Here is a 57,671-nt window from a genome sequence, read left to right as displayed (position 1 = left end):
AAGAGATAAGACCTCTTGCATAATTTTTTTATGGTATAATATAGGGTTTTGCTTTTTTCTCAATTCTTAGATTGAAGTGGAAAAAAGAATAAAATGTGATCTTAGGTCAGGAAATCATCTATAATTTTGCTATGTTTATTAGCAAAATTATGGATTATCAAAACTTATCAGATGAACAATTCAAACGCCGTTTCGGTGTGTATAAACAAACCTATAGAAAGATGGTAGAATCAGTAAAAAGTGTTGAAGCCGACTCTAATTCACCATCTAAAAGGGGACCGAAACCTAAACTATCTATAGAAGAACAAGTTTTAGTAACGTTAGAATATTGGCGAGAATATAGAACATATTTTCACATTGGTACAAGCTGGGAACTATCAGAATCAACTATATGTCGGATTGTAAATAAGACGGAAAAAATGCTTTTACAATCGGGAAACTTCCGTTTAAAAGGAAAAAAAGCTCTACTAAATCAAGCAGAGATACCGGTCGTAACGGTAATGGATGTAACGGAAACTCCCATTGAACGCCCCAAAAAGAAACAGAAAGATTTTTTGGGGGGTAAAAGAGGTTATCATACTTTAAAATCCCAATTAGTAGCTGATCAAACTACCGAGGAAATTATCTGTGTCTTTTGTGGGAAAGGTAGAGGTCATGATTTTAGTTTATTTAAAAAAAGTCGAGTTCGTTTTCATCCTTTAACTACCAGCATAGAAGACAGTGGTTATCAGGGAATAGCTGCATACCATAGTAATAGTTATACACCGAAAAAGAAATCGAAAAATAGAAAATTAACAGAGTTAGAAAAAGAGTATAACAAGGCTTTAGCCAAAGAAAGGATTATCATTGAACCTATAAATAGGAAACTCAAAATCTTTAAAATCTTATCCTGTAAATATCGGAATCGTCGTCGAAGATATAGTTTAAGAGTTAACTTGTTGGCGGCTATTTATAACGGTGAGTTAGGGATAGGTATAGCAGCTTCTTAAAAGTTGCCTAAAGATTAATCAAGTCAAGGAGAATTTATTCTCAATTATAAAAATTGAGATAGTTTGTGCCGCTTAAATAAAGAGGTTTTGATAACCAAATTAAAGCATATCTAAAGAGTTTTGAGTTAAAAGTTAAACTTCAAGTTTTCATTCAGGACGAATGTACTGGTTAACTAATTTTTTGGGGAAAATTAGTTAAGCCATCATTATAACATATAATTAATTTGCAAGAGTTCTATATAAAAAAACAAAACCCCCTCAAGATTGATTGAAGGGGCATTTATGGTATTTTTAGAAGCAATTTAGCCTACTTTTGTGGTTTCTTTTTCGGTGGATTTGGATGGTTTTAGTTGGCGCTTGAGGGTTGAAGCTGCGCCGGAGCCGAAGGTGATGATACTCAAACTGTTATTTTTTGTACTGTAGATTTTTTGGTTATTTCCTTAGGATGTCTGAACAATTGACCTTCATTTTGGTAGAAAACTTCATACTCCGGGGCTAGTTCAAGACGTAACTGTTTCCATAAACTAATTCCTTCTTGTTTAAAATCCATTTCAGCTTGCTGATTAGGAAAATCTGATAAAGGTGGATAGTCTTGATTTAAAGTCTTATCGTAAGTATCCTGCCATGCGTTTAAACGTTGAATGGTTGCTTGACTTAATGGTAATTCTTCAGGAGCAATGTTATCAATTTCATCTACTCCCCAAAGTGGGTAACTTCCATAATCTGCCCAAAGTTTGATTCTGATTGCCATAACTATCATTCCTGAATATAGCAATTCTTGGAGCTATGAGGTACAATAGAAAGTAAATAGACAAATAATAGAACTTACCAGCTTCCTATGAGACCCTATTCCGTAGATTTTCGCCAAAAAATTATCGATGTCTGGAAGAAAGAAAAAATTTCCATTCGAGGACTAGCCCAGAGATTTGACGTGGCTAAAAGCTTTATTCAGAAGTTATTGAAGCAACATAAAGAAACAGGAGATATCCGTCCTCGTCCGCAAGGGGGAAGTCCGCCAACCAAGTTAAATAGTGAACAACTGATAATTTTAATAGAAATCATCGAAGCTAACAATGATGCAACTCTCGAAGAATTATCGGACTTACTGTATGAAAAGACACAGGTGAAAGTCAGTAGAGCCACCCTGGGGCGGCTTACGCAAAAACTCAATTACAGTTTCAAAAAAAAACACTACACGCGGCGGAAAAAGAAAGTGACAGGGTAGAGCAAAAAAGAGTGGAATACTGGTCAGAAGTTCGGGAAATTGAGGCATCAAAACTAATTTTCATCGATGAATCGGGGGTAAATTTAGCCCTTTTGAGACTCTATGCTAGAGCCTTAATTGGCCGAAGAGCTCGGGGAAGAAAACCACAAAAAAGAGGGAGAAATATTTCAATAATTAGTGCTATAAGCTTAGAAAAAGTTGTCGCATCAGTCAACATATACGGTGCAGTGGATGCGGTAACATTTGAAGGATTTATTCTAAAGGAAGTGCTGCCAAAAATTAAAGAAGGAGACTGTCTGATCATGGATAACGCCAAGATTCATCTCGGAGAAATGGTCAGAGAAATAATCGAACAAGAAAAAGCTAGACTCATCTATTTACCTCCTTATTCTCCCGAATTCTCTCCTATTGAAAACTTTTGGTCAAAAGTGAAAGCGACGTTAAGAAAACTGAAGGCGAGAACTTACAAAGACTTAATAGAAGGGATTGAATTGGCTATGTTAGAAGTTACTCAAAAAGATATTCGCAATTGGTTTACTCACTGTTGCTACTGTACCTCATAAGTCAGAGAATTGCTATAAGTTTATTAATTAATCGAGCCGTAGGTTGGGTTGAGCTAAGCTTTTACGCATTTAAGTTACATTGACAGCATTACCCTTATTTTTAAGTTTTCTACTCCATTTAATAATCAATCCCCCTTCATTTAAAAGCTGATTGACTACTTTTTCCAGTTCTTCTTTATTTTCAAATTCTCGATTAGCTATGTATTCTTTAGCGGAATGCCACACTAATTCTATTAGGTTGTAATCTGGACTATAAGCTGGTAAAAACTCTAGCCTAATATTGGGCAACTCTTTTTCCACCTGCTCAATAACATCTTTCTTTTTGTGATAACTAGCATTGTCTAATATAATGATAATCTTCGGCCCCTTTTCTCGAAAATCTTCGGGCAGATTTCCCAAGTTTATCCATTCTTGACGAATCTCTTCATGAAGTTTCTTTAATTGTTCATGGAAAGTTTCTGAATTTCCTTTTTTGATCATAAAACAGACTCTTTTTTTATCATTATATCTTAAGGCTCCCATCACATTCACCCTTCCTCTTTTTCTTTGCCCATTCACTTTTTTTCGCTTTCCTTTTTTTGTCCAAGCTCTCCTTCTTATTACTCTCAAACTAAATCCACACTCATGAGGGGCTGTGTGGCGAACCTGCGTCGCCACCTTGAAAGCCCCGTCCCAAAACCATACCTGGATTGACTCTGGCTTTTCTTTCGCTAACTTTAAATATTCATCTAATTTTTCTTTAAATGCTTTTCTTAATTTCTTGTCTTGCTTATCTTCTAGACTATATTTTGCCCAGATATACACATACTTTTTTCTTCTCAATATTCTTCTCACTTGCGAGCCACTCAGTTTAATTCCTGTTTCCTTTTCTAGATGCTCTGCTAATCTTGCCGCTGTCCATCTCCCGAATTCATATCCCAATTCCTTCGGGTCTTCATCAACTATTTTCAATAGTAAATTAATATATTCCTCTGTGGCTTTTTTATGATTTCCATTTTTTCTACCATCTTCTAGACTTTCTATATTGTTAGGATCGCCATGAACACACCAAGGGGCGACTGTTTTGAGTGAACAGCCAATAAACTCAGCTATTTCTCGTTGAGTTTTTCCGTCGTTTAGCAAGAGAAACATTAAAATTCTTTCCCTAACCTCTGCTCTTTCTTCTTCTTTAAGAGCTTTTTGTAAGTTTTTCTTTTCTTCTAAGTCTAGGAAATCTTTGGCTGGCATAAGTAGGATTTTTCTCAAGTTACTATTTCTATTTTAGGTGGTTTAAGTGCGTTTTAGCTTATCATTATTGCTCTGGTATTACCCATCGGCTCAAAAGGCGAAACCCAACAAACATTGTGAAAATATTCCAGGAAGTTGTTGGGTTTCCTTGCGTCAACCCAACCTACGAATCTCAATGCTGCTGCCACAGGAAAAATCTTCAGGTAGAACCTGAGAACGAGGTAATATATTACCTCCATTCAACTGAGAAATTACCTACTAATCGCAGATAAACGATTCTTCCAGGCAAATTTCCTTTAAAGAGAATTTTTCCGTTAATGGGGACTCTAGAAGGCATATCTCTTACCCATACCATATCACGACCTATTCCTCCAATACGGCCCTCCGATCCCTTCAATTGCTTGCCGGTAGAATCAATGATGATAGAGTCTTGGGGATAAAAATAAAGATCTCTGACTTCCCCTAAGTTTGCAACCATAAAAGTACAAACTACAGAATTATTGTCTTTATTACAATTCTGAATCTCGAAAGCAAAACCATTGCTTACACGTCTCAAATTACGGGCTTGAGCAATATCATCGTGATTCTAATAGAAGTTAGAAGATAAAGCTATAGTTAAGGCTAAAATTGGTAGCCATCTGAAAAATCCTTTTTTCATCACCATTCGCTACTCAGTACATAAGTGTTCGCCCCCTCGCAGCTAGGTGAAGCAACAACCCAACCCAACACCAAAGGCGGATAGTAGAACAATACACACTCCCCCCCCACAAATGTATCAAAAGCTACAATTTAATAAATATTTGCATTCCTATCCCTTCAGATTTGTGGGTTTTTGGGGAGTTCAAGAGCTTGAAATTGTACAATAAGGTTGTACAAGTCTCCCCTAAAAATCATGTTAAGCAAAGAAACCACCTACTCTCAAACACAGTATTTTATCAACTGTAGATATCTCGGCGATGTCCAACCTTGTGGATGGTAATGCGTTCTGCTTCGGGTGCAAAAGAATAGATAATTCTATAGTCACCGACTCGAAGCTTGAAAAGACCACTCAAATTAGCACTTAAAGCTTGAAGACTAACATTTTCAAAATTATCCGACAACCAGCGAACTTTCCGCAAAATTCGCTCTTGAATGATAGGAGCGAGTGCTTCTAAATCAGCGATTGCTTCGCAGCTAAATTCTACAAAGTAAGCCATTACCAGTTTAATCCTAATTTTTTGGCTACTTCCTCGGCTGAAACCCCCTTTTCTCCTATTTCAGTCCGTCTTAGAGAGTCAAGAACTTGTTGCTTAACTTCAGGTTTCACTTCTTTGTCTTGGTCAGGATCGAGTAAGATAGATTGGATAGTTTCGGCAACAGTTTCTTGAATGAGGAGTTTGAGTTCTTCAACGGTTAGCTCTTTAACTTGCATATTTTTAACTGGGAGAGAAGAATAAATAAACTACTCCTAATTGTGGCACTAAATTGGCTATTTGGCTCTTCTCGACCTTGTGTGATCATCAATGCTTTGTCTCGTTCCAAGGTAGAACCTCTGGAAATGCGTTGCCAGGGAGACCCTAGCAACGAGGTGATAGTTGTTTAATAAGCGAAAGGAAAAAATCAACCCCCTCAAGATTGATTGAAGGGGCATTTATGGTATTTTTAGAGGCAATTTATCCTATTTTTGTGGTTTCTTTTTCGGTGGATTTATACTAAATCTGGTTATTAAAGACTGATTATTTAGGGTTTGCGGCAAAAAGTTTGTTGGTGGGGTTAGGAGTCAGGAGTCAGTAGCCGGTCGTTTCAGGCTTTGTTGTCCTCTTTTTTCGTACCAGTTTTGTACTAAAAGAAGGATAATGCAAGGTTTTTGAAGGTCTTAATCCTATTTTCGCAGCATGAACATCGGATTTTAACAGGTCAAAAGCCTTATTTTAAAAGGGTTTTACCATTATTCAGCCAGCCCTATCTTATGTTACATTTTAATAAATCTTTGCATTCCTAGAGCAGGGTATGGGGTGTGGGGTGTGGGGTGTAGGGTTTTACCGATTTTGAAGGGGTCAATTACCTAATTTTCAGGGAAAAAGTCCCTGAATTTTCCCCCCGATCACTCCCATATCTGGTACTTTTTGATTTACAAAAACTCTAAAAGTCTTAACCAACAAGGGTTTTACCATTATTCAGCCAGCCCTAATTAGCACTCGATCGCTACTTTTTTTCTTTCCACAATTCCCTAGTAGGGGAAAGGGTCAACCACTGCCAAAACCGATCAGACATCAAGATAGAAGATAAATCTAAAGAAAGTGTGAAATTAGCAGAAATTGCCGATTTTTTTAGTATTATATCTCTGAAAAGCGGATATTTTCCCCGTGAGAACGGCAAATTGAAGGTAAAAAATAACTATTTTTTAATATCTTATAACAGTTTAATCTGGTCTGATGGGAGATAACCTAAAAGCAAAATCATTCAACCTTGATATAGAGATGAAAAAGTATCTAGCAGAGTTCATCGGGACGTTTTGGCTCGTTCTCGGCGGTTGCGGTAAGCTTAGACGCACTTACATTGCACTTTAATATCCTGGAACGCCTTGTAGATAGGGATACGAGTAGGAAACTTAAATGCGTCTAAGCTTAGTGCTGTTTTAGCGGCAGTATTTGTGGGTAAAGCCAAGAGTGTCGTAGATGGTGCTGATTTTAATATCCATCTGGGGATTTCTTTTGTGGGTGTGTCCCTCGCCTTCGGTTTAACCGTCCTCACTCTTGCCTACGCTTTAGGGCATATTTCGGGGGGACATTTTAATCCCGCCGTTTCCTTCGGTCTCTGGGCAGGTAAACGCTTCCCCGGCTCGGAACTACTTCCCTACATCATCGCTCAAGTTTTAGGGGCGATTTTAGCGGCAGTAATTATCTACATTATTGCTAGTGGTCAACCCAGTTTCGCTCTGGGAGGCAGTAACCCTCTGGCCACCAATGGTTACGGAGAACATTCTCCCGGTGGTTACAGTTTATTCGCCGCTTTGGTCACGGAAGTGGTCTTGACCTTCATGTTCTTAATCATCATTTTAGGCTCTACCGATCGACGCGCTCCGGCCGGTTTTGCTCCCATCGCTATTGGTTTAGGATTGACCTTAATTCACTTAATTAGTATTCCCGTGACCAATACCTCCGTTAACCCCGCTCGTAGTACTGGTGTTGCTCTTTTATGCGGTAATATGGCTCTCGTTGGTCAATTATGGTTATTCTGGATTGCTCCCATTGTTGGGGCCGTGGCGGCGGGTTTCCTCTACAATAGTTTCTTTGAAGAAACTTTAGAAGAAAGACGAGTTAGAGAATAAGTGGAAAGTTACCGCTAAAGTTTGATTGCTTCAAAAGTCAAGTGCTGATAGCGATTCCTGTGGGGTCGCTATTTTTTTCGTCCCCACCGACAAAATTGAGCAGCGCTCGTCGTCCTTGCTCGCCTCGATCGAGTAAAGTAATCTCTAGATAATTTTCTGGCAAAAAAGTTAAACGTTCTGACCATTCGATCGCCACTATCCCTAAATCCACCTCGATTCCCTGCCAATAATTTTCTAGGTACAGCGCCTCGATATCTTGACCCTGCAAACGATACAAATCCAAATGATACAAAGGAAGGCGGCCTTCGTTATATTCGTTAACGAGGGTGAAGGTAGGACTAGCTATAGGCTCTTGAATGCCCAATCCTAGGCCAATTCCCTGTACTAAGGTGGTTTTTCCCGCTCCCAAATCGCCTTTTAATAAAATTACACTGCCAGAGGCCAAGGTTTGCCCCAGTTTTTCGCCTAAATTGACAGTAGCTTCTCGATCGGGTAAGTCGATAATCATTTTTTCCGCTAGGATGCCAATTAATCACTGATTCTAATATAGCGATCAGAGCAGGTTTCTGACATCCTTGGCTCTGGGGGGCCAAATTTGGTCTTTATGATCGAGAAAAATAGAAGCAGTTAAACTCATCTCTTATCTCTTAGTCTTAACCTTTGGTCAAATGGTCGCTATCAGGGCAGAGATAAGCGATCGGCGAAACCTTCTGGTAGATTAGACTAAATGGGAGTTGGTTAACTGCTTTTATAAAATTGATTGTTCCCTAACCATCAGCATTGTCTAGGGTCGAGGGGAATAAAACAACCGAAGTTTAGGACTTTAAGCCAGAAGTTAAGAAAAAAAGTGAAATTATTATTTTTGAGTAATGGCCACGGTGAAGACGAGATCGCGATCCGGATTATTAAAAGACTGCAATCATCTCCCCACTGTCCTGGTATTACTGCTTTACCCCTAGTGGGTAACGGTTATGCTTATACTCGTCTGGGGATTCCCCTTCTCGATCGAGGTCAAAAAATGCCCTCTGGGGGTTTTATCACCAGGGATGCGAAACAATTATGGCGAGATCTACGGGAGGGATTATTAGGATTAACCTCTCGTCAATACCGTCTGGTCAGAAATTGGGGCCAAGAAGGGGGAAAAATTGTCGCGGTGGGAGATATCTTACCCCTTGCCCTTGCTTGGTTGAGCGAGAGGGATTATACTTTTGTGGGAACGGCTAAATCGGAATACTATCTCCGGGATGAGCAGGGATGGTTAGATAGTAGCTCGATGATCGATCGCCTCTGGGGTTCCTATTATTATCCTTGGGAACGCTGGTTAATGGCTCATCCTCGCTGTCGGGGGGTTTTTCCCCGGGATAGTTTAACTAGCAAAATTTTACAACAGTGGTCAATTCCCGTTGTCGATGGGGGTAATCCGATGATGGATGACCTTTTACCCTCGATAACGGGCGATTTTCCCCAAGATTGCCTAAATATTCTGCTGCTACCCGGTTCGCGCTTTCCCGAATCTCTCCACAATTGGCAGCAAATTATCGAGGCTGTGGCCGCCATTATCGGACGTTTTCCCGATTATAAGCTGGAATTTTTGGCGGCGATCGCTCCTTCTCTCCCCCTAGAATCTTTTACGGCTGCTTTAATTTCCCAGGGTTGGGGAGAACATAGCACAAATAAGTTTATTTGTCAAGAAGTATTTATAACTATTTCTCAAACGGATTACGCCGAATATTTAGGCCGCTGCCATCTGGCCATCGCCATGGCGGGAACTGCCACGGAACAGTTCGTCGGTTTGGGTAAACCGGCGATCACAATTGCGGGATCCGGACCACAGTTTACTGCTCATTTTGCCACACTGCAACAGCGTTTATTAGGCTGTTCAATTCTCTTGGGCGATAGTGCCGAGTCAGTGGCGGACAAGTTAGAATATTTATTACAAAATCCCCCAAAGTGGCAAGAAATCGCCGTTAATGGTCGTCAGAGAATGGGGGCAGCTGGGGCTTCCGATCGCATTGCCCAATGGTTACTAGGCAATTTTTGCCCTTAAAGAAAAGTATCAGTCCGATTTTCGCCGCTAGTTGGCCACTCAAAAATAGTTTCTAGGGCAATTTTTTGGGCGCTTGGTTGTTGTCCGTAGCTGAAAAGATAGGGAATTTCTGCGCTTTGTTGACGAAACCACTGGAAAACGTAGGGACTACCATAAATAATCAATGCTTGAATTTGTCCAGTTTTCAGCAAAGCTTGATAGATAGCTTTCGTTTCCTCCCCTAATCCGGCACTACCCCGAAAAGGATTACCACGGATAAATACTTGTAGGAGAGTCGTTTCTGGGGAGACGAGGGACTGATTAAAGGTGCTACGGTCGATTATTTGGGTTTGATAACCCCATTGTCGGGGCATTGTCACCGCCGGACAAGAGCGATCGAGAAAGTCACAGTTGAGCAAATCATCGACAATGATTAAATTGCGGCCTTGAGTGGCTTTAATCGGTAAATTAGCGCTAACTGTTTGGGAATCTTTTAAAATATCCCTGACAATCTCTAGAGCTTGCGGTGCCGCTAAACTGCTTAAGGATTCTAAGGATGGCTGTCTTTGCCCCAATTTCTCTTTTGCTCGTTGAATACGTTGCCAAGAATCATTAATTCTCGCTTCGCTAATTGTACCCGCTTGCACGGCACTATACACCGCTTCGATCGCTTCGATCGGATCGGGTGGCATTAACAGTATATCGGCCCCCGCCTGTACCGCCCTCACTGCTATGGCGGCAGCGCTGGCAATTTTGGTTACTCCTCCCATAATCAGGGCATCAGTGACGATTAAACCCTGAAAACCGAGATTTTGGCGCAGTTTTTCCCCGAGAATTTTTGAGGAAAGAGTGGCGGGAAATTCGGCATCCCAAGCGGGAATTAACAGATGGCCTGACATAATACTATCAACCCCGGACTCGATCGCTGCTTGAAAGGGCGGCAATTCGAGCGCTTCTAGGCGATGATGATCGTGGTTGATGATGGGAAGATCGAGATGGGAGTCATTGCTGGTGTCACCGTGGCCGGGAAAATGTTTGGCCGTGGTCAAAACTGGATAGGAATCCGCCCCTAAAATAAAAGCTTGAGCTAGATTAGCGACGATTTCGGGAGTTTCAGCGAAGGAACGAATATTGATAACAGGATTGTCGGGATTATTGTTCACATCGACAATTGGGGCTAAAATCCAGTTAATCCCGATCGCTAGGGCTTCCTTAGCGGTAATTGCTCCCATTTCCCTAGCATATTCTGTGGCTTTTGTCAAGCTTTTTTCGGCTATTTTTCCTAAAGCCATCGGGGGGGGGAACCAAGTGGCGCCAGAAAACCTTTGGCCGACTCCCTCCTCGATATCGGCGGCAATGAGGAGAGGATTATCGCCGGACCAACTTTGTAATTGTTGGCTACGGAAAGCGATTTCGGCGGCGCTGCCTCCTAATAGAATCACCCCACCGAGGTGGAGGGTTTCTAACCAGTGTTTGAGGGTGGCGTTGACAGGTTCCCAGACGGGATAGCGGATTTGTTGGTCAAAGAGATAGCCGGAAGCGCGGACTACTATCATCTGACCAATACGTTCTTTTAGGGATAAAATGCGATCGCTCACTATTCAGTTATCAGTTATCAGTTATCAGTTATCAGTTATCAGGAGACAGGAGACAGGAGACAGGAGATTATTTTTATTTGTTCTCCCCATACCCCAATTCATAATTCATAATTCATAATTCATAATTCCCCCACTTCCCCATCACCCCACACCCTACACCCTCTTTCAAGTCAGGAGACTCCGAGACAGGAGACAGGGAGAAAAAAGACGGCTAATAGTTCTATTCTTCTTCGGAATCGTCATCTTCTGGGGGTCGATCGGTTTTAATATGATCAAGAAGATGTAACATTCGATCGCCGCGTTCGAGGGAAGAATCTTCTAGGAAGACCACTTCGGGGGTACGTCTGAGACGGATGCGTTGACCGAGTTCACGCCGGACGAATCCTGCGGAAGCTTTTAAACCGGCCATAGTTTCGGCCTTTGCATCTTCGTTGCCGTAGATAGACACAAAAATTTTAGCGTGTTGCAGGTCGTGGGAGAGATCCACATCGGTAACGCTAACCATACCGGCACCGACCCGATCATCTTTAATTTCCATTAATAACATTTGGCTGACCTCGCGCTTAATTAGCGAGGAGACGCGAGATACTCGACGGTCGTTAGCCATAATTTTTGTCCCCTAAAAACAGCGAAACCCTTACCATTGTATCAAGCTAATCCGAGCATGGCTTTGAGGGTGAAATAAAGAAAGGCGAAAGTTCCCCCCAGAAAACCCACAAGTGCGATCGCTGTGAGGGGATTTTTTAATAAAGGGGCTAACCAGCCGAAAAAGGCGAAGAAAATCCCTAAACTAAAGCTAATCAGATAGCGGGGGTAACGGCTCACGTTATCAAAAAAGTCGCCCATAAATTTTGTTTATTATCTTTGTCCGTAAGCAATTATAGCAGTAAGCTTCGGTGCTGCCACGCCGCCCGATTCAAGGGACTTAACAGAATCTCTAGACTTTTGTACTATTTAGTGGTATAACTATCTGGCTGGAGAAAAGTACAGAATCGCTCCACTCTAGATCAAGTTAAGGGTACATTCAAGCTTGCAACGGGCATCGATCGATCCCTGAATTCGGGCTAACCAAAAGAGGATAATTAGGGTTTGCGGCAAAAAGTTTTTCCTGGGGGCAGGGTGTAGGGTGTAGGGTGTAGGGTTTTACTGATTTTGAGGGGGTCAATTACCCAATTTTCAGGGAAAAAGTCCCTGAATTTGCCCCCTGATCACTCCCACATCCGGTACTTTTTGATTTCCAAAAGGTCTAAAAACCTTGTTGGATAAGGTTTTTAGATTTATTCAGCCAGCCCTATATAACTGATTACTGATTACTGTCGCGGTTGTACGGGGAAACCTTGACGCTGAAGCATTTCCGCCGCATCTTGGCCTGGTTGATAGTTGATACCGAGGGTAGAGGTGGCCGTATCTTCGATGATTTTGGGAGTGAGGAGAATAATCACCTCACTGCGATTATTCTGATTGGTTCGACTGCGGAATAAAGCCCCTAAAATGGGAATATCCCCTAAAATCGGCACTTTTGTCTCAGAACTTTGTTGTGTTTCTTGGATAATCCCAGAAAGAATTAAACTCTGTCCATCCCGCAGACGAACTAAACCAGAAGTTAATTCCCGACGAATCAGAGGGGTAAGGGTGTTACCAGAGTTGATACCACCACTATTAAATTCAATTGGCGTACCAGGAGAAGCCACGGTAGGGCTAACGGAGAGGGAAATAAAGCCGTTATCATCCACCTGATCGACGTTTACCGCTAAAGTTAAGCCCGCATCAGCCAACACAGGAGTGATAGTCCGCACCCCACTGAGCGGATCCACTTCCGTCTGTACACTTTCTAAAACTTTCTGAGTTAGCTTAACGGTGGCCTGTTGACCTTCCTGCACCACCAGTGAGGGATCGGTGAGAATCTTGGCATTTCCTGTCTGAATTGAGGCTTGCAGGGTCATCAGGAATTTTTGGGGATATTGGAATAGGGTCGGGGGTTCGTATTCATACTCTATTATTCCCGTCTCTGGGTCAATATTAATATCACTCAAACCGGGTTGAAAGGGGTTAACAGTGCGACCAAAACTAGGACGAGCATAGGGTGTTGTGCTACCTACAAAGTCATTCGGTCCCTGGTTGACACGGCCAAAGGGAGCGCCATTCTGAATGTCAAGAAAAGGTTGAATTTCTGCTGTCCCCGTACCCGATATGATATCGAAAATCGGCACAATTGGTTGTGCAAAAGCCCCCGGTCTGCTTGCCGTTCCGGCACCTGGTGGGTTCATATTACCAAAGTTCAGCACTGCTGCCCCGTTATCTTGAACGAAGAAACCATCGTTAAAACCGAAGGAAAAACTACTGTTAAAGCGGTCTGTATTGAGCAGGTTGACATCGATAACTTTGACATTAACCACCACCTGACGGCGACGGGCATCCAGTTGGGTTAATAAGGATGTGGCGATCTGGACTTGTCGGGGTTCGCCGATTAAATTGATAGAATTAAGGCGATCATCGGCGGCAATTCTTAAACCGGTTAAAAGTAGGGCAGCTTTTGATCCTTCTGTGTTTTGGGGGGTCAGTGGCTCTAGGGTAGGAGCAACATCCCGGCGACCGATTACTCGTCCGGTGAGGGGATCGACGATATCCTCGGTTTGGGTAACTAAACGCTGGTATTCTGCCCCTTGGGTGGCGAGGAAAATGGCGGCGGCGACAGCTTTAACTTGATTGAGACGCAGGGTGCGGCTAATCAGATTACGAGCCCCTTGGGGTAATTGCGCCCCGACAAAGATGGTTTTACCCTGACGGTTAGCTTGGAGTCCAGAAATTAACAAGACGGCGTTAAAAATGTTTTCCACCGATTCGTTAGTAAATTCCAAGGAAACTGTCTGAGAAGTGGCGTTAGTTTCCCCCTGGACGCTGGTGAAAACGACGTTATAACCGGCAATATTTGCAAGGGTCATTAACACTTCTCTAGCGGAAGCTTCCCGGAGTAAAACACGAGGTACAGTCATATTGCGATCGAATTTGACCTTTTCGGCACTAGCATCGATGTTAGAGATGGCAATATCTCCCACCGGTGGGGCGACGGCCCGGGGTAGGGTGGGAACACTGGGGGCTTGGGGTGCGCCTTGAATGATAATTTCGGGGTTGGGGACAAGGGGCGCACTTTGGGCGAGCAGTTTTTCACTGGCTAAAATGCGATCGCTGATTTCCTTTTGTACGGCTGCGGTTGAAGGGACAAGCTGATTTTGCGACTTTTGTAAATTTTCTTTACTAAACTCTTGCCAAAATTCAACTTTTAATGTATGGGATTTTAACTCTGAACCATGGAAGGAAATGGGGGTTTCGGCCAAAGCGCTCAGGGGAGCCATCAATAAAAACGAGGCAATTTGGGGGATAAACAGGGCATAGCGGGACGGATTCACTTTATTCACTCCTCAACGATTACGGGATTCAACGGACAAAAAACGCAATACTCACACTGGATTGAAGACTATTATTGGGGCGGACTAGCGGGGGGTTGACCTTCGGCGGGGGGTTGACCTTCGGCGGGGGGTGGCGGTGCTAATTTCGCCAATTCTTCAGCACTGAGAGGAATAATCACATTGAGAATAAAGGTGGTAGTAACGGGTTTATCGCCTTGGGGAACGATAGTGGCTTTATTGTTGCCGGTACTAACTACTTTAACCGCCGATCCTTCCTTTTCCATCTGGGTATTGAGACTGTTTAGCAAAATGAGCGGCTGTAATCTTTCTAAATCCCGAATCACCTCTTGAGTGTTAGCATAGTTCCCTTCGATCTTGACGTTAAGAGTTTGACGTTTGAGCTTATTATTAACCGCGCTACCGAGGGAACCATCGGAAACCACCACTGGTTCTAGTCCTTGGGGTTGGAAACTAATCAGCTTAACATTGCGAGACTTAAAGATATTACTAATATCTAAGAGAATAGTGCTTAAGTCCTTTTCTTTCGCAAAAAGCGAGAGTATTTGCTGTTTAATAGCTTTTTCTTGTTGCAACTGACTCTCGATTTTGGGGAATTCTGCGGCTCCGAGACCGCTTTTTTGTTGATCTACCTGTTGTTGTTTGCCAGCTGCATCGTTTTGCAACTGTTGCAAGGTATTATAAGCGGGCATCACCCAGTTAAAAAGCAGATAGAAAGAGCCAAGTAAACCTAGCACAGCGGCAGCGATGCCACTATTGCGGGGAGTAAAAGTTATCCCGAAAGCGATAGGATACTCGTCAAATTCCTCTAATTCCCGATCTTCAAATTCTTCGGTAAAGGTCATGGTTGAATGGCTCCTTGGCGTTTGAGAGTATTAATCCTAGTGACAACTCCGAGTGCTCCATTGCGGGTCAGATTGAGCAGTTGTTGAGTAGCGGGAGTATCACTTAATTGGGCGGTGATCACAAATTGAACCGCTTGGGGGAAAGTAACATTAATATTTTTGTACTTATTGTCCACCTGTACGGGTAAATCGGCTAGGGCAGCACTTTCGATCGCGGTTTTCTTGCCCTGTAAAAAAGGAGAAGCTTGCAGGGTTAAGAGATAATCATTTACTGCTTCGTAACTACTGGCAAAACCACTGATTTTTAACTGAGTAGCTGGATTCGGTTGCCCTTGATCTGGGGCGGCGGGAACCTCCACCTGCTGCACACTGGTTAGCTGGACGCTAGGGGGAGTTTGTTGGCGAATTTCTTGAAGAATGGCTGACCAAGGCCTAATCTGATTGAATACAGTTACCAGAGATTGATTTTCTCCTTCTACTGCCGTTAATTGCGCTCTCAGGTCTTCTAGCTTTTTGCTTTGGGCTTGCAGTTGACCTAATTCCGCGTCCAGTTGCTGAATTTTGGCCTGAGTTTCGCTGGTTTGCACACCGAGGATTAAACCGAGTAATCCCGTCAGTGTCAATAATCCGGCCCCGACTCCCACACCGATCAACAGGGGTGTTTGTTTACGCAGGTTAATACCGGTGGAAATCTTGGCCGCGGGGGTTCCTTTGCCCGTTTGGTTAAGATGGCGATCCTTAAGAAAATTAACGTCAAGACTATACACAATTTTTGTCTATACCTCCCGTAATCCTAAACCGAGAACTGTTCCTAATCCGGGTCTTTCGGTATTAGGAATCTCTTGAGTTGTATCCAAGTTCAGTGATGTGATCGGATCGATTGCCATGGTGGGGACGCTGAGACGTTGAGTAAAGTATTCGTCTAGTTGCGCTAAACCGCCCCCGGGACCGGCTAAAAGTAACTGGACGATTTCCAGTTCATCACTTTGGTTAAGATAGAAATTAATCGATCGCCGTAACTCATCGGTTAATTCCCCTAAAACGCGCATCAGTGCCGTCATCCCGGCGTTAGTAGGGGCCCCGGAAGTGCCGGTATTGCTGCTAAGACTATCAAAGGCAGTAATCGGAATTGTCATCCCCAAAAGAATCTCAGGACTGCGGGAGGTGGGCAAATTCATCGCCCTGGAGAGGGCATTTTGTAGCTGGAAAGTGCCGATGGGGACAGTGCGGGAAAATTGGGGAACGCCGTCAACCACGATGGCAATTTCCGTGTTATCAAATTCTATATCAACAATAACGGCGGCTTCATTGGAACTAAACTGTCGCAAATGCTCGCGAATCGTCCGAATTAGGGCAAAACTATTAATTTCTAGCACATCTACCTGTAATCCTGCCTGTTGGAAGGTTTCCATATAGGCATCGGTAATCTCCCGACGAGTCGCAACTAATAATACTTGTACTTTTTCGATCCCGTCTTCATCCTGAAAGTAGCCTAGTTTCTGGTAGTCGAGATCCACTTCCTCGCGAGGATAGGGAAGGTATAAACTAGCCTCATGATTTAAGACCAGATTTCGCAATTCCTGATCGTCCAATTCCGAGGGAATGGGGATAATCCGGATAATTGACTCGCGCATCGGCACAGCAGTAGCGACTCGTTTGCTGTTAATTTTATTTTCCTTGAGGACTTCTTGGATTAATTCCGCTAAAGCGGGGGAATCGACGATTTTTCCCTCCTCAAAGATGCCTTCCGGGATATCCGACGAACAACATTTAACTAATTTATAATTTTGTCCCTGTTTGGCGATCTGAGCTATGTTAATACGCTCTGGGGTGATCTCTAACCCAACACCTTGAGGTTTTTTTGTCAATAGCTTTTTAAAAAAACTTACCATAGATTTTCTTGGGCAGCTCTAAGAGAATTAGTGATTAACAAAGCCAATAATTTTTTGACCTGATTTTATCTAGGGTCGATCAAGGCAGTAAATCAGTCTATAAACGATCCTGACTGGGTAAATTACCCAGAAAAGGTAAAAATCGAGAAGGAGAGAAGCTATTTCGGCACTAAATACTAACCCGATTATCTGTGTTCAGATCGAGGTTAATCTTAACTAGGTGAGAGGAGAGGAAGTGCTTAATGATAGTGATATTGTACTCAATTTTGGTGAAAGAACCAAGTCCAAGCTAAAAATTGGCCATTACCCCCCCCTTTTTTTTTCTGCTCCACTAGATCAAGCCAGCCAAGCCTAGTTAGAATACCCAATTATCTAGAGAAAATTTCAATTTTTCTAGACACTATTTTTTCGTGACTCCAGGAAACCGGCGATCAAATGCTTCTGACGGGCGTGATTTTCCCGTATAATTAGGAGTTTGCACAGTGACAAAAGAAGTTAAGGAGCGAGTTCGATGGCACGAATGTACTATGATGAGGATGCCAATTTAGATTTATTAGCGGGAAAAACGATCGCTATTATTGGCTATGGTTCCCAGGGTCATGCCCACGCATTAAATCTCAAGGATAGTGGCGTTAATGTGATTGTTGGTCTATATCCCGGCAGTAAATCGGCAATCAAAGCCAAAGAAGCCGGTATTCCGGTTTATGATGTGGCCGAAGCCGCTAAAATTGCCGACTGGATCATGATCCTCTTACCGGATGAAGTGCAGAAAACGATTTATCTCAACGAAATTGCCCCGAATTTAAGCGCAGGCAAGGTTTTATCTTTTGCCCACGGCTTTAATATTCATTTCGGTCAAGTGGTTCCCCCGGCTAACGTCGATGTGGTTATGGTCGCACCCAAGGGACCGGGCCATCTCGTCCGTCGCACCTACGAACAAGGTCAAGGAGTCCCCTGTTTATTCGCCGTCTATCAAGATGCTACCGGCCAAGCACGCGATCGGGCGATGGCCTACGCTAAGGGTATCGGTGGCACTCGGGCCGGGGTTTTGGAAACCACTTTCCGCGAGGAGACAGAAACCGACCTTTTTGGCGAACAGGCAGTATTATGCGGCGGTTTAAGTGCTTTAATTAAAGCCGGCTTTGAAACCCTCGTGGAAGCTGGTTATCAGCCCGAATTAGCCTATTTTGAGTGTTTACACGAAGTGAAACTGATCGTCGATCTGATCGTCGAGGGCGGTTTAGCCAAAATGCGCGATAGTATTTCCAATACAGCCGAGTACGGTGACTATACTCGCGGTCCGCGGGTGGTGACGGAAGCGACTAAGGCCGAAATGCGGAAAATCCTCGGGGAAATTCAATCGGGACAATTCGCCAGAGAGTTTGTCCTCGAAAATCAAGCAGGTAAACCGGGGTTCACCGCTATGCGTCGTCAAGAAGCAGAACATTCGATCGAAGAAGTCGGCCAAGATCTGCGGGCGATGATGAGTTGGCTAAAACGCTAGTTCTCTTTTTTTCGGTGGAGGGTTGGACGCAACCTGGCAATTCTTGCTGTTGAGTCCGCCCCTACACCCCACACCCCACACCCCACACCCTGTCCCCAGGAAAAACTTTTTCAGCAGCTCCTACCTAGTAGATCGCCTCCCGTGATTTAACCAGACCGATCGCCCGTAAACCGGCAATCACACCACAACCGATCACCATACCGACGAAGGAACGAATCAGATTTTCTACAGGAATGATCGGAATTAAAGCGATCCAGACTTCTTCGGGCCAGTTAAAAATCGAGTAGGTAATGGCGACGACCCCTAAATGGGAGAGGCCGCTGGCAGTCCAGGTACCTCCAAAAATTCCCGCCGCTACTAGGGCCAAATTGCTACCTTTGATCCAATGGGTAAAAAGAGTCCGGGTTGGTAGGATAAATAATACCAAAGCTGACCAATCGACGAAAGCCCCGGCAATAAAGATTCGTGGCGAAATGCCGTTCAGTCCGATCGCCCGGTTAGCGTAGATAAACAGGGGAATCAGAAAAATTAACGTTAATCCTAACCACCAATAACGGCGTTTTTTGCCTAAAACCATCGTTCCCGCCACAAAACTGGCTATAATTGCCCCAAAGACTGAAATAGCGGGAATTCCTGCCGTGTAGGGGGCAAGGAAAGCCCCAATTAAGGACCCAATGCCACTAGCGATCGCCCCAGCGATCGGGCCGAGTAACCAACCCAAGAGGGGAAAAACCGCTTGACTGAGGGGCATACTACCGCCAGAAGCGAGGACAATGGAGAAGGGAATAAAAGAAAGGGTAGTGACAATGGCGGCTAAGACGACAATATAGGCGATCGGCGCACCATCAATGGCGGCACTACTGACAGCTTCCACTTTGCGTTCTTCGCCTTCGGGGATAATATCTAGGGTCATAGTTGCAAGGGTAATTCTAACTTTTCTATCATCCTCTGGTTTGCTCTTCTTCCGGCAATTATTGATTTTTTCGATAACAGCGCACGGTAATGTGATAGGGATGAAAAATCTCTAGGAAATCTTTTTGTAGGGTTTGAAAAAAGCTCTCAATAATTTTGGGATCGTCGATATGAAAGGGATATTCTTGATTAAATCCTTTGAAAAAATACCAGTTAATAATTAGCTTTCCTCCTGGGTTTAACCAGTCATAAAACTTTTTAAGTTGGGCTGTAGGTGAGGGCAAATGCTCGATGACATCCAAACAGATAATCGTGTCAAATTTTAGCCGTTCGGGAATTTCCGTATAGAATGAGAGCTTATTAGTATCGAGATTTAATTGCTCGGCACGAAAGCGAACAAATTCATGATGTAGGGGATTAAGATCGCAATAGATCACCTGTTCAACCCCAGAATTCATTGCGGCAGCCAGGGCATGAGTACCGATTCCGCCACCAAAATCTAAGACTTTTCCGCTACCGTGATCATCAATTAATCTCAGGGTTTCCCCGATATATTCTTGACTGGATAAATGCCAAGCAGATAATTCAAATAAATAGTTTTCTTTGACTTGTTCCTGATAGAAATAATCTGGATTTGTCCAAGAAAATTCTTGATGGGCTAAGGCCGCTAAGGAATCTTTTGCTATCGCTAATTTTGCTTGTAGAATTTCTTGGTCTAATTGTAAAAAGTTTTGTAGGTGTGACTCCAAATCAAAGGAATTGCGCTTGAATTCCGCAACCGAGGAGGATGATAGCAGGGAAGAATCTCGATTCATATATAGAGTGAAGCCAGGGAGAATTAACTAAAAAATCGTTCCCTATTATCTCACAATCTGGCCAAATTATAGCAGGAAGTTTTCGTTAAAACAGTAGTGCCAGCTTTTGGCGTATATCCGCAAAAACTGGCACCGTCCATCTATTGACCTTGTTATATTTAAGGTCTTTATCTCGGCTGACCTCATTTCAAATTATCTATAGTATTTTCTACTTTTCCCTCCTTTCCTCTATACTTAATTATTTTTTAATATTTACTTTTGTGAGGATTGGTCAGGTTTTATTAAGTAATGCTGCGGATGCAGGGAAACGCCGAGAATTTGTGATATCCACACCTCAAAATCGTGGATTGGATAAGCTGCCCCCCCCGTCAAGGGATTTACCATTGGTTTCACCAGAATGGTAAACATTCCCAGACGATTTCCCGCTAAAACATCGGTAAACAAGCGATCGCCAACCATAGCAATTTGTTGGGGGGGGAGACTCATGGCTGCCATCGCTTGCCGGAGTTTGCGTCGAGAGGGTTTCACCGCACCGAGAAGGTAGGGAAGTTGTAAATTATCAGCGATCGCACCGATACGATTTTCGCTAAGATTATTGCTTACCAACCAAATCGGTAGATAAAGACGCAAGGAATCGACCCAACGCTGTAAATCGTCAGAAACCGTCGTTTCCTGGAGGGGAACAAGGGTATCGTCCACATCGAGAATCAATCCTTTAATTTGATGCTGACTCAAAATCTCCAGACTGAGACCGAGAATCGTATCCCCTAAAATTAAATCGGGTTGTAGAATTTTTGCTCTAGTCATTACTTCTCAAAAATAACTGGCACCGAGTCGATCGAACTCAGCTTCCCTACTTAGTATAAATGACCGACTGCCTCTGAAAATCTTGCCTGGCCGATCCCTTCACTTGGCCGCTTGAATCACCTGTAAACTGCCACCAGCGTATAATTTTTGTTGACAATCACGAAAACCGAGCGCCTGTAAAGATTGGATCAGGTCCCTATCGATAAATTGCCAAGCGGTATGGGTTTCAAATAATTGCAAAAATAGGGCCAAAGAAGGCCAAAAAAGCGGGTTAGTGGGTCGATGAAAATCCACGAGGGCAAAAATTCCCCCCGGTCTGAGAACTCGATACACTTCTTTGAGGATTTCCTCTAACTGCTCCGGTTCCATTTCGTGGAGAGCGGCGCTAGTATGAACAAAGGCGAATTCTCCGGCATTAAAGGGCATTTTTTCGGCTAATCCCTCCACATAATGCGCTTGCGGCACCGCTAAACTAGCTCGCTCCAGGGCCACGGGAGAGACATCTAAACCGGTACAGCGATCGGATAGGGGTACTAAATAACGGGTGGTTTGACCCGCACCACAACAGAGATCGAGGATAGGGTCATTTTTAGCGATTTTTAAACCTTCTAGGGCCAATTGCCGAAAACGGGTCTCCCCACCCACCGCTAGGGCAGCCAGACGGGAGATACCATCGTAAAGCCATTGATACTGATAACTGAGGGGACGTAAAATTGTCGCCAAGATCAACCTCCAAAATTTGATTAAGTTCGATATTGTCTGTAATTTGTTTTAACGGTTCCACCGATATATTGTTAAACTTGGTAAAGAATCTGAAAATTTAAAAATTATCTGTTAACACTATGGGTCGCGTTGGCGTTTTATTATTAAATTTGGGTGGGCCGGAGCGGTTAGAGGATGTGCGTCCTTTTCTATTTAACCTTTTTTCTGACCCAGAGATCATCCGTTTACCGATCAAAGGATTACAAAAACCGTTAGCTTGGTTAATATCGACGCTAAGAGCGAGTAAATCCCAGGAAAATTACCGTCAGATTGGTGGTGGCTCCCCTTTACTCAAGATTACGGAAGCACAGGCCACGGCACTGCAACAACGTCTCAAGGAAATGGGGCGCGAGGTGAGCGTTTATATCGGGATGCGTTATTGGAATCCCTTCACCGAAGAAGCGATCGAGCGGATTAAACGGGATCATATCAAAAAATTAGTTATTCTTCCCCTTTATCCCCAATTTTCCATCAGTACCAGTGGTTCCAGTTTTCGTGTGCTGGAGGAAATGTGGCAGCAGGATCCCTATCTGCGTTTGACGGAATATACTCTCATCCCTTCTTGGTACGATCATCCCACTTATCTGAGTGCTATGGCCGATCTGATCGCGCGAGAATTAGAGCAGTGTCCTAATCCTGACCAAGTACATATCTTTTTTAGCGCCCATGGTGTCCCCCAAAGTTATGTGGAGGAAGCGGGAGATCCCTATCAAAGGCAAATTGAAGAATGCACTAGGGCGATCATGCGTACGCTAAATCGACCCAATCAGTACACTTTAGCCTATCAAAGTCGCGTCGGTCCAGTGGAATGGCTAAAACCCTATACTGAAGATGCTTTAAAAGAGTTGGGAGAGCAGGGAATTAAGCATTTATTGGTCGTACCGATTAGCTTTGTCTCGGAACACATCGAAACTCTGCAAGAAATCGATATAGAGTACCGAGAAGTGGCGGAAGAAGCGGGAATTGAACATTTTCAGCGAGTACCGGCTCTTAACACTCACCCGATGTTTATCGAATCTCTCTCCCAGTTAGTGGTCAAATCCCTAGAGGAAAAACCCACCACTTTCGAGCAAATTACCCATCCGAAAGCGAATATGAAAATGTATCCCCAGGAACGTTGGGAATGGGGGATGACAACGGCAGCCGAGGTGTGGAATGGCCGATTAGCGATGATCGGTTTTCTGGCAATTATTATCGAATTAATTACCGGTCAAGGACCGTTACATTTTGTTGGTTTATTATAACCTCAAGCTTCGTTGCCATTGCCTTTGACGGTAACTACCAAAATAAGGTTGGGTTTAACTATATTTAACCCAACCATTGGCGATTTTATCTCTTAGGACATCATATTAGCAGAACGAACATTAACGTTAACTTCTAGCCTGCCATTGCCGAGCATATCTAACCCAGTGACGCTAAACAGATTAGCTTTAATGCCCCTTTCCTGAAAATTAGCCTGTAATTCTTTGATGAGAACCTCTTCCACTTTCCCTTCATCATCTGCTAGAGCTTGAACGATTTTAGCGGCGAAAGAGCCAATTTTTGCGCTCAATATTTCTTCCACATTGGTAATCTCGATAATAACCATTGATTTTTCTTCTTAGTAGAGGACAAATAGCATAAGAACAGAATTTGCGAGAAAATAGAGCTGCTCTCATCTTAGGAATCAGTATAACCTGCACTGTTACCCCCCAAACGGAAATTCCCACCCAGAAGGAGATTACTGCATGATAAACCTAGAGACCCTAGAAGGTTGGTTAAATGCTCCAGTGGAAAATGAGCGACTAGAATTTAAACAGGCTAAAAATCAATTTGATACAATCAAACTGTTAAAATATTGCGTCGCCCTTGCTAATGAAGGAGGTGGCCATTTTATCTTAGGTGTTACCGATAAACGTCCCCGTAAAATTGTTGGTTCACAAGCCTTTCCTACACCCGAAGAAATTAACAGCATTAAATCGCTAATCGTTCAAAAACTTCGCTTGCGCGTGGAAATCACCGAATTGGCCCACCCTGATGGTCGTGTCTTGGTTTTTGAAGTGCCAACCCGTCCCACAGGACAACCTATCGCCTTTGAAGGTGCTTATCTAATGCGAGCAGGGGAAGACTTAGTACCCATGACACCTGATCTGCTTAAGCGCATCTTTGCTGAAGATCAACAAGATTGGTTTTGTCAACCTGCTCGTTCTCATGCTAGTCCAGATGAGGTTATTGACCTATTAGACACCCAAACCTACTTTGAATTGCTCAAGCTTCCCTATCCTAGCCATCGTGATGCTGTTTTAGAAAGATTACAAGGCGATCAACTCCTGCAAAAAACCCCACAAGGTTGGACAATTCCTAATTTATCTGCCATCCTTCTGGCCAGACAACTTGAGAGCTTTTCCCCTACCTTAGCGCGTAAAGCACCACGAGTGATTATCTATGAGGGAACAGGTAAAATTAAAACTCGACTGGAACAGACAGGAACTAAGGGATATGCTGTGGGTTTTGATGGTTTAGTTAGGGTCTGCTGAATAAATCTAAAAACCTTGTTGGATAAGACTTTTGGACTTTTTTCCCCTCAAAAAGTGCCAGCCATTGCGGGGATCGGGGGAAAATTCAGGTACTTTTTCCCTGAAAATTAGGTAGTTGACCACCTCAAAACTGGTAAAACCCCACACCCCACACCCCACACCCCACACCCTGCCCCCAGGAAAAGCTTTTTCAGCAAACCCTAGTTAATTTTGTCCACGATTTAGCCCCTCAAAATCGCGTCATCGAGGAGGTTCTTAGGGAAGAAGTGAAAATGTTTCCTCCACAAGCTTTGCGAGAACTGATCGCCAATGCTTTGATTCATCAGGACTTTCTCGCTACAGGCGCTTCGGTGATGATTGAAATGTATGATGATCGAGTAGAAATCTCTAACCCTGGTATTCCTTTTATCAAAGTAGAACGCTTTATAGACGAATATCGCTCCCGTAATGAGCAATTAGCTGACATAATGCGTCGTTTTGGCATTTGTGAAGAAAAGGGCAGTGGTATTGATAAAGTTATTTCCGCTGCCGAGAAATTTCAACTTCCCGCACCAGATTTTAGAGTAGGTGAGATCCGAACAACTTCTATCCTATTCGCTCATCAGGATTTTGGCAAAATGAGTCAATCTGACCGTATTCGCGCTTGTTATCAGCACTGTTGTCTCCTCTATGTCGATAATCAACGGATGTCTAACCAAACCTTACGAAATCGCTTTTGTTTAAATGAATCAAAAAACAATACTGTTTCTCAAGTGATTGGGGCAACTAAAGAAGCAGGACTGATTAAACTTGACGAATCTGAATCTAAATCAACTCGTTATGCTCGTTATCTCCCCTTTTGGGCCTAGACTAGCCTTGAGCGAAGTGGAAATGCTAAAAAGTGCTTCAACGCAAATCCATTTTAGGGATGTCAAATCGGCGAAACCCTTATACAGCAAGCAAAAAAGTGCTTCAACGCAAATCGACATTTTTCCAAGAGGAGATTTTATCATCGCGTCCACACGGGAGTGGGACTTGTGGACGACAACGGCGATACATTTCTTTAAACTGCACCCCCCAAACGTAAATAGGCTTCAATAAAGCTATCTAAATCCCCATTCATTACCCGGGTAACATCGGTGGTTTCCACATTACTACGGAGGTCCTTAACCAATTGATAGGGATGAAAAACATAGTTACGGATTTGATTGCCCCAAGCGGCCTCCACCATATCGCCGCGAATTTCTGCGATCGCTTGAGCCTGTTGTTCCCGAGCGATAATTAACAATTTCGCTTTTAATAAAGCTAGGGCTTTTTCTTTATTTTGTAATTGCGATCGCTCTTGGGTACAACGCACAGCGATACCTGTGGGAAGATGAACTACACGCACGGCAGTTTCCACTTTATTAACATTTTGTCCACCTTTTCCCCCCGATCTAGTGGTGGTAATTTCTAAATCTTTATCGGGAATTTCTACCCTCACCGCATCATCGCCCAAAATTGGCATCACTTCCACCCCGGCGAAACTGGTTTGACGTTTACCATTAGCATTAAAAGGGGAAATTCTTACTAACCGATGGGTGCCTTTTTCTCCTTTCAGATAACCGTAAGCATAAGTTCCGGCAATCTCAATTGTCACCGATTTAATTCCCGCTTCATCTCCTTCTGATATTTCCGCTAAAGTGACTTTATAACCCTGTTTCTCGGCCCAGCGAGAATACATTCTCAGGAGCATTTCTGTCCAATCTTGGGCATCGGTTCCCCCGGCCCCCGCATTAATCGTTAAAACCGCTCCTTTTGCGTCGTAGGGACCATTTAAAAGCTGTTGCAATTCCCAGCGATCGAGGTCATGCTGTAAATGAGTTAAATTGTCCGTCGCTTCTTCTAGTAAAGTTCGATCGGATTCTAATTCTAATAACTCGATAATTGCCTTGGTATCTTCTAATTGTCCACACCAACCCTGATAGGTTTCTAAAGAAGATTTACATTCATTTAGTTCTTGCAGGGTTTTTTGAGCCGTATCGAGATTATCCCAAAAAGTAGGGACGGCCGCCACCTGTTCTAAGTCTTTAATTTTGGCCCTTAAAGTGGGTAAGTCAAAGATAGTCCTGGGTTTTACCCAGGCGCAATCCTACTATCTCGATACCTTTTTTTAGTTCCGATATTTCCATGTTTTCAGTTATCAGTTATCAGTTATCAGTTATCAGTTACTCTAGACGTCAGGAGTCTGGGGAGTCAGTCCCGATGAAAAAATTTTCACCCCCACAGAGGAAAGAGGTTTCCTTCCCTACACCCCACACCCCACACCCTACACCCCCTTTCAAGTCAGGAGTTGAGAGTTAGGGTTTTAGGGTTTTAGGGTATTAGTTGAAATTCCCCTATCTCCCCATTTCCCCATTTCCCCATTTCCCCATTTCCCCTATCCACTCTCTGTTCCCCGTTCCGCAGTTCCAGCGTTCCCTAAAATGGTACGATCGATCCGCGCAGGGGGGCAAGAGTTTGTAAAGCGTTTTCAGCCTTATCGCGACTACTAAACGCGCCTATTTGCCAGACGCGACGACCTTGGTGGGAAGTGGGGAAAGCGTCGGGATAGAGAGAACGAACCCTAGTGCGATCGCTCTCGGTTTTAGCTTCGATTACTACTTTAAAACCTTGGCGACTACTATTGCTCATATTACCACTACTGGGATTAGCGGCGGCTCGATTAAAAGTGATTACGTCTGATAAACTTCTGGGATTGCCTAGGTTGCGCGGTGGCGGTGGTGGTACAATTGCATTATTATTCTGAGAATTGGGAGGAGTCAGGGGGGGTAAATTAGGGGTAACTGGGGACGGTGGCGTTAAATTTGGCTCTGGTACTGGATTATTGACCACTGGCTGAGGATTGCTCTCTACTGCTGTTTCTGCAGCGGTAAAGGTATATTCTCGCACTTCGGGATTAGCAGCAGGATTAACAGGTGTTTCTGCTTTGACGGATTCTCTGGGGAGGGAATAACTATTACCCGCGAGTAATTCTGGGGGAGGATTGAAATTGGGACTATCGGCAGTTAGATAGATATGACTGAGATTTTGACCAGCTAGACTGCGTTTAGTAAAGCGCCAGCCATCGATGAGATAAATTTGCATTAAACCGCTCCCTAAACCTTTTGTCCGTCCAATAATTACCTCCGATTGCCTGGGATTGCGGGGGGTTCCCACAAGGACTAATTCCCCGTTGCGTTGTACGATACGCAGCAGGTATTCTAAACCGTAATCTTTGCCCTGAATGCGAAGGGAATAACCGTTACTGTCGGTGGCCCGTTCACAACTGCCGGTAAAATCGAAATCGAGCAGCAGCGGCTGAACAATGGTCGGTTCTGTGCCATTTACCGCCCAACATTGGCGTTTTCCTGGGATTTGTTGCAAAATCAGTAAATCGTATTTACCGTTACCGTAGGGTCGGGCAATAGCGATAAAATCTTCTTGATTAACTTCTCTTTGTTCAAAGAGAGTTGCTTGACTCGGTGTAGTCAGGAGACAACCCCCCAGAAGTGAAAACAATAGGGTAAATTTTAAGGATGATTTTAGATTCATAAATAGGGAGCGTTGTTATAGAGATTGTACTTGCATTTATTTTATCGATCTAGACGTAAGCCAGAGAATTTTGTTTTCTTGGAAGATAGCTAGGGTTTGCTCAATAAATCTAAAAACCTTGTTGGGTAAAACTTTTAGACTTTTTGGTTTCCAAAAAGTACCAGATCTGGTAGTGATCGGGTGGAAAATCCCTGGACTTTTTCCCTGAAAATTAGGTAATTGACCCCCTCAAAATCGCTAAAACCCTACACCCCACACCCTACACCCCACACCCTACACCCTGCCCCCACCGAAAAACTTTTTGCCGCAAACCCTAGTTATTACTCGACCTAATCCACAGTAGGATAGAGATTGCTAAAAATTGACTCTTGAGTAGAGTGGCAACAAGATGGCGAAAGCGGCGATTATTGGATTGGGAAGATCGGGAATAGCAGCGGCAAGATGCTTAAAACGGGATGGTTGGCAGGTGACATTAAGCGATCGCTCTGATTCTCCCAGTTTACAAGCAACCAAAACCAATCTGGAAAGGGAAGGAATTATTGTCAATCTTGGTCAAAATCTCAGTCTAGAGGCTTCGGACTTGCCTAATCTTATCGTGGTTAGCCCCGGGGTGCCTTGGGATGCCCCGATTTTAATTACTGCCAGAGAAAAAGGCATCGATACGATCGGAGAATTAGAATTAGCTTGGCGTTATCTGCAATCTTCCCCTTGGTTGGGTATTACGGGAACTAACGGCAAAACCACCACCACCGCCCTCTGTGCCGCTATTTTTCAAAAAGCGGGGTTAAATGCCCCTTCCTGCGGTAATATCGGCTATGCTGCCTGTGAATTGGCTTTAAAAGCCGATAAATACGATTGGATTATTGCGGAGATTAGTAGTTATCAGATCGAGTCCAGTCGGGATTTATCGCCGAAAATCGGCATCTGGACAACTTTTACCCCCGATCACCTCAGTCGTCATCAAACCCTCGAAAATTATTATCAGATTAAAGCCTCTTTACTGCAAAGAAGCGATCGCCAAATCCTCAACGGTGATGATCCCTATCTGCGTCAAATCGGTGTTAGTCAATGGCAACAAGCTTACTGGACTTCTGTGCAGGGCAAAGCTGCGCTTTTGGGCGATCCTAGTCGTGGTGTTTATCTCCAAGATAACTGGATCGTGGCTTTTGGGGAGTTAATTGCCCCGGTTAATCTCCTGAAAATGGTGGGTAGTCACAATCAACAGAATTTGCTTATGGCTGTGGCCGCCGCTAGATTGGCAGGAATCGAGAAAAAAGCCATTACCGAAGCGATCGCCACTTTCCCCGGGGTTGCCCATCGTCTAGAGTATGTTTGTACCTATAAAGGCCTAGACTTTATTAATGATAGTAAAGCAACTAACTACGATGCCGCCGCAGTGGGCTTACAATCCGTCCCGAGTCCGGCGATTTTAATCGCGGGGGGAGAAGCGAAAGCAGGGGATGATCGGGCTTGGATCGCTGAAATTAAGGCAAAAGTCGCCACCGTGCTGCTTATTGGTGACGCTGCCGCCGATTTTGCCCGTCGTTTACAGTCAGCAGGTTATCAAGATTATGAATGTGTAGAAACGATGGACAGGGCAGTTCAACGCGCGGCTGAACTAGGACCGGCAAAAGAGGCTAAAGTGGTGTTATTATCGCCCGCTTGCGCCAGTTTTGACCAATACCCAAGTTTTGAACATCGCGGCACTCACTTTCGGCAATTGTCCTTACAGTTGTAGGGAGATGGGGGAGTGGGGGAATGGGGGAGTGGGGAATTTCCACTAAAACCCTAAAACCCCAACACCCTAAAACCCTGTTGCCGACGACTAAGACGCAATTTTTGTTCCCAAAGATCCTCTTTTTCGGCTAAGTTGGGTAAAATCAGGAGGAGTTAACCAAAAAATTAAGAGAAAAAACGTGCTGGGATCGTCCTTCCATCTTGATCATCTTTTTAACAAGCCCCTAATTGCCTGTCTTTTGTCCTGTGTGGGTGTCTTGCTGCCGATCCCAGTTTTAGCGACACCGGTGGCAGTGTTAAAAAGTCAAGAAAATGCCAATCAATGGACAGATATAACCGAACGTTTGCAAAATGTCGGGGTTAATTACTGCATTCTCCAGAGTAATCAGTGGCAAAGCGACGCGGATTTAAATAAAATTAAGGTTCTAATCATCCCCAACGTCGAGACTATTTCCGGTTTACAAGCTGATGTCTTGAGTCGTTGGCTTAATCGCGGTGGTAAAATTATTGTCACCGGTCCGGCGGGGAATCTTTCGGAACCTGCTGTGCGTCATCAATTGCGATCGCTATTTGGGGCTTACTGGGCCTATCCCCACTCCCAAGCTTACACCCTGCGGCCGACTAATTTGGGTGAACTGAAAAACCAAAAACCTTTAGCCAGCAGTCTCCTCGGTGGTGTGGTTATCCCCACGGGAGTTAATAGCCAAACCGTTGCCGTCTGGGGGGCGCGCAACAATCCCCCCGCCGTTGTCCTCAATAATAACTCGATCTTTCTCGGTTGGCGCTGGGGCAGCGATGCCGTCGCTAATCTCGCCCTCGATAGTGCTTGGCTAGAAACCGCCCTGCAACGCTACGGCATTAATCGCAGTTCTTCTAATAACACAATTGCGCCCTATTGTCAAGGTCAATCAACAATAGTTAATAATATTAATAATACCCCAACAGCGATCTCGCGTAGCGAGCGCGTTGCGATCGCACCCCGTCGCCCTCTACCGCAGATTTCAGAAAATCCCCCCAGTGAAACGGCGAGATTAAGTCCGAGTACCGAGGCAATTCCCCCCAGAGCCAGCCTAACTCCTCAACAAATTAGCCAGATGACGGCGGAATTGCAGGGATTAATCGGGCGTTATGGGGTGACTCTCTTAGCTTTAGAAGCCAGCAACAGTAATATATCCAATACTGATAAATCCTTAGCACAAGCATTTCATAATCGCGGGAAAAATTCCCCCACCTCAGATACAGCCAGACAATTCCGTTTAGCCCTAGAAAATGCCCAAGGAGCCTTAAATAATTTTCAGAATTTAATTGCTCAGGGGGCCTATACCCAAGCGCGAGAATTTTGGTTACAAGCGCGGCGAAGTCTTTGGGATAATTATCCCACTAATCGACAATTTGCCCAGCCAGAAATACGGGCAATGTGGTTAGATAGAGGAACGATCGTAGAAGCTAAAAATGAGGAGGATTTAGCTAAAGTATTCGATCGCATGGCGGCAGCTGGTATTAATGTGGTCTTTTTCGAGACAGTTAATGCTAGTTATACTATTTATCCCAGTCAAGTTGCCCCCGAACAAAACCCTTTAACCAGAGGTTGGGATCCCCTAAAAGTTGCCGTTAAATTAGCCCATGAACGCAATATGGAAATCCACGCCTGGGTGTGGGTTTTTGCGGCGGCTAATCAAGCTCATAATAAAGTATTAGAGCAACCATTAGATTATCTAGGTCCGGTTTTATCCCGTAATCCCGATTGGGGGGCAACTAATAAAAGTGGTGGTTCTTTTGATTACAGTCAAGGCATGAAAAAGGCCTTTTTTGATCCTGCTAATCCCGAGGTACAGAACTATCTTTTATCTCTTTACGAGGAAATTGTCAAGAATTATGATGTGGATGGCTTGCAGTTAGATTATATTCGCTATCCCTTCCAGAGTCAAGATTCTAATCAAACCTATGGTTATGGTAAATCCGGCCGCTGGTTATTTAAACAAATGACGGGAGTTGATCCAATTACTTTAAATCCCCGGGGTGCTTTATGGGAACAATGGACTAGCTTTAAAATCCGTCAGGTTGATACTTTTGTCTCGCAGGTTTCTACTCGCTTAAAACAGATTCGCCCCCACTTAAAAATGTCGGCGGCGGTGTTTCCCCTAGAACAAAAAGAACGATTATATCGTATTCAACAAAACTGGGAAGAATGGGGACAAAATCAATGGATAGACCTGATATTTTTAATGACTTATGCTCTCGATACAGGGACTTTAGAAGATAAAACCAAGTCTTTATTTGATCGCCAAATTGCAGGAAATGCTCTGATTATACCCGGTATCCGTCTGTTAAAAGTACCCGATCAAGTCACGATCGATCAACTACAATTTATTCGTAATCTTCCCACTTCGGGATTCGCTCTTTTTGCCACAGAAAATCTCAATCCCAACTTGCAAACAATTCTTAATCGCATTCAGGGATCGATAATTACGAAAAAAACCGAACCTTTACCCCACCGTCAACCCTTCAAAACGGCGGCGGCGAGGTTTAATTCCCTGCGTCAAGAGTGGAGTTTTTTAATAATAAATAATTTATGGGCAATGGAGGAGGGAACCTTAAAAGCTTGGGGGCAAGAAGTGGACGAAATGGCTAATCTATTAGAACAGTTGGCTAATAATCCCAGCCCTCGCAATTTGACTTTAACTCAAAATGCTTTAAAGCGATTTAGCTATAAATTTAAATCTGTGATGTCCAGACAAAAAGATTTATCTGCCTATCAAATACAGGTCTGGGAAAATCGCCTCGCCACCCTACAAAGTCTCTTAAGTTATGGTCAAATGGTTGAGTTTTAATTAAGGCAAAAGGTAGGAGGCAGGTTTTGGGGTTTTAGGGTTTTAGGGTTTTAGTTCAATTTCCCCACTTCCCCACCTCCCCACTTCATAATTCATCATTCCCACACCCCACACCCCACACCCCACACCCCACACCCCACACCCCACACCCCACACCCTCTTGTCAGAGGCCCGCCGGAATATGTAACAATTTATAGAAGAAACCCCCAAGCAAATTTAACGAGAAAAACATGGCAGCTACAATTAAGAAAGGAGCTTTAGTCCGCGTGGTGACGGGAAACCTAGAAAATAGCCTCGAAGCCCTAGCCAGCGATCGCCGTTTACCCAGTTATATGTTCAACTCGACAGCAGAAGTCTTGGATGTAAAAGATGATTACGCTTTGATTAAATTCTATGTTCCTACCCCCAGTGTGTGGCTAAAGCTCGAACAACTGGAACCCGTCTGATGAGGATATTGCCTCATCCATAAATCATGGTTGACTTCTACGATACACTCATCCCCTGCCAATCGCCCCGAGTCTCGGTTATTGGTGCCGGTAACGTCGGACGCACCCTGGCCCAACGCATCGCCGAAAAAAACCTCGCCGATGTGGTTCTCCTCGATATCGTCAATGGTTTGCCCCAGGGTATTGCCCTAGATTTGATGGAAGCTCAGGGCATAGAACTGCACGACAGCGAGATTATCGGCACTAATAACTACGAAGACACGGCAGGCTCGGATATTGTCGTGATTACGGCCGGATTAGCCAGAAAACCGGGCATGAGTCGCGATGATCTCATGAATGTCAATGCCAAAATTGTTGTCGAGGCCGCCACTAAATGCCTCAAGTATTCTCCGGAAGCCATTTTTATCGTCATCACCAATCCCCTTGATGTGATGACCTATCTAGTCTGGCAAGCAACCGGTTTACCCCCCCAAAGAGTGATGGGAATGGCCGGAGTCCTCGATTCTTCCCGTTTACAAACCTTTATCGCCATGGAATTGGGGGTTAGTACCGCCGACGTTCATGCTATGGTTTTGGGTGGTCACGGTGATTTAATGTTGCCCCTACCCCGTTACTGTACCGTCAGTGGTGTGCCGATTACCGAATTGATGGACGAGATGACGATTAATCGTCTAGTGGAGAGAACTCGCAACGGTGGGGCTGAAATCGTCAAATTACTGCAAACTGGCGGTGCTTATTACGCCCCTGCTTCCTCTGCCTGTATCATGGTCGAGACGATATTGAGAAATCAATCCCGTTTACTGCCGGCGGCAGCCTATCTTAAAGGTGAATACGGTTTACAGGATGTCTATCTGGGGGTTCCCTGTCGCCTAGGCTGTCGGGGTGTGGAAAGTATTCTGGAAGTGCGTTTGACCGATGCTGAACGTCTGGATCTACACACTTCTGCTGCCTCAGTTCGTCAAAATGTTCATTTAGCCCTTGACAGTCTCAAGGTTTTGATGTAGTTAATACAACTCATATTTTAAGAGGGTACAGGGCAAAGAACCGTTATACAAGGGAGTGCGACGGGAAGAACGCAGACCGATTTGTTTGGTCAGTTCTTTGTTACCCGATAAAATATAGGCTGTCCAACCCTTAAACCTCTGTTTTAAGACATCACCGAAGGATTTATATAAGGCCCCTAATTCTTCGGTATTGCCCAATCTTTTGCCGTAAGGGGGATTACAGAGAATAATCCCTCGATCGCTCGCCGGTTCTAAGTCGGTGATGCTTTGCAAGCTAAAATTAATGTGGTCCTGCACTTGACAAAAATAGGCATTATCCTCGGCCTGATGCAAAACCTCGTAATCGGCATCACTAGCATAAATTGGCGCATTTAGCCGAGATTTTTGTTTTTCTTTAGCTTCCTTGACCAAAGATTGCCATAAATCCGGTTGATAGTCTGGCCACTTCTGAAATCCGAACTGGGAACGAGATAAACCGGGGGCAATATTTAAAGCTTTTAACGTCGCTTCGATGACAATGGTTCCCGAACCACAGAAAGGGTCCAAAAGCGCCATATCGTCCTGCCATGCCGATAATTCTACCAAAGCAGCGGCGAGACTTTCTTTCAGAGGTGCGACTCCCATGGCCCGATGATACCCGCGACGATGCAAACTGTGGCCAGAACTATCTAAACTAAGCACACAGTGATTTTTCTCGATATGAGCGTTAATTTGCAGGTCGGGGTTTTCTGTATCCACAAAGGAACGGGGATTCCCCTGTTGACGCTGTTGGTCGATAATAGCGTTTTTGATGCTTAAGGCGGTGTAATGGGTGTGATTGAGGCGATCATTCGTTCCCGTACATTGTACCGCTAAAGTTTCCTCACTGGTGAGATAATCGCGCCAATCAATGGCTTGAATGCCATCATACAGTTCCTTCCCATCCCCACAGGGAATTTCGGCAATGGGAACCAAAACTCGAAACATAATTCTTGACCAAAGATTGACTCGATAGAGTAGGGAGATATCCCCCTGAAAATGGACTCCCGTGAATACGGGTTTCACTTCTTTGGCCCCTAGGAATTCTAATTCCCTAGCGGCAATTTCTTCTAGTCCCCTAGCGGTAGTAGCAAAATAGGATCGAGTCATTTCAGTTATCAGTTATCAGTTTTCGGTTTTCAGTGACTAGCGCCGGTCGTTGGTAGCTTGAAATCAGAAAGATTTTAATTTTTATCCCCTTGTAAATTCCCGATCTGATTCGCTCAAGTCAGTTAAAATGGGTGCATCTCATATTCGTGACTTTCTCTCACCTATAGGTGAGCAGCAGTTAAGTAGGTGGGTGGAATTAAATATAAGATGAACGTAGGTTGGGTTGAAGCATGAAACCCAACGCCCGATTATGTTACGCTACCGCTAACCCATCCTACAAATAATTGTGCCTCCCTACTTATTCAAAGAGGGCGAATGCAATTCGCCCCTACAATAATATTTATTATCGCGCCAATGGTAGGGGCGCACCGCGTGCGCCCAAAATGTCCTATAGATATTTCTTCAAAATTCAGATGCACCCATAATAATCCTCTTTTGTCAAGGCAGCAATGCTTAAGAATTGTGTCGCTGTGGTCATTAGTTTTATCCTGACAAATGCTCAGACCGACTCTGTGGCTCTCTCCTCTCCCCTGAAGTCTTAACAAGTATAGTCATTTCAAATAAGTGTGAGACGAGGGAAAAATAAGGTAAAATCAAGAGAAACGAGCAACCCATACAGAAAAATGTCTTATAGCCTAGACTTGAGAAAAAAAGTAATCGATTATGTAGAGAATGGGGGAAGCATAACCAAAGCCGCCGCTCTATTTAATATAGGAAGAGCGACGATATATAGATGGCTAGGTAGGGAAAAACTGGAAGCAACAAAGGTAAAACACCGTCAGAGAAAGCTGGACTGGAAAGCACTGTCAAAAGATGTCCAAGAAAATCCCGAGGCAAGATTAAGAGACAGAGCCGAGAAATTTGGAGTGAGACCAAGTGCCATTTGCTATGCCTTAAAAAACATGAAAGTTACCAGAAAAAAGAAGGAACTTCGTTATAGAGAAAGAAACCGAGAAGAAAGAATGAAATACTACAGAGTGCTGAGAGAATTGATTAAAATATATGGAAGTGAAAGCCTTGTATTTATTGATGAGTCAGGGTTTGAAGAATTTCAAGCCTGTTTTTATGCTTGGTCAAAAAAAGGGAAGAAAGTCTTTGGAGATAGACAAGGAAAACGAGGAAAAAGAGAGAACCTTGTCGCTGGTAGAAGAAAGGGAAAAAAAGACTTTATTGCACCGATGGTATTTACGAGAAGCCTGAATGCCGAAGGTTTTGAAGGGTGGTTATCTTTATATTTGTTGCCCTCTCTAACCATAACATCAGTATTAATTATGGATAATGCACCAATTCATCGGAAGACAGTCATTAAACAACTGGTAGAGGAAGCAGGTCATCAGGTCGTGTTTTTGCCAAAATACTCTCCTGATTTAAATGATATCGAACATGATTTTAGTGCATTAAAGAGGGCAAGAATGTATGCTCCTGTGGGGACACCCCTTGATGAAATTATTCGTACTTATTGTGTCGCCTAGTGTCTCGTTCTTATTTGAAATAACTATAATTGAGATGCACGGGCAGCTAATCTACTGAGAAACCCAAAAAATGCGTCTTTGATTAGGATCCCGTCGGGGACTTTGTTCCCCCATGACTTGCCGCGCTTGACTAGGATCGAAGCTGCGAGTAAATTGACCGCGCAATTGATTGACGCGTTCCTCCTTTTCCTGGGCTGCCAAACGCACTTCTTCCAGTTTTGCCTGTTGGATCTGTTGGTAAGGTAGCAAACGAGCGATCGCAAAAACTGCCGTGATGGAAATGGCACTATAGGCAATAATTCGGAGCCAAATCTCGATAACTTGCCAGTTTTGGGATTTATTGCCGCTTTTTGGCTTTTTTCGTGTTTTTTTGTCGGTTTGGTTTCGTGTTCCTGCGGTCATAGATTTATGAGTATAAGTAAAATCGGTCAGAAAAGTGGCTAATTACTTTCAAGTTACACCCAATCACTGATAACTGGTAACTGATGACTGATCACTGAAAAAACCCCAATCGGTCTATCCTATAGCTAGGTCAGACGGGATCAGGGTTTATTGAAAGCGACTTTACTTATAAAGTTCCGTCGCTAGACGAAAAGCCAAAATCCCGGGGATTAAAGCAATTACCAGAGCGACTAAAACTTGAGTATCAGAAAGCATTGCTGATTATCTCCTCATAAAGATATTCATCCAATACTTTCCGACATCATCGGGGTCCTCTGCATCATTTCGTTACAAGACTTCATATCTCCCCACCCCGATGACGGTTATCTCCCCTAGAAAAGAAAGTTGTAAAAGCGTTAAGCTGAGGTATTGCCATGATTACATTTATTTTTACCTGCGGCCTCAATGTTAGACTCGCTCCTTGATTCATCTCTAACCCTTAGTCTAAAAACCCCGTTAATTCTGTTGGTTCTCATTGCCCTAGAAGCGGTATTATCAGCAGATAACGCCATTGCTCTCGCTTCCATAGCACAGGGATTAGGAGATCATCAGCGTCAACGTCAGGCCTTGAATATTGGCTTAGTTTTCGCCTATATTCTCCGTATGATCTTGATTCTTACCGCCACCTGGGTGGTTAAATACTGGCAGTTTGAACTTTTGGGAGCAGTATATTTGCTCTGGTTAGTCTTTAATTACTTTGCCTCCCCTGAAGACAAGGATCACAGCCATCATAGTCTCCAGTTTCACTCTCTCTGGCAAGCTATCCCCCTAATTGCCGTTACTGATTTAGCTTTTTCCCTCGATAGTGTCACCACTTCCATCGCCGTGGCCGATGATACTTGGTTGATCCTGCTTGGTGGTACGATCGGAGTAGTTACCCTGCGCTTTATGGCGGGTTTATTTATTCGCTGGTTGGAAGAATACACCCACCTAGAAGATGCTGGTTTTGTCACCGTCGGTTTGGTGGGTTTAAGATTGCTGTTGCGGGTGATTAGTCCCGATTTTGTGCCGCCGGAATGGATTATGATTAGTTTAATTGCTATCCTCTTTGCTTGGGGTTTCTCAAAACGCAACGATCGAGAACCAATAGAGAGTGATACCATCCAATCTGATGAATTGCCATAAAATAATCATCAGGAGTCAGGAGATTATTTTTATTTATTCTCCCCACTTCCCCACTTCCCCACTCCCTACTTCTCAACCCCTCACTAATTACCGACCACTGAAAAGAGAATCCCTAGAAGATCATGTCATCTTTACCGACTCCATCTGCTGATACCTTAGAAAATTCTACTCGATCGCCCTCTTGGAAAATTAAACTCCTCTACGATGGAGAATGTCCCCTCTGCTTGCGGGAGGTTAATTTTCTGCAAAAACAGGATGCTGGGAGAGGATTAGTTGCTTTTGTCGATATTGCCGCCGAAAACTATAATCCAGAGGAAAATGGCGGTATTTCCTTCGCGGCGGCCATGGGACGAATCCACGCTGTACTAGCCGATGGTACTATCCTCCAAAATGTGGAAGTGTTTCGCCAAGTCTATGATATTTTGGGCATTGGTTGGATTTATGCCGCTACCAAATGGCCGGTTATTGGGTTTCTAGTGGATATTATCTATGAAATTTGGGCTTCTTGGCGATTAACCTTAACCGGAAGACCGAATTTACAAACAATCTTAGCAGAACGTCAAAAACGTCTGGAATGCAACTCATCAAATCGTTGTTCTCAGTCAGTTAAAATCTCCTAAAAAAATAGGGAGTATTTAACTCTCTAGTAGGGATATTCTGTTGGTGATCTAAGTAGGTGGGTGGAATTAAATATAAAATGAACGTAGGTTGGGTTGAAGCATGAAACCCAACGCCCGCAAGGGTTACGCTACCGCTAACCCATCCTACAAATAATTGTGCCTACCTACTTAACTACGCAGTTTTTGCAACGCTTTCGACTCAATTTGTCGCACCCTTTCCAGGGATAATTCCAAAGTGCGACCGATATCACCTAAAGCATGGGATTTACCATTAAAATTTAGTTGGCAATTTTTCGGACATCGAGTCCTCAAATTGCCGCCCCCTGCACCTTCCCCACTGGTGCGTTGCTGAGGGTGGGGACTGATGCAGGTTCGTTCAACTCGACACGATACTAGACAATCGGCTGAAAGACACTTGTCGAAACAAAATCGCCAACAGCTAACCCCATGTTAAAAGAATCAATACAAGCTTCCCGCACGTGAACTCCGCCATAAATACGGCTGAGGGCATCTTCCATTCCCGCTTGATAGAAGCTAGTGAAATTACGAACGACACCGGGAAGTTCTTGGGAGACAGCACTAAACTGATAGTTCTGCCCAAAATATTTAGCCATAACTCCAGCAAATGCTCCCCCCATGGCGGAATGCCCTGACATATAATCCGGGAAAGGTGGCGAATTAACCCCCATTAATGTTGACAGCAAAGGTTTCCAATTGGTATCGCCCACCGTAGAAGCCATCCCGTCATTGGCCGCAAATCCTCCGGCAATTATGTCATCAGGGCGAGGTTGGAGTTCAGTGTATTTCTCTTTCCAAGCAACGATTACCGCATCTGCCAGCGCAGTATTTAACGCGGCAAATAAGCTGGCATCTTTTTGCAAGGTATTGCCCTGACGGACGGCGATTTCTTGAGCAATTTGGTTTAATTGACCGTAGGGACGGAAGGTATCAGCCCGGTCATAGGCCCAGAAAACAGCCATTTCTGCCTGGTCTGCATTGCGTAAAGTGGTAGTGAGAGCAGTGTTTTGCAATCCACCATAGAGCCGGACTTCTTCAATTTCTTGGGCATACAATGCACCCTGATCATTAGGATTGTCGGGACGGCCATTAAGAATCACATCAAGTTGTTTTTGCGAGACAAACTGGTCAATGTTGCCAATTGTCCAAGGAGTTACCCCACCCCAGTTCGCACCGACTGCTACCCCAGCAGTGGGTCCTACGGTTTCTGGTCTCCAGACATAGGCTCCCGACGGCGCAGTGAAAGGCGTATTGTTGCTGGAACCATCATTAGTGCGTAAATTGATGCTCTGATTGCCTACTAAAATGCCAAAATTAAAACCCCTGCTTTCAGCGGTGGCACTGTCCTGAATCTCCGCCAGAGAATTGGTTACTTGCTGTAATAACAAGCTATTTTGTCCAGGTAATTGAGTAGAGAGAACTCGATAAGCAGCACCAACTACCGCCGCCTGCAACGAGGTATTTGCTGGTGCGTTCACATTTACAGCGTAGGAGGGATATAAAGTGTTGAAGGCCTGGACTGTATCATAGACAGCAGTAGAAACCAGCGCCATTAAGCGAGAACCTACTGTCGGCGCAACTCCCCGCCCTGCTTTTCCCTCGGCTTGAATCGCATTTAAGGCGATCGCATTCCAGTCGATGATGGCATTAGTATTGAGTCCCGATACTAATTTACTGGTGACATTATTGGTTTCCAGTTGTTCGGCAATTTGGTTATTTGCATCAACTTGAGCAATGAGAAAGTAAGCCCCCGGAGCGATGACTGAAGTATTGTTTTGATACTGTAAGTTTAGGGTGACTGACTGCCCGGCGCTTAGGTTCAAGTTTGTGCTGGCACTGGCGAGTAAGGCATCGTTACTGTCAATCTCACCGTCAGTGGAAATGTAGAGTCTAACAGTACTGGGACCACTGGCGATCTCCTGTCCTTGATTGGTGACAATTACCTGTGCATTCCCCTGAGCGCCGAAGTTAACCGTACTTGGCAAATTAATCGTGCCAAAACTGCCCACTAAATCTGGTGGTGAGACACTTGAGGTAAGACTTGGGGTAAGACTTGAGGTAGGACTTGAGGTAGGACTTGAGGTAGGACTTGAGGTAGGACTTGGGGTAAGACTTGAGGTAAGACTTGGGGTAAGACTTGGGGTAGGACTTGGGGTAAGACCTGGGGTAGGACTTGGGGTAGGACTTGGGGTAGGACTTGAATTGTTGTTATTGCCGCTCTTGCCATTATCTAATATGCCGTCAAGTCCAATTGCCTCTAAAAAATCAACTCCACTCAAAAGCACATCTAAAGCTTGTTGGGAGAGTTCATTTAATTTTTTGTTACCGATACACTTCTCTAGCAACTTATCAATTTTACTGTCTGCTTTAGCATTATTTGCTATTTTCTCGTTCTCAGTTACTTTCGGCTGACGGTTGAGGGTGTTTGGTGCTGATGACCCGGAGGTAGTTGTAAGAGTGGTTGACTGCATGGCTAATAAGTTAGAAAATAGTTATGAAGATAGATTAGGCAGTGATGCAATTCAGACTTGAATTGGCCAAGCTGTTCAAGACAGAAAGCATTGAAGCTTAACTTGTCGTTGCGCTCGCGCACCAAACCGATGTCACCGTCAGTAGCAATTTACAGGTTCACAGTATCAGTCCCTCTGGCGATCGCCTGTTCTTGATGGGCGACAATTACCTCTGCATTTCCTTGATCTCTTGGAAAATGGTGACAAAACAGGAACTATAGGGGGAATTCAAACCTGAGTTTTGCGATACCACTAAGTGATCTAGGTCACAATATTACAATAGCCCATAAAATCCATAAAGTCAAGCAATTTTTATGTCTTTATGTATAGATTTTTATGTCTTTATGTATAGATCTTTAATCTAGGGCTTGCTGAAAAAGCTTTTCCTGGGGGCAGGGTGTGGGGTGTGGGGTGTGGGGTGTGGGGTTTTACCGGTTTTGAGGTGGCCAATTACCTAATTTTCAGGGAAAAAGTGCCTAAATCTGGACTTCCCCCGTATAAACATACTAGCTATGGCTAAAAGTCTTACAGAGCCTGAGTTAAAGCAATATAATACTAATGGACTACTGGACACAAAATCCTGAAGTCCTTACGCAGATAGGGTTTGAGGCAAAAATTTTCAAATTTGACCTTTCGACCATTATAGCTTGTTTCGGGGCAGAAAACCATCAAAAACATGGCTACAGAGGGAATCGCTGACTCTAGAGATTAATGACACCATCTGTTACAATAGGGTTAGCGATCACTATACAGCCAACTCTACGGAATCGCTCTACTCCAGATACAGTCAACGGTACAGCCATTTTCAAGGGAAAAATGTACCCAGTAGCCTCTTTTCAATTTTTTCTGAGAAGCTCCATGCAGTAAGGGTTTTGTTAATTTTTTAGTATTTCTGTATGGGGGAAGTCCAGCTAAATTTCCCCCCGATCACTCCCAGATCCAGTACTTTTTGATTGACAAAAGGTCTAAAAGTCTTACCCAACAAGGTTTTTAGATTTATTCAGCCAGCCCTATGTATAGATCTTTATCTAGGGCTTGCTGAAAAAGCTTTTCCTGGGGGCAGGGTGTGGGGTGTGGGGTGTGGGGTGTGGGGTGTGGGGTTTTATCGATTTTCAGGTGGTCAAGTACCTAATTTTCAGGGAAAAAGTCCAGGAATTTTCCCCCCGATCCCCGCAATGGCTGGCACTTTTTGAGGGGAAAAAAGTCCAAAAGTCTTATCCAACAAGGTTTTTAGATTTATTCAGCAGACCCTATCTATGGATGAAACTAGAGTCATTTCAGATAATCCTGATAGTTAGTAAAAGTATAGTCAAATATAGACAGACTGAATTCCATTTCAGAAATTCCCTTCAGTTTTACTTCGAGAGATTAATTCTCCTTGGATGAACTACGCACCATAAAGCAGAGAAACTTATATAAAGAGGATTAAAAAACAATCAGATCAATGTTCAAAAGAGCAACTTGGCTTGATCTTACATGATCCTCTAACTATCATAATTACCATAGATCAATTCATAAACCAGTCAATAGAAATAAAGCGTCTTGATAATTTTATTTTCGATAGTCGTACTGGCTTGATTTCTAACTTTAATGACTTATGTATTTTTATAGGTCGCAGAACAAATCAAGACATACCGATAACTTATGAAATTCGTGAAGTAAGGATGTTAGAAATAAACAAAATGGCTAACTCGAAAGTTAGCTTTATTAACCATGACATTCTCGACCATATAATAACTTTTAAGGTTTTAGAAGAACAAGGTTTTTTTGAGCAATATAGCGCATTTCTGACAAGCTTAGGCAATCCCTATAAAAGGTACTTTTTTAATAGAGAAGCAGAATTGGTTGCAGCAATTAATTATGCACGCAGACAATTTTCTGTTCTGCCTACCTCGGCACGCTGTCAACTTGATTTATCAATTATAGAAAAGATACTAGAAAAATCAATTCAATCAAAACTGCCTTCAAATTCTGCCAACCAAAATGATGTATTAAGCTATCTTAATAATTTGGATAAGGCAAGCGATGAGGCTGAATTAATTGCTCATGTCTTAAGTAATACAATTCTAGAAGCAGAAGAGCTTCAACGAAACTATGGTATGACATTGACCTTTGATAGAAAGGGACAGCTTAATGGTAGATTAGACCCTTGGAATCCAGAATATTTATCATTCGTGATAGATGGATTAAGAATTTTAAAAAACTCAATTTTTCAATTTATATCAGTGCAGGATATTGCCATTAATCTCGCAATTCTAATGGAAGAAGAGTTTAGAGGTATGATAATTTCACTAACAAAAAATGAATTTTTTATCCAAGTATCCGATCTATCTGATTCTACATCTCTAAATTTTTCAATGTCATCACAAACGCAACGGCTTCTTAACGAATATCCTCACTTCAACACTTTTCGAGATTTTGTTTTCCCAGTACCATAGCTACTATATTATGTAAAGAGGGTTTGACATGGCTAAATCAAAGACTAAATCATTTGAAGTCAGTGAGTTAAGAGATCGTCGTAGTATGAGCGTATCTCTTGATGGATTAATTGGTGAAGTTCTTCGACAATTAGAATTAACACTTGATAATGCGGAAACTACAGAAGAAGAGCAGAATTTAGTTGACTTTTTAATCAGTGCCCTTCCACAGGAGAGAGCGGCGTACATCCTATCAAAGTTGACTGGTACTCAAGACTATCCCTTATATCCTGAGACTGTGAATTATCTATTAAGTCAAGGTGATGAACTTGAGAGGAGATATCCTGGTGAAATTTTTGAGGATGGTCTTGATTTTTACAGGGAGGAGCACAAGAGGTTAGAAAGGATTACCATCAAATGTCTTAATGGTGACTCGATTGATTTAGAGAGGAAGTCCGGATACAGGAATTACTACTCATTTCCATCCTGCAAGGTAGAAGATAATGATGAAAAATATCTGTTGATTGGTCAGTTTCCTTCAATTGACGGCAGTAGTTTCTATGAAATTGTGAGAACTGAAGAACTTGAATCTTTTCCCAAAAGCTCTGAATATTCGACGCTAAGTGCTCATGTACCCTTCTTCTATCGAACTCATGATGGAGCAGATAATGAACTAAACAGTATTATGCCCATTCGAGTTCCATCTCAAATTGCCAAAAGAATTTTAGGCAAATTATAAGTGCGATCGCTATTGCCGTAGCCGTAGGGTGCGTTTCCTAATGCAAGTCCTACTACTCCACCGATCGATTTTGGGGAACGCACCTTGCTCATTCATTGAAGTTGATAAGTCTAGGTAATCTAATATCCTCTGCCAGATTAGCACTTAATTGGGGATAGATCATCTACTTCTTACATTAGTATGATCGCTGCTCTGGTAGTGGTGGAGGGTTCATAAAAAAATGTGCTAATCGGCATAACAGGCTCATTGTCATGTTGTCGGGAAATTTTCTTGCGATCGCTCTATTTGAGAGTAATATAGAGAAAGATTTTTTAAAAAATGTGTATTTGGTGTGATATGGGGAAAGTTTATTTATAATATCTAGTTATTCCCCAGTGACAAGGCTATTGGATTTTCAATAGATGTTATGCTGACCAGTATTTTGCTGTGGTCGATGGCACTTAGCCTGTTGCTAATCAGCTTCACCCCTGGAGTATGGTATAAGCTATGGTTTTTTGAGATTGTGGGGACAGGCTATCTTTGGTTTGCGGGCTTGACTTTGATCTTGCTGTTGGCTCTGTTTTTACCCAAGTTCCGCCCTTCGCGCTGGAAATTGATGATCACGTTAGCTGTCGGACTGGGGTTTTATGCCAGCACAATTGGTACTTGGTATGTTCCGAGGTTGCGAGATGCTAGAACTGGTGGTTTCCCATTGACTGTAATGACCTACAACGTCAACTACCAACTATGGGAGACCAGTGCCGTGACTGACCTGGTTCGGGCAAATCCCGTAGATGTATTCGGGTTAGTTGAACCGTTCAAGGAGCAGGCAGCAGAGCTACTAGACAATGTGCAGGATCTTTATCCTTACTATTACCGCGCAACGGGAGGCGGACTGAGTTTATTTAGCCGCTATCCCATTACAGAGGCGACGACTGACAACTTGGGAACCCGCCACCATAGCCTATTCGCAAGCGTTAATGTGACAGGACACCCCATTCGGGTTGTTGTTGCCCATCCCCTTGCCCCTATATCCATGCCTAACTTTATCAATCGTAACCAGGCGATGGTGGCCCTGGCAGCCTATGCAGCACAGCAGTCAATCACTACCGTAATAATGGGTGACTTTAACCTCACCTCCTGGTCGATTTATTTTCGCAACTTTATCATTAACTCAGGATTACGCAGTGTCAATCTAGGGCATGGACTAAATCCAACCTGGTTTTATACTGACGAAGCGCGATCGCTATCCCATCTCGATCATTGGAAACAAGCTCTAAAAATTCCCATTGACCACATTTTCGTCAGCCAAAATGTCAGGGTTGATCAGGTCATCACACTGCCTTCAGGTGTATCTGATCATCGTCCAGTGATTGCAAAACTACGCGTGATGTAGCTTGTTTTAGCTCAGGTTCATAGCGATCGCAACAGCAATGCGGTCGCTATTGCCGTAGCCGTAGGGTGCGTTCCCTAAGGTCAGTCCTACTACTGCACCGATCGATTTTGGGGAACGCACCTTACTCATTGATTGAAGTTGATAAGTGCGATCGCATCGCCTCGTAGCGACTGTCTTGATTGTCAAGAGGTAATTCAAAAAAACTCAAGCAGTTGCCGTAAAACTCAAAATCTCAAGCCAGAAAAAAGCGCAGCGATCGCATCGCTCGTAGGTTGGGTTGAGCGCAACAATACTGGGTCGAAAATAGCTCAAGTCGCTTGTTTAAGCGAAACCCAACCACCCTAAAGGTTACTCTGACAACTTTTAACACCTACCTACTTAACTTTATCCCAGATTACATTACTAGGAATCCCTAGCAAGGTAGAAAATATTCTGATGAAATCAGGATTGTTGAATCTGCCAGAAAAAAGACAGTTCAACAGCCCAATTATGAGCGAGAAGTAGTTCAAGGCTGACCGCTGAAATAACTGATAACTGAGAAAACGGTAGCAATTTCTACCAAAAGTCAGAATAAAATTCGTTATCGTCATAAGGTCATGACGGAATGTAATTAAAACGAGAAAGAATGCGGATCGAGCAATTGCAAGCCTTTTTAGCCGTAGCCGATACGGGCAATTTTGGTCAAGCCGCGCGCCAGTGTGGAGTCACCCAATCGACTATCAGCCGCCAGATTCAATCCCTAGAAACCGATTTGGGCTTACCTCTTTTTCATCGTACCGCCCAAGCGAAATTAACCATTGCTGGCGAGAAATTACTGCCCCGGGCGAAACGGATTTGTCAAGAATGGACGAATATTCACGAGGAAATCACCGACCTACAGGCAGGAAAACAGCCAGAATTGTGCGTGGCGGCGATTCATTCCGTGTGCGCCCACTATTTACCGCCGATTTTGCCGAAATTTTGTGCTGAATACCCAGAAGTTCAGTTAAGAGTTACAGCCCTAGGCAGCGATCGCGCTTTAAAAGTGCTGCGGGATGGTTTAGTAGATGTGGCGTTGGTAATGAATAATCGTTTTCTCACCTCTAGCCCGGAGATGGTGGTCGAGGTATTATACCAAGAAGCGATCGAAATTCTCATGGCCGCTAATCATCCCCTCGCCCAATACAAAGAAGTGCCATGGTCAGAATTAATCCCCTATCCGCAAGTGGTTTTCAAAGACGGCTACGGAATGCAAAGATTAGTACAAGAATGGTTTTCCCGTCAGGATGCCCACCTGAAAACCGTCATGGAATTAAACACCCTCGATGCTTTTCGCGGTGTGGTGCGTCAGGGTAATATTATCGCTCTTCTGCCCCAATCCGCCCTGATGGAGGCCCGTAGCGATGCCACCCTCGCCATTCGTCCTCTTGCTTCCCCTAGTAGCGAAAATCCCCATCTTAACAATGGTAAATTTAGTCATCGTCTCACCCGTCAGGTAGTCCTTGTCACCACTAGCGATCGCCTACAGATACCACCGATCGCTCATTTTTGTCAATTAGTGCGGCAAATGAATCAAAGTGTGGTTAAAAGCTTAGAAAACCACCCCGTCCAGCCTTAGCAATCCCAATCAATCCTATTTAGGGTTTGCGGCAAAAAGCTTTTCCTAGGGGCAGGGTGTGGGGTGTGGGGTGTGGGGTGTGGGGTTTTACCGATTTTCAGGTGGTCAATTACCTAATTTTCAGGGAAAAAGTCCAGGGATTTTCCCCCCAATCACTCCAAAGGACGGCACTTTTTGAGGGAAAACAAGTCTAAAAGTCTTATCCAACAAGGTTTTTAGATTTATTCAGCAAACCCTATTTACTCTTTATTTTTTTCCTTGAGATGAGTGATACTTTTCGAGAATTATTAAAAGTGATCGGTAGTGGCACCCATACGGGCAGAAATTTAACCCGTCCCGAAGCGGCGATGGCCACCAAGATGATGTTAACCCAAGAAGCAACCCCGGCCCAAATCGGTGCTTTTATGATTGCCCATCGCATTAAACGCCCCACCAGCGATGAGTTAGCGGGAATGCTTGATGCCTACGCCGAGCTTGGCCCGCAAATAACCCTAGAATCAGCCTCTTTTCAGCATCCGATCGCTATTTTTGGCAATCCCTACGATGGACGCTCTCGCACTGCCCCGGTTACTCCGATCACTACTTTAATCTTAGGGTTGGCGGGGGTTCCCGTAGTCCTGCACGGGGGCGATCGAATGCCGACTAAATACGGTATTTCCCTGAGGGAAATCTGGCAGCAATTAGGAGCAGATTTTAGTCAATTATCCTTAGCAGCAGTGAAAGACTGTTTAATCACCACAGGATTCACTTTTTTCTATATTCCGCGCCATTTTCCCCTAGTAGAGAATTTTGTTACCTATCGGGAGCAAATCGGTAAACGTCCGCCCATGGCCACGGTAGAGTTAATGTGGTCGCCTTTTGTGGGTAATATTCATCAGATATCGGGTTTTGTTCATCCCCCCACCGAAGATCGTTTTCGCGAAACTTTCGCTCTGAGAAATATCTCTCACTTCACCACCGTGAAAGGATTAGAGGGGAGTTGTGATTTAGCCTGTAATCGGACGGCGATTATCGGTCTGGGAAATCCCACCGATCCCCCTTCCTTTCAGCGATTTTTCCTAAATCCTCGCGATTATGGCTTCTGTCCCTCGGATTATCCCCTCGAATCTTTAGAGATGCTCACCGCTAAATTAAAGGGTTTATTAGCTGGAGAAAATAATGAATTAACCGATGCGGCAATTTTTAACGGTGGTTTTTATCTTTGGCGCTGTGGAATTGCCCCGGATATCCCCACCGCTTTCCAGCAAGCACAACAATGTTTACAGTCGGGAAAAGCCCTGGCTAAACTGCAACAAATCTGTAATTATCTCCAAAATCAGGAATAGATAGGAATAGGACTGTAGGGGAAATTACTTCTAAATCAATGGAATTGCTGTAACTTCTAAGTTTAAAGATAAATACTTTTGAGAAAAAAATTTTCCCGACTGCATCATTTCCTCGCTTAAGTGGGAAAGCTATGACTACGGTAAACGATTTAGAAGTTTGTAATTCCTATCACAGTCGCCCCTAGAGAAGCCATCATGTCTGCAATTAACCCCTCGACGCTCGAAACTGAATTTATCTGTCCCTCTTTTTCTATCTTAAAACTGAAGGAAAACTCGCTCGACCTGGATGAAGATTTTCTCGGCAGTGATTTGGAAGATGATTTAGTATCTAGTCCCGAAAAAAGCTACAGCAACGGCACAACTACCGATTTAGTACGTTTATACCTACAAGACATTGGCAGAGTGCCTCTACTCAAACGGGACGAGGAAGTTGAACAAGCGCAACAGGTACAGCGTCATCTGTCTTTACTGAAATTATGCGCCGCCGCCGTTAAACAAGGTGATGCACAAGTACAGCAATTTGTCAAGTTAATTGAGGTGCGCGATCAGCTAACCGCTCAATTAGCCCATCGTCCCTCCCTAGAACGCTGGGCAAAAACCGCCCAAATCAGGGTGTCTGAGTTAAAAAATGCTTTAAAAGCAGGGAAACAGCGTTGGGCGCACCTAGCGGGCTTAGAAGTGGGGGAATTAGAAGAAATTATTGCCCTTGGTACCCGTGCCAAAGAACAGATGATCAAGGCCAATTTACGTCTGGTGGTGTCGGTGGCCAAAAAATATCAGAATCGCGGTTTAGAATTATTGGATTTGATTCAAGAGGGAACCCTGGGTTTAGAACGCGCCGTCAAGAAATTTGATCCCACCAAAGGCTATCGTTTTAGTACCTATGCCTACTGGTGGATCCGTCAAGGAATGACAAGAGCGATCGCAACTAAAAGCCAGATTATTCGCTTACCGGTTCATATTACCGAAAAACTCAACAGAATTAAGAAGGCACAACGGAAAATCTCGCAAATGCGCGGTCGCACTGCGACCGTAGAGGAAATTGCCCAAGAGTTAGCTCTGACTCCTGAAGCTGTGCGGGAATTGTTGATGACAGTGCCGCGTTCGGTTTCCTTAGAAATAAAAGTGGGTAAGGAAAAAGATACGGAATTATTAGACCTTTTGGAAATCGAAGCAGTGTCTTCAGAAAATCATTTTGTCTATGAATCTTTGCAAAGAGATATCAGAGAACTATTGGCAGATTTAACCGCTCGTGAACGAGAAGTGATTGAATTGCGCTATGGTTTTCTCGATGGTAAATCCCATTCTTTGGCTGATATCGGTCGCACTTTGGAATTATCCCGGGAAAGGGTACGACAAATTGAGTTGAAAGCTTTGCAAAAACTGCGTCAATCCCAGCTACATAATCAAATTCGCGATTATTTTGAAGCGTTGAGTTAGTTAGGGTATGTGGAAAAAGTTTTTCCTGGGGGCAGGGTGTGGGGAGTATTTTCAGTAAACAGTAAACAGTAAACAGTAATCCTAAATCCTGTTATTAAAAACTGATTATTTATTCCTCCTTTTGCCTCTTGTCTCTTGCCTCTTGCCTATCCTGATATGTAGCCTATACTCAACGGATTTAGTATAATCAGTTATCTGAAAATACTCCCTATTTTTTTAGGAGATTTTAACTCACCGAGAATAAGGATTTGATGATACCAAATCCGTTTTTAATACTGTGATTAACTCCCCAGTCATGGATTGTTTCTCCCTGCTCTGGCGCTCCCCACTCCCCTATACCTTTTAAACAGGATTTATCCTAAATCCTGTTATTAAAAACTGATTATTTATTCCTCCTTTTGCCTATTGCCTCTTGCCTATCCTGATATGTAGCCTATACTCAACGGATTTAGTATTGTAAAGTTTCAATACAAATATAGTCAGATATAGTCAAGCATGGTCATATATAGATATGAAACTATCAGACTATGCAAAAAAAACAGGAATAAGTTATCGAACGGCTTGGAGGTGGTGGAAACAAGGGAATTTAACAGGTTATCAATTGCCTTCTGGTACAATTATCATAACGGATGACAACCATTCAAAACCCGACTTGATAGCCTGCATTTATGCAAGAGTTTCCAGTGCCGAAAATAAAGACAATCTAGATAGACAAGCTGACCGATTAAAAGATTATGCTGTTGCCAGAGGCTACAAAATCTACAAAGTTGTCAAAGAAGTAGGCAGTGGATTAAACGATAATCGCCAACAATTAGCCAAAATTCTAGTTGACCCCAATTATAATGTTTTAATTGTTGAACACAAAGACCGTCTAGCCAGATTTGGGACTAATTATCTAGAAATCTTGTTAAAAGAACTAGATAAAAAAGTGGAGATTGTCAATCAAAGTGAGGATAATCAGGATGAGTTGATGTCAGATTTAATAGCCATTATAACCTCTTTTTGTTCTCGAATTTACGGATTAAGAAGGTCGAAAAGAAAGACAGAAAAGATTATAGCTGAGTTAAAAGACAACGGATAATAATGTTAGTAGCAGAAAGACACATTATCAAGAAAGGACATAGATTTTGGGCTGAGATAGATAATTTATCTTGGCAGTCTAAAAATCTCTACAACTCAGCCAATTATTTAATCCGACAAAACTTCATTTATGGTCATGGCTATTTGACCTATAATCAGATGGCCTCTCTGAGGTCAAAGACAGAACAGTATCAAGCTTTACCCGCTAAAGTTTCCCAACAAGTTTTGAGAGGATTAGACAAAAACTGGAAATCATTTTTTGCCGCTTCATCGGAGTTTAAAAGTCACCCCGATAAATTTCTGGTCAAACCCAAAATCCCTAGCTATAAGGAGCCAAAAAAAGGACGAAATCTCTTAGTTTACACGATTCAAGCTATAAGCAAAGTAGGTCTTAGGCAAGGGTTAGTCAAACTATCAGGTACTTCAATTGCCTTGCCGACGAGAGTAGCAGAGCGCATAGCAGAAGTCAGAATAGTTCCTAAATGTGATTGTTATGTAATCGAGGTAATTTATGAGAAAACTGAACAGTTCTTAGCTCCTAATGAAAAGATAGCTGCGCTAGATTTAGGCATAGATAATTTGATGGCTGTAACTTCAAATCAACCGGACTTTATCCCTTTGTTGATTAATGGCAGACCGTTAAAAAGCCTGAATCAATTTTATAACCAACGTCGGGCTAAGTTACAATCTCTGTTAAAAGGCAATCGTCAAAGTTCCCAGAGGATTCGCCGTTTAACTCGCTGTCGTAATCAGAAAGTAGATGATTATCTTCATCAGGCTAGTCGTTATTTAGTCAATCTCTTAGTTGACCAAGAGATAACAACTTTAGTAATTGGGAAAAATGACGGTTGGAAACAAGAAGTAAACTTAGGAAAAGTCAACAATCAAAAATTTGTGACCATCCCTCATGCTCGATTAATTGAGATGATTAGTTATAAATGTCAATTAGAAGGAATCTCTGTGATTCTTCAAGAAGAATCCTATACCTCAGCTTCTAATTTTTTGAATGACGATCCTCTCCCCGTTTATGGACAGATAACTGAAAAGCCAGTGTTTTCAGGAAACTGAATTTTACGAGGGTTATATCGTACAGATAAGGGGATTCTGGTTCAATCTGATGTCATGGGTTCCTACAATATTTTACGAAAAGCATTCCCAAATGCGTTTAACTGCTATGGGATAGAGAGGTGCGTAGTTCACCCAAGGAGAATCAATCTCTCGAAGTAAAAGTGAAGGGAATTTCTGAAATGGAATTCAGTCTGTCTATATTTGACTATACTTTTACTAACTATTAATATGTCCAATTTTGTTTCGTCTGTAGGGTGTAGGTTCCGTCGCGCACATTGACCCGATGGGGGATCAGCTTCAGGTCTCGGAAGATATGAGCTTGGTGTTGTAGGGCCGTCAGAGAGCGATCGTCGATCGGGATAATGGCACGTTCAGAGGCCCGTTGTTCGAGATTAGTCACGATCGCTGGATCGATCTCGTGGTGGGCTGCCAAGCGTCTCGTCGCCTCTAACTCCTGTTGTTTCGCCCAGGCACCCGCCTCGTTCACCTCTTCTAAAATCACCTTCAGTACATCGGGATAATCGCGTACCAATTCGGGAACCGCATAATAATAGGTCGGCACTTCTAGAGAGGCGTTTTCCCCGAAGATGCTCTCTAGATCGGCCAACGATCTTCCCGGATAGGTGCGCGTCTCCGTGGGGGAATAGGGAACCCAGACCACCCAAGCGTCGATCTCACCGCGACGAAAAAGCACAAGTGCTTCCGGTTGAGTCGCATACACCGGTTCGATATCGCTTAATTCTAGATTCACTCTCATCAGTGCGCGGATGAGGACATAATGGGCGCTCGAACCCCGATCGAAGGCGATTCTTTTTCCTTTTAAATCCGCCAACGTCTCTATTGGCGAATCCTCAGGCACGAGAATCGCCTGACCTTTCGGGGCGGTATATTTTTCCTTGGCTACCCGGACGAAGACGTGTTCCGCCGCTTGGGAGAAAATACTCGCCGTACCGCCACCACCGCAGAAGTCGATCGTTCCGTTGCTCAAGGCCTCGATCAGAGAGGAAGCGGCCAGAAAACTCGTCCACGTTACCGTCACCCCAAAGGGTTTTAAGCGTCTTTCCAGAAAGGCCTGGGCGCGGAGAACTTCCAGATTGGTCATGCCCTCGGGGTAGCCGATCTTGAGGGTTCCTAACCGCCGCGCTTGTTTGGCGAGGGGAGTGATATCGGAGGGGGTCGAGCGCTTGAACCAGCGATCGATCGCGATACAGAAGAGAATTCCAGCGATAAATAATCCCACGGTTTCCAATAGCCGGGGAGTGGTATTTCGGGGGAATTTAAAGCTATCGACGAGGTTGAGAATCAGGTTATCGGATCGAGAATTTTGACCGACGGCGATCGTGTCGGAAAATCCAGCCAGGAGAAAGCTCCCGACCAGACTGGTCAAAAAAAGCAGCGCGGGAAGAGCTGCCCGCCAATTTCGCCACGGTTTCCAGAGACACTTGATCGAACGGTGGAGCATGGGATTTCTCGCAGAAAACAAGATTTATTATCAGGAAAGGAGACAAGAGGGAAGAGTTTCCCAACTTGATCGGGAGAGGTTCCATTAGTTTTAAGTAGGTAGGCGTTAAAAATTATCAGATGCCCCCCTTATTAAGGGGGATCCCCCCGCCTATCGGCACCCCCCTTATCAAGGGGGGCAGGGGGGATCGAACCTAAAATCCATTTTTAATTTAATTATAACCAGCTACTTATCTACATACTATAGAAATCCACGACTCCTCGATTGTGTAACAAAGTACATTTATAAATGTATTGAAAATGATATAGTTTTAAAGTGAAATTGCGCCCGCATTTGAGAGATCGAGGTGGTATGGATGGATTGGTTGATCGAAATCGTCAAAATCGCGGTGGCCACCGGCATAGCCACCACCTTCGACGACAATATTTATCTAACCGGCTTCTTTAGCGAGGTAAATCGTACCTTTCGCCCGGTTCACGTTGTCGTCGGCGAGCTAGTCGGGTTTACGGCCTTAGTATCGGTGAGCTTGCTGGGTTTTCTACTCGGCTTAATCATCCCGCCGATTTATATCGGTCTTCTCGGAATCTTGCCGATCCTCATCGGTGTGAGAAATTTACTGACGTTAAATCGCGATAACGAGAGGGAAACCGCAGATCGCAAGGTGAATTTGCGAAGAAACGCCCGATTTCACGGATTCGCCTCCCGCAGACTATCCCTCGGTCAAGTCTTCAGCGATCGCCAAACCTATAAAGTTTCCGCGGTCACGATATCCAATGGCGGCAATAATCTCGGTATCTACATTCCCCTATTCGCCAATAGTACCGTGGCGCAGTTAGCCGTAATCATCCCGATCTGCTATCTAATCGTCTGTACTTGGTTATTTCTCTCCTATAATCTAACCCGCCAACCGGGGATCGCGGTTGTCCTCAGCCGTTATGCCAGTAAGCTTTTCCCTTTTGTGCTGATGTGGTTGGGGCTACGGATTATTCTCGATAACGGCTCCTATCGCCTGTTGATTCCCACCGGGTAAATTAGACCCCCCGTAAACGCCAATCTCCGGCTCCCACGGGAGTCAAAATTCAGGAAGAGAGAAGAAAAAATTAGTTGGTTTAGAGCAACCTTATCGAGAAAATCCCGATGAATGTATCACTGTTGCCAATTCGATCGCTGTTTCGTCCCTTTCGTTCCTTATCGGGGAGGAGCTTCCTTTCCTTCCTGTTAGTGGGACTGTTGGCAAGTCTCGCCCTCGCCTCCTGCGGGGGAATCGGCTCAAAACCGGAGGTGAAACTGAATCTCGTTTCCTTCTCGGTCACGAAAGCCGCCCACGACCAGATTATCCCGAAATTCGTCGAGAAATGGCGGAAAGAGCATAACCAAAAAGTCATTTTCCAGCGCAGTTACGGCGGTTCCCTGGCCCAGGCCGATGACGTGATTGCTGGGAAACAAGAGGCGGACGTGGTACATCTCGCCCTTCCCCTCGACGTGATGCGGATATCTCAAGCCGGCCTGATTAATCGCGGTTGGGAAGAGCGGGTTCCGAGAAGGGGAGTGGTGAGTCACTCGGTTGCGGCGATTGTCACGCGGGCGGGAAATCCGAAAAAGATTCAATCTTGGGCGGATCTGGCTAGAGAGGACGTTACGGTTCTATCCGCCGATCCGAAAACTTCCGGGATCGCTATTTGGCAGTTATTAGCCCTCTGGGGTTCGGTGACGCAAACGGGGGGCGAACCGCAACAGGCATGGGATTTTGTCCGCCGGATCTATCAAAAGATTCCCACCCTAGCCAGGGACGCGCGGGAAGCCAGCAATGCCTTTTTCCAAGAAGGAAAGGGGGATGTTTTAGTCACCTACGAAAACGAGGTAATTCTAGCGGCAAGAAATCAACCAGATACCAATTACTTAGTCCCCCCGGTCAATATCTCGATCGATAATCCCGTGGCGGTGGTGGATAGAAATGTCGATAAACACGGCACGCGAGAGGTGGCCGAGGCCTTTGTGAATTTCCTCTATTCCGAGCCGGCACAACAGGAATTGGCCAAATTAGGCTATCGCTCGGTCAATCCCTTCGTGGCCAAGGATGAAGGATTACAATTCCCGCCGATCGAAACTCTTTTCAACGCCCAAGATCTCGGCGGTTGGACGTTGATCGAAAAGGAATTTCTGGCCAATAACGGCATCTTTGAGCAGATTAAAAACCAGTCCGCTTCTTAACATTTTTCCCGCTTTAATCTATGAAATTCTCTCATTAGAACTCTTGCAAATTAATTATATGTTATAATGATGGGTTAACTAATTTTCCCCAAAAAATTAGTTAATCAGTACATTTGTCCTGAATGAAAACTTGAAGTTTAACTTTTAACTCAAAACTCTTTAGAGCTGCTTTAATTTGGTTATCAAAACCTCTTTATTTAAGCGGCACAAACTATCTCAATTATAAAAATTGAGAATAAATTCTCCTTGACTTGATTAATCTTTAGGCAACTTTTAAGAAGCTGCTATACCTATCCCTAACTCACAGTTATAAATAGCCGCCAACAAGTTAACTCTTAAACTATATCTTCGACGACGATTCCGATATTTACAGGATAAGATTTTAAAGATTTTGAGTTTCCTATTTATAGGTTCAATGATAATCCTTTCTTTGGCTAAAGCCTTGTTATACTCTTTTTCTAACTCTGTTAATTTTCTATTTTTCGATTTCTTTTTCGGTGTATAACTATTACTATGGTATGCAGCTATTCCCTGATAACCACTGTCTTCTATGCTGGTAGTTAAAGGATGAAAACGAACTCGACTTTTTTTAAATAAACTAAAATCATGACCTCTACCTTTCCCACAAAAGACACAGATAATTTCCTTTGTATTTTGATCAGCTACTAATTGGGATTTTAAAGTATGATAACCTCTTTTACCCCCCAAAAAATCTTTCTGTTTCTTTTGGGGGCGTTCAATGGGAGTTTCCGTTACATCCATTACCGTTATGACCGGTATCTCTGCTTGATTGAGTAAAGCTTTTTTTCCTTTTAAACGGAAGTTTCCCGATTGTAAAAGCATTTTTTCCGTCTTATTTACAATCCGACATATAGTTGATTCTGATAGTTCCCAGCTTGTACCAATGTGAAAATATGTTCTATATTCTCGCCAATATTCTAACGTTACTAAAACTTGTTCTTCTATAGATAGTTTAGGTTTCGGTCCCCTTTTAGATGGTGAATTAGAGTCGGCTTCAACACTTTTTACTGATTCTACCATCTTTCTATAGGTTTGTTTATACACACCGAAACGGCGTTTGAATTGTTCATCTGATAAGTTTTGATAATCCATAATTTTGCTAATAAACATAGCAAAATTATAGATGATTTCCTGACCTAAGATCACATTTTATTCTTTTTTCCACTTCAATCTAAGAATTGAGAAAAAAGCAAAACCTTATATTATACCATAAAAAAATTATGCAAGAGGTCTATTATTTTTTCCTGATCTCCCTTCTGATGGCCAGTAATTTGATCGCCGGTTGCGGTCGCCCGGCCGACTCGGCCGAGAAACAACCACCAGTCTCGATCGACGGTGGTGCGGTGGGTTTCGCCCTCTCCCTCGCCGTTGCCGAAGAATATCAGAGAATCCATCCCGACGCAAGGGTTAGCGTCGCCACCAGTGGAACCGGGGGCGGTTTTAGTAAGTTCTGCGCCGGAAATCTCGACATTGCCGGGGCATCGCGGGTGATCCGGAAAGAAGAGATCGAGAAATGTCGGGAAAACGGCGTGGAATTTCTGGAATTACCGATGGCGATCGACGGATTGGCGGTGATCGTCAATAAAAAAAATCAATTCGCCAAGTGTTTAACGATTAAAGAACTCGATCGAATGTG

At 43.8% G+C, this 57,671-nt stretch carries 54 protein-coding genes and 5 pseudogenes (1 of these 59 cut by a window edge); 29 read left to right on the top strand and 30 right to left on the bottom strand.

What is annotated here, in order from left to right; genetic code table 11:
- Positions 1 to 131: 131 nt before the first annotated feature.
- Positions 132 to 989 carry an IS5 family transposase gene (locus MAE_RS04360; RefSeq protein WP_012264490.1) on the top strand — a complete coding sequence of 286 codons (858 nt, stop codon included), beginning with the start codon at positions 132 to 134 and terminating at the stop codon, positions 987 to 989.
- A 302-nt stretch (positions 990 to 1,291) separates the two neighbouring features.
- On the opposite strand, the pseudogene MAE_RS34695 reads toward MAE_RS04360, so the two are convergent.
- Together MAE_RS34695 and MAE_RS04355 are read right to left on the bottom strand one after the other, a co-directional pair.
- Positions 1,292 to 1,372, bottom strand: a pseudogene (locus MAE_RS34695) (PEP-CTERM sorting domain-containing protein); the annotation flags it as partial.
- A gap of 14 nt (positions 1,373 to 1,386) precedes the next feature.
- Positions 1,387 to 1,740, bottom strand: coding sequence for a hypothetical protein (locus MAE_RS04355; protein ID WP_012264489.1), 354 nt, complete (start codon positions 1,738 to 1,740; stop codon positions 1,387 to 1,389).
- Between the two features lie 87 nt (positions 1,741 to 1,827).
- Here MAE_RS04355 and MAE_RS28470 point away from each other — a divergent pair.
- Positions 1,828 to 2,777 (top strand): IS630-like element ISMae26 family transposase gene (locus MAE_RS28470; protein WP_148204725.1). Its coding sequence is split into 2 segments (ribosomal slippage): positions 1,828 to 2,170 and positions 2,170 to 2,777, totalling 951 coding nucleotides; the frame shifts between segments, so codons are not numbered across the junction.
- Between the two features lie 69 nt (positions 2,778 to 2,846).
- Here MAE_RS28470 and MAE_RS04340 read toward each other — a convergent pair.
- The 4 genes from MAE_RS04340 to MAE_RS04325 all read right to left on the bottom strand — a co-directional run bounded on the left by MAE_RS04340 (position 2,847) and on the right by MAE_RS04325 (position 5,415).
- Entirely contained in the window at positions 2,847 to 4,004 is a 1,158-nt protein-coding gene (locus MAE_RS04340; protein WP_012264020.1) for an IS630-like element ISMae23 family transposase, read from the bottom strand.
- Positions 4,005 to 4,233: 229 nt separating this feature from the next.
- Positions 4,234 to 4,560 (bottom strand): hypothetical protein, encoded by a 327-nt coding sequence (locus MAE_RS34690; protein ID WP_231859715.1) that lies wholly within the window; start codon positions 4,558 to 4,560, stop codon positions 4,234 to 4,236.
- 379 nt (positions 4,561 to 4,939) lie between these two features.
- Complete coding sequence (locus MAE_RS04330; protein WP_012264485.1) at positions 4,940 to 5,200, bottom strand: type II toxin-antitoxin system RelE family toxin; 261 nt, start codon at positions 5,198 to 5,200, stop codon at positions 4,940 to 4,942.
- Positions 5,200 to 5,415: a hypothetical protein gene (locus MAE_RS04325; RefSeq protein ID WP_012264484.1), complete on the bottom strand. Its 216-nt coding sequence runs from the start codon at positions 5,413 to 5,415 to the stop codon at positions 5,200 to 5,202. Before MAE_RS04325 ends, MAE_RS04330 begins: the two co-directional genes overlap by 1 nt.
- Before the next feature lie 578 nt (positions 5,416 to 5,993).
- Here MAE_RS04325 and MAE_RS36320 point away from each other — a divergent pair.
- Both MAE_RS36320 and MAE_RS04320 read left to right on the top strand, forming a co-directional pair.
- Positions 5,994 to 6,178, top strand: a pseudogene (locus MAE_RS36320) (hypothetical protein).
- Between the two features lie 263 nt (positions 6,179 to 6,441).
- Positions 6,442 to 7,311, top strand: a pseudogene (locus tag MAE_RS04320) (hypothetical protein); the annotation flags it as partial.
- A 40-nt stretch (positions 7,312 to 7,351) separates the two neighbouring features.
- Here the strand turns inward: MAE_RS04320 and tsaE are convergent.
- Positions 7,352 to 7,822: a tRNA (adenosine(37)-N6)-threonylcarbamoyltransferase complex ATPase subunit type 1 TsaE gene (gene tsaE / locus MAE_RS04315; RefSeq protein WP_012264480.1), complete on the bottom strand. Its 471-nt coding sequence runs from the start codon at positions 7,820 to 7,822 to the stop codon at positions 7,352 to 7,354.
- A gap of 339 nt (positions 7,823 to 8,161) precedes the next feature.
- Here tsaE and MAE_RS04310 point away from each other — a divergent pair, with 339 nt between their 5' ends.
- Positions 8,162 to 9,361, top strand: coding sequence for a lipid-A-disaccharide synthase-related protein (locus MAE_RS04310; protein WP_012264479.1), 1,200 nt, complete (start codon positions 8,162 to 8,164; stop codon positions 9,359 to 9,361).
- Here the strand turns inward: MAE_RS04310 and MAE_RS04305 are convergent.
- From MAE_RS04305 to pilM, 7 genes are all read right to left on the bottom strand, one after another.
- Entirely contained in the window at positions 9,358 to 10,938 is a 1,581-nt protein-coding gene (locus MAE_RS04305) for a glycoside hydrolase family 3 N-terminal domain-containing protein (RefSeq protein ID WP_012264478.1), read from the bottom strand. The two genes, MAE_RS04310 and MAE_RS04305, sit on opposite strands and share 4 nt — an antisense overlap.
- 220 nt (positions 10,939 to 11,158) lie before the next feature.
- Positions 11,159 to 11,545 carry a 30S ribosome-binding factor RbfA gene (gene rbfA, locus MAE_RS04300; protein ID WP_012264477.1) on the bottom strand — a complete coding sequence of 129 codons (387 nt, stop codon included), beginning with the start codon at positions 11,543 to 11,545 and terminating at the stop codon, positions 11,159 to 11,161.
- A gap of 41 nt (positions 11,546 to 11,586) precedes the next feature.
- Positions 11,587 to 11,784: a DUF751 family protein gene (locus MAE_RS04295; protein WP_002737592.1), complete on the bottom strand. Its 198-nt coding sequence runs from the start codon at positions 11,782 to 11,784 to the stop codon at positions 11,587 to 11,589.
- A 464-nt stretch (positions 11,785 to 12,248) separates the two neighbouring features.
- Positions 12,249 to 14,345 (bottom strand): secretin N-terminal domain-containing protein, encoded by a 2,097-nt coding sequence (locus MAE_RS04290; RefSeq protein ID WP_041803796.1) that lies wholly within the window; start codon positions 14,343 to 14,345, stop codon positions 12,249 to 12,251.
- Positions 14,346 to 14,416: 71 nt separating this feature from the next.
- Positions 14,417 to 15,208: a hypothetical protein gene (locus tag MAE_RS04285; protein ID WP_004163472.1), complete on the bottom strand. Its 792-nt coding sequence runs from the start codon at positions 15,206 to 15,208 to the stop codon at positions 14,417 to 14,419.
- Positions 15,205 to 15,975, bottom strand: coding sequence for a PilN domain-containing protein (locus MAE_RS04280; RefSeq protein WP_004163474.1), 771 nt, complete (start codon positions 15,973 to 15,975; stop codon positions 15,205 to 15,207). Before MAE_RS04280 ends, MAE_RS04285 begins: the two co-directional genes overlap by 4 nt.
- Before the next feature lie 9 nt (positions 15,976 to 15,984).
- Positions 15,985 to 17,100: a type IV pilus assembly protein PilM gene (gene pilM / locus MAE_RS04275; RefSeq protein WP_012264475.1), complete on the bottom strand. Its 1,116-nt coding sequence runs from the start codon at positions 17,098 to 17,100 to the stop codon at positions 15,985 to 15,987.
- Positions 17,101 to 17,611: 511 nt separating this feature from the next.
- Between pilM and ilvC the strand changes: the two genes are divergently transcribed.
- Entirely contained in the window at positions 17,612 to 18,604 is a 993-nt protein-coding gene (gene ilvC, locus MAE_RS04265) for a ketol-acid reductoisomerase (RefSeq protein WP_004163480.1), read from the top strand.
- Between the two features lie 124 nt (positions 18,605 to 18,728).
- Here ilvC and MAE_RS04260 read toward each other — a convergent pair whose 3' ends face one another.
- The 4 genes from MAE_RS04260 to MAE_RS04245 all read right to left on the bottom strand — a co-directional run bounded on the left by MAE_RS04260 (position 18,729) and on the right by MAE_RS04245 (position 21,861).
- Positions 18,729 to 19,517 carry an ECF transporter S component gene (locus MAE_RS04260; protein ID WP_004163481.1) on the bottom strand — a complete coding sequence of 263 codons (789 nt, stop codon included), beginning with the start codon at positions 19,515 to 19,517 and terminating at the stop codon, positions 18,729 to 18,731.
- 58 nt (positions 19,518 to 19,575) lie between these two features.
- Positions 19,576 to 20,331, bottom strand: coding sequence for a class I SAM-dependent methyltransferase (locus MAE_RS04255; RefSeq protein WP_012264474.1), 756 nt, complete (start codon positions 20,329 to 20,331; stop codon positions 19,576 to 19,578).
- A gap of 252 nt (positions 20,332 to 20,583) precedes the next feature.
- Positions 20,584 to 21,138 (bottom strand): YqeG family HAD IIIA-type phosphatase, encoded by a 555-nt coding sequence (locus MAE_RS04250; RefSeq protein WP_004163483.1) that lies wholly within the window; start codon positions 21,136 to 21,138, stop codon positions 20,584 to 20,586.
- A gap of 99 nt (positions 21,139 to 21,237) precedes the next feature.
- Positions 21,238 to 21,861 (bottom strand): class I SAM-dependent methyltransferase, encoded by a 624-nt coding sequence (locus MAE_RS04245; protein WP_041803792.1) that lies wholly within the window; start codon positions 21,859 to 21,861, stop codon positions 21,238 to 21,240.
- Positions 21,862 to 21,980: 119 nt separating this feature from the next.
- Here MAE_RS04245 and hemH point away from each other — a divergent pair, with 119 nt between their 5' ends.
- Positions 21,981 to 23,144 carry a ferrochelatase gene (gene hemH / locus MAE_RS04240; protein WP_004163484.1) on the top strand — a complete coding sequence of 388 codons (1,164 nt, stop codon included), beginning with the start codon at positions 21,981 to 21,983 and terminating at the stop codon, positions 23,142 to 23,144.
- Between the two features lie 92 nt (positions 23,145 to 23,236).
- Here hemH and MAE_RS04235 read toward each other — a convergent pair whose 3' ends face one another.
- Positions 23,237 to 23,488 (bottom strand): hypothetical protein, encoded by a 252-nt coding sequence (locus MAE_RS04235; protein WP_002739055.1) that lies wholly within the window; start codon positions 23,486 to 23,488, stop codon positions 23,237 to 23,239.
- Positions 23,489 to 23,627: 139 nt separating this feature from the next.
- Here MAE_RS04235 and MAE_RS04230 point away from each other — a divergent pair, with 139 nt between their 5' ends.
- On the top strand, positions 23,628 to 24,416 hold the full coding sequence (locus MAE_RS04230; protein ID WP_012264472.1) for an AlbA family DNA-binding domain-containing protein: 789 nt from the start codon (positions 23,628 to 23,630) through the stop codon (positions 24,414 to 24,416).
- A 272-nt stretch (positions 24,417 to 24,688) separates the two neighbouring features.
- Positions 24,689 to 25,264: an ATP-binding protein gene (locus MAE_RS04225; RefSeq protein WP_012264470.1), complete on the top strand. Its 576-nt coding sequence runs from the start codon at positions 24,689 to 24,691 to the stop codon at positions 25,262 to 25,264.
- Between the two features lie 194 nt (positions 25,265 to 25,458).
- On the opposite strand, the gene prfB is transcribed toward MAE_RS04225, so the two are convergent.
- Both prfB and MAE_RS04215 read right to left on the bottom strand, forming a co-directional pair.
- A protein-coding gene (prfB, locus tag MAE_RS04220) for a peptide chain release factor 2 (protein WP_125731851.1) occupies positions 25,459 to 26,566 on the bottom strand; the annotation gives its coding sequence in 2 pieces (ribosomal slippage) (positions 25,459 to 26,493 and positions 26,495 to 26,566; 1,107 coding nt in all).
- 289 nt (positions 26,567 to 26,855) lie between these two features.
- Entirely contained in the window at positions 26,856 to 27,968 is a 1,113-nt protein-coding gene (locus MAE_RS04215; protein ID WP_012264468.1) for a DUF3747 domain-containing protein, read from the bottom strand.
- Between the two features lie 388 nt (positions 27,969 to 28,356).
- On the opposite strand from MAE_RS04215, the gene murD reads away from it, so the two are divergent.
- Together murD and MAE_RS04205 are read left to right on the top strand one after the other, a co-directional pair.
- Positions 28,357 to 29,706, top strand: a complete 1,350-nt coding sequence (gene murD / locus MAE_RS04210; RefSeq protein WP_004163487.1) for a UDP-N-acetylmuramoyl-L-alanine--D-glutamate ligase — start codon at positions 28,357 to 28,359, stop codon at positions 29,704 to 29,706.
- A 178-nt stretch (positions 29,707 to 29,884) separates the two neighbouring features.
- Positions 29,885 to 32,536 carry a glycoside hydrolase family 10 protein gene (locus MAE_RS04205; protein ID WP_012264467.1) on the top strand — a complete coding sequence of 884 codons (2,652 nt, stop codon included), beginning with the start codon at positions 29,885 to 29,887 and terminating at the stop codon, positions 32,534 to 32,536.
- Between the two features lie 42 nt (positions 32,537 to 32,578).
- Here the strand turns inward: MAE_RS04205 and MAE_RS33135 are convergent, their stop codons facing one another.
- The gene (locus MAE_RS33135) at positions 32,579 to 32,746 is read right to left on the bottom strand and encodes a hypothetical protein (protein ID WP_158303490.1); all 168 of its coding nucleotides are present in this window, start codon (positions 32,744 to 32,746) and stop codon (positions 32,579 to 32,581) included.
- Between the two features lie 20 nt (positions 32,747 to 32,766).
- Here MAE_RS33135 and MAE_RS04200 point away from each other — a divergent pair, with 20 nt between their 5' ends.
- The gene (locus tag MAE_RS04200; RefSeq protein ID WP_002758722.1) at positions 32,767 to 32,982 is read left to right on the top strand and encodes an NAD(P)H-quinone oxidoreductase subunit O; all 216 of its coding nucleotides are present in this window, start codon (positions 32,767 to 32,769) and stop codon (positions 32,980 to 32,982) included.
- Positions 32,983 to 33,008: 26 nt separating this feature from the next.
- Positions 33,009 to 33,986 (top strand): malate dehydrogenase, encoded by a 978-nt coding sequence (gene mdh / locus MAE_RS04195; RefSeq protein ID WP_012264466.1) that lies wholly within the window; start codon positions 33,009 to 33,011, stop codon positions 33,984 to 33,986.
- Here the strand turns inward: mdh and MAE_RS04190 are convergent, their stop codons facing one another.
- Positions 33,987 to 35,114, bottom strand: coding sequence for a THUMP domain-containing class I SAM-dependent RNA methyltransferase (locus MAE_RS04190; RefSeq protein WP_012264465.1), 1,128 nt, complete (start codon positions 35,112 to 35,114; stop codon positions 33,987 to 33,989).
- Between the two features lie 623 nt (positions 35,115 to 35,737).
- On the opposite strand from MAE_RS04190, the gene MAE_RS28455 reads away from it, so the two are divergent.
- On the top strand, positions 35,738 to 36,586 hold the full coding sequence (locus MAE_RS28455) for an IS630-like element ISMae21 family transposase (protein WP_012264307.1): 849 nt from the start codon (positions 35,738 to 35,740) through the stop codon (positions 36,584 to 36,586).
- 51 nt (positions 36,587 to 36,637) lie between these two features.
- Here MAE_RS28455 and MAE_RS04180 read toward each other — a convergent pair whose 3' ends face one another.
- Together MAE_RS04180 and psaM are read right to left on the bottom strand one after the other, a co-directional pair.
- Positions 36,638 to 36,988 (bottom strand): hypothetical protein, encoded by a 351-nt coding sequence (locus MAE_RS04180; protein WP_012264463.1) that lies wholly within the window; start codon positions 36,986 to 36,988, stop codon positions 36,638 to 36,640.
- 162 nt (positions 36,989 to 37,150) lie between these two features.
- Complete coding sequence (gene psaM / locus MAE_RS04175) at positions 37,151 to 37,243, bottom strand: photosystem I reaction center subunit XII (protein WP_012264462.1); 93 nt, start codon at positions 37,241 to 37,243, stop codon at positions 37,151 to 37,153.
- A 189-nt stretch (positions 37,244 to 37,432) separates the two neighbouring features.
- Here psaM and MAE_RS04170 point away from each other — a divergent pair, with 189 nt between their 5' ends.
- Positions 37,433 to 38,152 carry a TerC family protein gene (locus MAE_RS04170; RefSeq protein ID WP_012264461.1) on the top strand — a complete coding sequence of 240 codons (720 nt, stop codon included), beginning with the start codon at positions 37,433 to 37,435 and terminating at the stop codon, positions 38,150 to 38,152.
- A gap of 122 nt (positions 38,153 to 38,274) precedes the next feature.
- Complete coding sequence (locus tag MAE_RS04165; RefSeq protein ID WP_012264460.1) at positions 38,275 to 38,772, top strand: thiol-disulfide oxidoreductase DCC family protein; 498 nt, start codon at positions 38,275 to 38,277, stop codon at positions 38,770 to 38,772.
- A 168-nt stretch (positions 38,773 to 38,940) separates the two neighbouring features.
- On the opposite strand, the pseudogene MAE_RS28450 reads toward MAE_RS04165, so the two are convergent.
- Both MAE_RS28450 and MAE_RS04160 read right to left on the bottom strand, forming a co-directional pair.
- Positions 38,941 to 39,045 (bottom strand): annotated as a pseudogene (locus MAE_RS28450) (sigma factor-like helix-turn-helix DNA-binding protein); the annotation flags it as partial.
- Positions 39,046 to 39,164: 119 nt separating this feature from the next.
- Complete coding sequence (locus MAE_RS04160; protein ID WP_012264459.1) at positions 39,165 to 41,261, bottom strand: CARDB domain-containing protein; 2,097 nt, start codon at positions 41,259 to 41,261, stop codon at positions 39,165 to 39,167.
- Positions 41,262 to 42,298: 1,037 nt separating this feature from the next.
- Between MAE_RS04160 and MAE_RS33715 the strand changes: the two genes are divergently transcribed.
- The 4 genes from MAE_RS33715 (at position 42,299) to MAE_RS04140 (ending at position 45,831) form a co-directional block, all read left to right on the top strand.
- Positions 42,299 to 42,493, top strand: coding sequence for a hypothetical protein (locus tag MAE_RS33715; protein ID WP_231859786.1), 195 nt, complete (start codon positions 42,299 to 42,301; stop codon positions 42,491 to 42,493).
- A 273-nt stretch (positions 42,494 to 42,766) separates the two neighbouring features.
- Complete coding sequence (locus MAE_RS04150; RefSeq protein WP_041803787.1) at positions 42,767 to 43,738, top strand: hypothetical protein; 972 nt, start codon at positions 42,767 to 42,769, stop codon at positions 43,736 to 43,738.
- Positions 43,739 to 43,766: 28 nt separating this feature from the next.
- A complete protein-coding gene (locus MAE_RS04145; RefSeq protein WP_002763613.1) occupies positions 43,767 to 44,456 on the top strand; it encodes a hypothetical protein in 690 nt (229 codons plus the stop codon).
- Between the two features lie 406 nt (positions 44,457 to 44,862).
- Positions 44,863 to 45,831: an endonuclease/exonuclease/phosphatase family protein gene (locus MAE_RS04140; RefSeq protein WP_231859712.1), complete on the top strand. Its 969-nt coding sequence runs from the start codon at positions 44,863 to 44,865 to the stop codon at positions 45,829 to 45,831.
- 6 nt (positions 45,832 to 45,837) lie between these two features.
- Here the strand turns inward: MAE_RS04140 and MAE_RS35585 are convergent, their stop codons facing one another.
- Positions 45,838 to 45,960 (bottom strand): hypothetical protein, encoded by a 123-nt coding sequence (locus MAE_RS35585; RefSeq protein ID WP_269453964.1) that lies wholly within the window; start codon positions 45,958 to 45,960, stop codon positions 45,838 to 45,840.
- Positions 45,961 to 46,456: 496 nt separating this feature from the next.
- Between MAE_RS35585 and MAE_RS04135 the strand changes: the two genes are divergently transcribed.
- From MAE_RS04135 to MAE_RS04115, 6 genes and pseudogenes are all read left to right on the top strand, one after another.
- Positions 46,457 to 47,428, top strand: coding sequence for a LysR family transcriptional regulator (locus tag MAE_RS04135; RefSeq protein WP_004163287.1), 972 nt, complete (start codon positions 46,457 to 46,459; stop codon positions 47,426 to 47,428).
- Between the two features lie 26 nt (positions 47,429 to 47,454).
- A complete protein-coding gene (locus MAE_RS33710; protein ID WP_012264452.1) occupies positions 47,455 to 47,622 on the top strand; it encodes a hypothetical protein in 168 nt (55 codons plus the stop codon).
- Between the two features lie 69 nt (positions 47,623 to 47,691).
- Positions 47,692 to 48,753 (top strand): anthranilate phosphoribosyltransferase family protein, encoded by a 1,062-nt coding sequence (locus tag MAE_RS04130; protein WP_012264451.1) that lies wholly within the window; start codon positions 47,692 to 47,694, stop codon positions 48,751 to 48,753.
- Positions 48,754 to 48,948: 195 nt separating this feature from the next.
- Positions 48,949 to 50,193: an RNA polymerase sigma factor SigC gene (gene sigC, locus MAE_RS04125; protein ID WP_012264450.1), complete on the top strand. Its 1,245-nt coding sequence runs from the start codon at positions 48,949 to 48,951 to the stop codon at positions 50,191 to 50,193.
- A gap of 505 nt (positions 50,194 to 50,698) precedes the next feature.
- Positions 50,699 to 51,274, top strand: a complete 576-nt coding sequence (locus MAE_RS04120) for an IS607 family transposase (RefSeq protein WP_419866701.1) — start codon at positions 50,699 to 50,701, stop codon at positions 51,272 to 51,274.
- A gap of 2 nt (positions 51,275 to 51,276) precedes the next feature.
- Positions 51,277 to 52,500: pseudogene (locus MAE_RS04115) on the top strand (RNA-guided endonuclease InsQ/TnpB family protein).
- Between the two features lie 64 nt (positions 52,501 to 52,564).
- Here MAE_RS04115 and MAE_RS04110 read toward each other — a convergent pair.
- On the bottom strand, positions 52,565 to 53,803 hold the full coding sequence (locus MAE_RS04110; protein ID WP_012264447.1) for a sulfonate ABC transporter substrate-binding protein: 1,239 nt from the start codon (positions 53,801 to 53,803) through the stop codon (positions 52,565 to 52,567).
- Positions 53,804 to 54,158: 355 nt separating this feature from the next.
- Here MAE_RS04110 and MAE_RS04105 point away from each other — a divergent pair, with 355 nt between their 5' ends.
- Together MAE_RS04105 and MAE_RS04100 are read left to right on the top strand one after the other, a co-directional pair.
- Positions 54,159 to 54,833 carry a cadmium resistance transporter gene (locus MAE_RS04105; RefSeq protein ID WP_012264446.1) on the top strand — a complete coding sequence of 225 codons (675 nt, stop codon included), beginning with the start codon at positions 54,159 to 54,161 and terminating at the stop codon, positions 54,831 to 54,833.
- Between the two features lie 107 nt (positions 54,834 to 54,940).
- Complete coding sequence (locus MAE_RS04100) at positions 54,941 to 56,014, top strand: sulfate ABC transporter substrate-binding protein (protein WP_012264445.1); 1,074 nt, start codon at positions 54,941 to 54,943, stop codon at positions 56,012 to 56,014.
- A gap of 273 nt (positions 56,015 to 56,287) precedes the next feature.
- Here the strand turns inward: MAE_RS04100 and MAE_RS04095 are convergent, their stop codons facing one another.
- Positions 56,288 to 57,145, bottom strand: a complete 858-nt coding sequence (locus tag MAE_RS04095; RefSeq protein WP_012264419.1) for an IS5-like element ISMae4 family transposase — start codon at positions 57,143 to 57,145, stop codon at positions 56,288 to 56,290.
- Between the two features lie 110 nt (positions 57,146 to 57,255).
- Between MAE_RS04095 and MAE_RS04090 the strand changes: the two genes are divergently transcribed.
- Positions 57,256 to 57,671, top strand: the beginning of a protein-coding gene (locus tag MAE_RS04090; protein ID WP_012264444.1) for a PstS family phosphate ABC transporter substrate-binding protein. It continues 583 nt past the right edge of the window; only the first 416 of its 999 coding nucleotides appear in the window; its start codon is at positions 57,256 to 57,258; its stop codon lies beyond the right edge, outside the window.

Origin of the sequence: Microcystis aeruginosa NIES-843, from assembly GCF_000010625.1 — a bacterium.
GTDB lineage: Bacteria > Cyanobacteriota > Cyanobacteriia > Cyanobacteriales > Microcystaceae > Microcystis > Microcystis aeruginosa.
This window is presented reverse-complemented; position numbering and strand designations above follow the sequence as displayed.

Bases quoted from the DNA above. Each gene is read 5' to 3' on its own strand.
- MAE_RS04360 (WP_012264490.1), top strand. From the start codon at position 132: ATGTTTATTAGCAAAATTATGGATTATCAAAACTTATCAGATGAACAA.
- MAE_RS04355 (WP_012264489.1), bottom strand. From the start codon at position 1,740: ATGGCAATCAGAATCAAACTTTGGGCAGATTATGGAAGTTACCCACTT.
- MAE_RS04340 (WP_012264020.1), bottom strand. From the start codon at position 4,004: ATGCCAGCCAAAGATTTCCTAGACTTAGAAGAAAAGAAAAACTTACAA.
- MAE_RS04330 (WP_012264485.1), bottom strand. From the start codon at position 5,200: ATGGCTTACTTTGTAGAATTTAGCTGCGAAGCAATCGCTGATTTAGAA.
- MAE_RS04325 (WP_012264484.1), bottom strand. From the start codon at position 5,415: ATGCAAGTTAAAGAGCTAACCGTTGAAGAACTCAAACTCCTCATTCAA.
- tsaE (WP_012264480.1), bottom strand. From the start codon at position 7,822: ATGATTATCGACTTACCCGATCGAGAAGCTACTGTCAATTTAGGCGAA.
- rbfA (WP_012264477.1), bottom strand. From the start codon at position 11,545: ATGGCTAACGACCGTCGAGTATCTCGCGTCTCCTCGCTAATTAAGCGC.
- MAE_RS04295 (WP_002737592.1), bottom strand. From the start codon at position 11,784: ATGGGCGACTTTTTTGATAACGTGAGCCGTTACCCCCGCTATCTGATT.
- MAE_RS04285 (WP_004163472.1), bottom strand. From the start codon at position 15,208: ATGACCTTTACCGAAGAATTTGAAGATCGGGAATTAGAGGAATTTGAC.
- pilM (WP_012264475.1), bottom strand. From the start codon at position 17,100: ATGGTAAGTTTTTTTAAAAAGCTATTGACAAAAAAACCTCAAGGTGTT.
- ilvC (WP_004163480.1), top strand. From the start codon at position 17,612: ATGGCACGAATGTACTATGATGAGGATGCCAATTTAGATTTATTAGCG.
- MAE_RS04260 (WP_004163481.1), bottom strand. From the start codon at position 19,517: ATGACCCTAGATATTATCCCCGAAGGCGAAGAACGCAAAGTGGAAGCT.
- MAE_RS04255 (WP_012264474.1), bottom strand. From the start codon at position 20,331: ATGAATCGAGATTCTTCCCTGCTATCATCCTCCTCGGTTGCGGAATTC.
- MAE_RS04250 (WP_004163483.1), bottom strand. From the start codon at position 21,138: ATGACTAGAGCAAAAATTCTACAACCCGATTTAATTTTAGGGGATACG.
- hemH (WP_004163484.1), top strand. From the start codon at position 21,981: ATGGGTCGCGTTGGCGTTTTATTATTAAATTTGGGTGGGCCGGAGCGG.
- MAE_RS04235 (WP_002739055.1), bottom strand. From the start codon at position 23,488: ATGGTTATTATCGAGATTACCAATGTGGAAGAAATATTGAGCGCAAAA.
- MAE_RS04230 (WP_012264472.1), top strand. From the start codon at position 23,628: ATGATAAACCTAGAGACCCTAGAAGGTTGGTTAAATGCTCCAGTGGAA.
- MAE_RS04225 (WP_012264470.1), top strand. From the start codon at position 24,689: ATGTTTCCTCCACAAGCTTTGCGAGAACTGATCGCCAATGCTTTGATT.
- MAE_RS04215 (WP_012264468.1), bottom strand. From the start codon at position 27,968: ATGAATCTAAAATCATCCTTAAAATTTACCCTATTGTTTTCACTTCTG.
- murD (WP_004163487.1), top strand. From the start codon at position 28,357: ATGGCGAAAGCGGCGATTATTGGATTGGGAAGATCGGGAATAGCAGCG.
- MAE_RS04200 (WP_002758722.1), top strand. From the start codon at position 32,767: ATGGCAGCTACAATTAAGAAAGGAGCTTTAGTCCGCGTGGTGACGGGA.
- mdh (WP_012264466.1), top strand. From the start codon at position 33,009: ATGGTTGACTTCTACGATACACTCATCCCCTGCCAATCGCCCCGAGTC.
- MAE_RS04190 (WP_012264465.1), bottom strand. From the start codon at position 35,114: ATGACTCGATCCTATTTTGCTACTACCGCTAGGGGACTAGAAGAAATT.
- MAE_RS28455 (WP_012264307.1), top strand. From the start codon at position 35,738: ATGTCTTATAGCCTAGACTTGAGAAAAAAAGTAATCGATTATGTAGAG.
- MAE_RS04180 (WP_012264463.1), bottom strand. From the start codon at position 36,988: ATGACCGCAGGAACACGAAACCAAACCGACAAAAAAACACGAAAAAAG.
- psaM (WP_012264462.1), bottom strand. From the start codon at position 37,243: ATGCTTTCTGATACTCAAGTTTTAGTCGCTCTGGTAATTGCTTTAATC.
- MAE_RS04170 (WP_012264461.1), top strand. From the start codon at position 37,433: ATGTTAGACTCGCTCCTTGATTCATCTCTAACCCTTAGTCTAAAAACC.
- MAE_RS04165 (WP_012264460.1), top strand. From the start codon at position 38,275: ATGTCATCTTTACCGACTCCATCTGCTGATACCTTAGAAAATTCTACT.
- MAE_RS04160 (WP_012264459.1), bottom strand. From the start codon at position 41,261: ATGCAGTCAACCACTCTTACAACTACCTCCGGGTCATCAGCACCAAAC.
- MAE_RS04145 (WP_002763613.1), top strand. From the start codon at position 43,767: ATGGCTAAATCAAAGACTAAATCATTTGAAGTCAGTGAGTTAAGAGAT.
- MAE_RS04140 (WP_231859712.1), top strand. From the start codon at position 44,863: ATGCTGACCAGTATTTTGCTGTGGTCGATGGCACTTAGCCTGTTGCTA.
- MAE_RS35585 (WP_269453964.1), bottom strand. From the start codon at position 45,960: ATGAGTAAGGTGCGTTCCCCAAAATCGATCGGTGCAGTAGTAGGACTG.
- MAE_RS04135 (WP_004163287.1), top strand. From the start codon at position 46,457: ATGCGGATCGAGCAATTGCAAGCCTTTTTAGCCGTAGCCGATACGGGC.
- MAE_RS04130 (WP_012264451.1), top strand. From the start codon at position 47,692: ATGAGTGATACTTTTCGAGAATTATTAAAAGTGATCGGTAGTGGCACC.
- sigC (WP_012264450.1), top strand. From the start codon at position 48,949: ATGTCTGCAATTAACCCCTCGACGCTCGAAACTGAATTTATCTGTCCC.
- MAE_RS04110 (WP_012264447.1), bottom strand. From the start codon at position 53,803: ATGCTCCACCGTTCGATCAAGTGTCTCTGGAAACCGTGGCGAAATTGG.
- MAE_RS04105 (WP_012264446.1), top strand. From the start codon at position 54,159: ATGGATTGGTTGATCGAAATCGTCAAAATCGCGGTGGCCACCGGCATA.
- MAE_RS04100 (WP_012264445.1), top strand. From the start codon at position 54,941: ATGAATGTATCACTGTTGCCAATTCGATCGCTGTTTCGTCCCTTTCGT.
- MAE_RS04095 (WP_012264419.1), bottom strand. From the start codon at position 57,145: ATGTTTATTAGCAAAATTATGGATTATCAAAACTTATCAGATGAACAA.